The following is a 57671-nucleotide window of genomic DNA, read 5'->3' as shown; positions in this document are numbered from 1 at the left end:
CGCATCTTCCGCCGCATAGCGCCCGGCCTGGCGCGCGGTATACCCCGTGACCTCGACGATATCCCCCGCCAGGTACTGGAACAGGTCGAAACCATGGCTGGCGAGGTCGGCAAAATAACCACCGCCGGCAATCGCCGGGTCGGTGCGCCAGTTGCTGGCGTTGGTGTCCGTGGGCGATGGCGGCTTGCACAACGTCCAGCTCAGGTGCCGCAACTCACCGATGCGCCCTTCTTGCAGCCAGGCACGGACCTGCTGGAAGCGCGGCAGGGAACGGCGGTAATAGGAAACAAACAGATGCAGCCCGGCCCGCTCGAAGGTGCGCTGCATCAACGCGCTCTGCTCGGCATTCAGCGACATCGGTTTTTCTACACAGCAATGCTTGCCCGCCGCCGCCACCAACAGGCTGTACTCCAGGTGGCTGTCGGGTGGCGTGGCGATGTACACCGCATCCACTTCGGGATCATCGATCAGCGCCTGGGCATCCGTGTAAAAGCGGGCAATCCCGTGGCGTGCCGCATAATCGCGCACCGCTTCCTCGCGACGCCCCATCACGGCCACCAGGGCCGAGCCTGGCGCTTTGTAGAAAGCGGGTCCACTCTTGAGTTCAGTAACACTGCCACAACCGATCATGCCCCAGCGGATGGTGCTCATCAGACTTTCCTTCAGCGGTATTTTTTCAGTCGGGCAGTATCGGCGTTTTCCTGCGTGGTCTCCAGCCTCCCCCTATAAAGACCTAGCATGACAATTGCATTACACTTTTATGACAATCATCCAGCTGCGGGGGCACAGACGATGAAAATACGCGCAACGGTGATTTGCGAACACGAGGGGCACATTCTGTTCGTGCGCAAGGCCAGGTCGAAATGGGCATTGCCCGGGGGCAAGGTCGAGCGCGATGAGCGCCCGGTCGGCGCGGCCGAGCGGGAGTTGCAGGAGGAAACCGGGCTGAACGTGGATGGGTTGCTGTATCTACAGGAATTGAAAGCCAGTGACACGCTGCATCACGTGTTTGAAGCCTCGGTGGTGAACATCGACCAGGCCCGGCCCTGCAATGAAATCATCGATTGCCAGTGGCATGCCTACAGTGCGTTGGAGCAACTGGACGCCACCGACGCCACCAAGCGCATTGTGCGCTCGTTTCTGCGCCGGCTCTGACGCCTAGCCGAATGCCGCAAACCCACGGCGCCCGGCCTTGAGCTCGGTGCGCAGCTCGCCGATCAGGTTGGAGATGGCACGGATGCTATCCAGGCCCTGGGGCGACACGCCGGTCAACAGCAGGTCGACGCGACCGGACTCCGGTTCAAAGACACGGATGGTCAAGAAACCCTGGGGGTTGACGCTACAGTCGCACGCCAGCGGGACGAAACCGGACGCCATGATGCGGCTCAACTCAACGATCGGAATCATCCTGGGCACCCTTGCTCGCACATGACGCGATGGACGTGATCCATGCAGGGTAGATCAGGTTGTGCAACGCGTGTAGGCAATCCTACGAAAGTGTTAGCTACCCCACACTTTTCCCCGAAAGCGCCGGCGCAATGACGCCAGAAAAACCACGGACACTTATCTGCCAAGCAGGTATGAAGGTCAAATCCCGGGCAAAAAAAATCCCAAGTAGCTGATGGAAACTTGGGATTTAAAAATGCATAAACCGTGGGAGGTGAACGCCCGGTCATAATAACCACCGAGACAACCTGTAACAAGTTTATTATTAGCCTTTCGTCGGATTGAAACAGCGCTAAGTCATTCAATAACCACACATTTTTCATGGTTCGCGATATCTTTAGTGCCACTTTTTGGTGCAACTTCCAAACTTGCCGGGTTAAAACCCTAATAACTATCAGGTTAATAAACCAGTCTGCAGCGTGTCTATCTACGCGCCAGTTTGTAGCGCACGCACTCTTCATAAAAACTCGAACGCACCGCCGTCGGCTTGAGCCGCGAGGGGCTGTCATAAGTCTGCTCGGTGATGCCCATGGCCATCATGCGCATCCACGACTTGTCGAACTTGTACCGCTGAATCTTCTGCCGCGCCGCATACAACGAAACGCCAGCCAACTTCAGCTCCTGGGCCCTGGCCGCCGTACCCGCCCCCCAACTGCACATGTACCGATCCCCTTCACGCAGCGCCTTGCCCTGGGCTGCCGCCGCCCCGCTCGCCAGGGCCAAGGCAATCAGCGTGATTTTTACGTTGCGCATTGGCATCCACCTAACCAACTGAAAATAAAAGTGATTTTGGCGAAACATGCAGCAGATGGGGGCCAGCAAAATGCCTTCTTGGCGATCTCCCCTTCCCGCGCGGGTTGCCGCCCTACCAGCGGCTGACCATAATCGCGCCCCCCTACCCCCCTCACGCAAGGAAATGCCGTGAAGAAGTTTCTTATGTTGGCCCCACTGGTCTTACTGCTGCTGCAAGGTTGCGGCGTGACCATGACGCAATACGAGCCCAATTTCGACAACGTCCAGCGCCTCAAGCAGACGCCAGCGCTGCAACCCATCAGCCAGGCCAAGGTTACTGCCGCCTCGGGCCAGGGTTCGTTGATGGTCCGGGCCAATCCGATCAGCTCGCCCACCGGCAGTATCCCGGCCCATGTGCAGGCGGCGCTTACCCAGGAACTGTCCCTGGCCGGCCTGCTGAATCAAAGCGCGCCGCGGCGCCTTGACGTACTGCTGGTGAAGAACGAGCTGACAGCTGGCGTGGGTTCCGGCCACGGCACACTGGCCGCGCGCTTTACCTTGCTCAAGGATGACGCCGTGGTGTACGACGCCACCAAGGAAGTGACCAGCGTATGGTCCAGTTCATTCTTCGGCCCCATTGCGATTCCGAATGCGGCGAATGCCTATAACCCGCTGGTGCGTGACTTGCTCAAGGCCTTGTACAGCGACCCGCTGTTCATTCAGGCACTGAAGTAAAAACCCGGGTAAAAAAAAGGGAGCCGGTCAGCCGGCTCCCTTTTTTTGCGGCCAAAATCAGGCCCGCGGCACACCGGCATCCAGTGCCGAGTACTTCAGGTTATTGCTCTCGACCATCTGTTTGAGCAGCGCATTGACCTGGCGCGTGAAGGTATCGGTCACCGCTTCTTTTGGCGTGTAGGCCATCATCGGGATAAACCAGATACCCAACCAGGTGTTGATCGCATCGTGGTTGCTGCCTTTGCTCAGCGCCTGGCCCTGTGGGTCCAGGGCCTCCAGGCTCATGGTGTACTGGTCGGTACCCAGCGCCGGGATAATGGTGAAGGTGAAGCCGCTGATAAACGCCAATGCCATCTGACCGCCACCTGGCGGATGGTTGTAGACCTTCAGGCGCAGGCTGTAGTCGCCCGGCTGCTTCTGGAACTCATCCAGGGTCACGCGGCCGAACAGGCCGGAATCGGTGAGGATCTTTTGCAGTTGCGGACGCAGCATGTCCCGCGCCTGGGGGACTTCGGCAGCGGCAGCGTTGGTCGGTTCGCCCTGATAGAAATCAAAGTCGACATAGACGTTCGGCTTGTTGGCGAAGCTCGCCTTCGATGGCAGGGTGACTGGCGCGACTTCGTCCTTGGTGAAGCTGGCGCAGCCACTCACTGCCAACATCATCAGGGCCAACCCCAGCATTTTTCCAATGTGCATTACGACTTCCTTAGTTGATGGAGCGTCTCCATGGCCGGAGGTGCTGGGGGCGGATAATAGAGAGTCAACGGCCCGGGTAAAAGGCCGCTGTAGGAAAAATCTTCACTCGTTATCGGCATTTACCATTGATACGTCGCACTGGCCTGCACCGTGCGTTGCGAGCCGTACCAGCACCACGAGTACGAATAGCAGGACGCAACGTACTCTTTGTCCGCCAGGTTGGTGGCGTTCAGCGCCAGGCGCAGGTTGTCGCCCAGGGTGTTGATGTGCGGGATGTCGTAGTGCACCGACGCATCGAACAAGGTGTAGCCGGGAACCTTCAAGGTGTTGGCCGTATCGCCCCAGGACGAGCCGACATAACGCGCACCCGCGCCGACGCCGAAGCCCTTGAGGTTGCCGTCATGCAGGGTGTAGTCGGCCCACACCGAAGCGGTGTGACGCGGCACAGCGTAGGTGGTGGTGCCCTGGGTCGGCACGGCCGGGCCTACGCCGATGTCGGTGATCGGCGCGTAGCGCACGGTGCTGTTGGATTTGCTGATGCGGTTATCGAGGTAGGCATAGGCCGCCGTGATATCCAGGTTGTCGTTGAGGCTGGCCTTGCCTTCGAGTTCAAAGCCACGGGAGCGCACTTCACCGTCCTGGACCTGGCAGCGACCGTTGCCACACAGGTGGGTGGGATCCGGGTCCATGGTCGGCACGTTGTTCTGGCGCAGGTCAAAGATGGCGGCGGTGATAAAGCTGTTGCTGCCTGGCGGCTGGTACTTGATGCCGATTTCGTACTGCTTGCCTTCGGTGGGCTTGAACACCGAACCGCCGTAGCCGGTACCGGTTTGCGGCGAGAAGGATTCGGAATAGCTGGCGTAAGGCGCCAGGCCGTTATCAAAGAGGTAAACCACGCCCAGGCGGCCGGTGAAGGCTTTGCTGTCCAGGGAGGATTTGGTTTTCTTGCCGTCGGTCAAGCTCAACGAGCTGTTATCCGTGCTGGCCCAGTCATAACGACCGCCCATCAACAGTACCCATTTATCCCACTTCGCCTGCTCCTGCAGGTACACACCGGTCTGCTCGCTACGCTGGGTCGCGTCGCTGGAAAATGCCGGGGTGGTCACCGGCGCACCGTACACCGGGTCGAAAATATCCAGGTCCGGTCCCTTGCCGTAACCGGCCTTGGTATCGACGCTGGTGTTCTGGTAATCAAGCCCCATCAACAGCGTGTGCTGCACCGGGCCGGTGTCGAACTTGCCCTGCAACTGGTTATCCAGGTTGTAGGCGTCCATGTCGACATCGGTGGCGATGGTCGAGCGGTTCAAGGTGCGGTAATCGGCCTGCAGGTTGCTGCTGTAGATACTGCGGTAGATCCCTTCGCTGCGCATATAGCGGGCGTTCTGGCGCACGGTCCAGACGTCGTCGAGGTGATGCTCGAAGGCATAGCCGATGGAGTAATGCTCGCGGTCACTCTTCTCGAAGTTTTTCTCGCCATCGTAGAAATCGACATCGATCTTGCGCCCCAGCGGGCTGTGCAACACCGAGCCCCACGCCGGCATCGAGCCGTAGGAAGCCCCCTTGGGATCCTTCTGAAAATGCCCCAGCAGGGTCAGCGACGTGTCCTCGTTCGGGCGCCAGGTGAAGGCCGAGGACAGCGATTGACGACGGGTCTCGGTATGCTCCACCTGCCCGTCGGCATCGTCGAACAATCCGGCGACGCGGTAGGAATACACCCCTTGCTCATCCAGCGGGCCGCTGAGATCGAAGGTGGTGCGCTTTTTGTCGAAGGTGCCGTACTCCACGCCGACTTCATGGAACGGCGTATCCAACGGGCGCTTGGTGACCATATTGATCACGCCACTGGGGCTGCCCTGGCCGTACAACACCGAGGCTGGGCCGCGCAGGACCTCCACGCGTTCAAGGTCGAAGGCATCCTTTTGCGGCGAGGCATCGCGGCTCGATGCCACGCGCAGGCCGTCGAGGTAAGTCACCGGCGAGAAGCCGCGAATGGTCAACTGGTCCAGGCGCGAGGCGGTGGCGCCACGGGTTTCCGGAACAACCGCGGCGCTGTAGCGCAGGATCTGGTTGAGGCTCTCGGCATTCTGCGCACGCATCTGGTCTTTGGTGACCACCGAGATCGATTGCGGGGTCTCGATCAGCGCGGTGTCGGTCTTGGTGCCCGACAGGCTGCGCGTGGCCACATAACCGGACACCGGGCCGACGGGGCTTTCACTTTGAGCAGCGCCGCTGATGGTGGTGGCCTGCAATTCCACCGAGCCATCCGCCTGGGGAATCGGCTCGATGCGATAGCGCTGGGCAGACAGCGCCTGGGCACGCAAACCGCTGCCCGCCAGCAACTGGGCGAGTGCCGCGTCGCTGCTCAAATGCCCGTTCAAACCGCTGCTGCGCTTGCCACGGGTCAAGACCGGATCAAAGGCCAGGACCAGCCCGGCCTGTTCGGCAAAGCCGTTGAGGGCCTGGCTCAGGTCACCGGCAGGGATCGAGAAATGGCTGCTTTCATCAGCCCATGCGGTGTGAATGGTCAGGGGCACAGCGGCAAAAGCCATCGCCACTGACAGCGCCAGCGGGTGCAACGGACGAGCAAAGCGTGACATGAGAGGTCCTGGAAAAGAGGGTTCTATATTCCATGACGGCCATGTCGGGAAATCGGGTATGAATGAGACCGGTTTTTATTTGAACGGGCGTCTTCAGGCAGATCAGAGGGGCTTGATCACCACCAGCAGGTCGGTGAAATACTCCACCTTGATCGGCAGGTTATCCGCCAGGGTCGCCAGCGCCGCGTCGCTGTCATCGAGCTTGAACACCCCCGACACACGCATCCCGTGCAACGCCTGGGCATCAAACCGCACCACCCCATGGCGATAACTGGCCAGGGTTTGCAGGACTTCGCTCAACGGCCGGTCATCCACCGTGAGCAAGCCCCGGGTCCAGGCCGCCGGGTCGCCGCTGCCGACCGCTTGCGCTGGCTGGGCGTGCCCCTGCCTGAGAATCGCGCGCTGGCCTGCCGTCAACTTCACGACCTCGCTGTCAGTGCCTTTGGCGGCCACCGTTGACTCGATCACCGTGACCACGGTCGAGCCATCCAGCGCACGCTGCACCAGGAAACGCGTGCCCAACGCGGTCGCCGTGCCCTGATCGGTGCGCACCACGAACGGCCGTTGCGCATCCTTGGCCACCTCGACCCACATCTCGCCCTTGAGCAATTCGATCACACGCTGTTGGCCGTCGAACTTCACGTCCAACGCCGAGTTGCTGTTGAGCTGCACCTGGCTGCCATCGGCCAAGACCACCTGACTGCGCTCGCCGACGCCGGTGCGTTGGTCGGCCATCCACAGCGGCAGATGCTCGACGCTCGCCCAGCCGGCCACCAACACGCCCAACAACGCCAGGGCTTGCCCGCCGCGCACGGCGTACCCGGCTTTGCGTGGGATGAAGGCTTGATTCAACGCCAGGCGTGCAGGTTCCGCAGGCAGTTCATCGAGGCTGCCCCACAACGCCCCCATGCGCTCGAAGGCCACCCGGTGGCGCGGATCGGCCGCACACCAGGCTTCAAATGCCTGGCGGTCGGCGGCGCTGACGTCCTCGTCATTGAGCAACGCCAGCCAGCGCGCCGCTTCACTGACAATCTGTTCGGCGGGCATCAGAGCGGGTCCGCGCCATAAAGGGTCTGGTAGCAATGCACCAGCGCGCTGGAGATGTAGTTTTTCACCGTGCTGGACGAGACCTGGAGCTGGGCCGCGATTTCACTGTAGGTCAGCCCATCCAGGCGACTGAGCAGGAACGCCTCGCGGGCCTTGTCCGGCAGGCCGGCGAGCATCAGCGCAATGCGTTCCAGGGCCTGCAACGCCACGTGAATGGTCGCAGGGTCAGGCATGCCGGCGTCTTCGTACTGGATGGCCAGGGCTTGCATATAGGCTTTCTCGATCTTGCGCCGCCGCGCACCGTCAATCAGCAAGCGCCCGGCAGTGGTCGCGAGAAATGCCCGAGGCTCCTGAATGTTGTGGGGCTCGGCCAGCAGCAACACCCGCACGAATGCATCCTGGGCCAGGTCCGCCGCATGCTGCGAACAGCCGAGCTTCTTGCGCAGCCACCCCTGGAGCCAGGAATGGTGGTCGCTGTAGAGCGCGGTGAGTGTCTGCTGGCGGCGGGCTGTATCACAATCGGCCACGGGAAAGTCATGCATGCGCAAAAATTTCTCAAACAAGAAAGATTACCAATCGCGCAAACGATGACAGTAAAACGATGGCAGAGCAAGGGCCCAACGATGGCGCCTGGGTATCGGCGTAGGCACCGGCTTGCCGGCGCCTGCAAGGGTTTAGCGCAAGCTCCAGGAAACGCCGGCGTACACGCCCATGCCGTCACCCGGCGTCGAGCGCGCCATATCGCTGCCATGATCGTCATAACCCGGGGTCACGGTATTGGCGTAGCGCTGGTTGGTCAGGTTGCGCAGGTCGACCCAGGCTTGCCAGTCCTGTTTCGGTGCGTCGTAGCCGAGGGTGGCGCCCAACAAGCCATAGGCCGACGCGTAGTAGGAGTTGGCATAGTCCACCGCCACCCGCGAGGAATACTCGCCATTGAGGCTGCTGAAAAAGCCGCTGGGATGGCTGTAGCGCAACTGCGCCTGGTAATAGTGCTTGGGGATACCGGGCAATGTGTTGTCGCCAAAGCGCGGGTCGTCGCGGTAGTGGAAGTTACTGAAGGTGTAGGCCTGGCGCAGGGCCAGGCGACCGGTATTGCCACCGTCCCACAGCGCGCTGGTGAGGCTCAGTTCCAGGCCTTGGTGAAGGGTCGGGCTGGCGTTGGATTCGGCGACCACCTGCGACAAGTTAGGCGTAGCCGCCTGGGTTTCGACGCTCAGCAGTTCATGGCGCACCAGCGAGTGGTACAACGCCAGGTCCCATTGGCCGAACCACGCTTCGCCGCGCCCGCCCACTTCCAGGGTGGTGGCCGTCTGGTTTTGCAGCTTCACGCCTTCGCGGGTCAAGCCGGCCTCCGGCCTACCCGAGTCTTTGGCAAAGAACTTGTTGGAACCCCAGATCATCGACCAGGCATGCGGCGGCTCCACCGAGCGGCTCAGGTTGCCATACACCTGCAACTGCGGGTTGAAGTCATAGCGCAGGCCCACGCGCGGGGCATAGTCCCAGTCATGAGTGCTCAAGGGGGCATGGGTGTCGGGATAGGTGACTTCGGTTTCGCGACGGGTATAGATCGCCGCCAGGCCGGTGGTCAGCCACAGGTCGGGCAGCAGCTCCAGGTCGTTGCTCACGTGCAGCACGGTATCCGACCCCAGGTAACTGTAGTCACGGGTCTTGGTCCCCGGGGCGAAACCGGCGGTGGCACCGGCAGGCACCCGCACGTACTCCGACACACCGTTATTGGGCAGGCCCTGGGTGGTGCGCAGGCCGACTGTGGTCTTGCTGTCGCGACCCAGCAGCGTGTCCTGGCGGATGTAGTTCAAGGTGCCGCTGATATCGGTATACGCCACCTTGAGCCGGTTGGTGCCTTCGCGCAGGTCCATGGGGTAGTCGTGATACACCAGCCCCGCTTCGACGCGGGAGTTATCGTCCAATTGCAGCGTGGTCTTGTTGGCGATCCAGGTAGAGCCCGGCTGCAAGCGCTTGGAGTCGCGTGCCAGGTTGAGGGCGTTGGCTGCGCGCGGGCTGTGCTCGATCTGCTGGCGCGTGAGTTTGCCGGGGCTGTCGTTGGCGGTTTCGCGGTAACGGAAATAGAAGCGGGTTTCCAGGTCTGGGTTGAACCGGTAGCCGAAGTTGGCCGCCACGCCTTTGCCGCTGCCGGCGCTTTGTTGCTGGAAGCCATCGTAGTCAGTGTCGGTCAGGCTGATGTAATAGTCGGCATCGCCCAGCACTTGCCCGGAACTGATTTCCCGCTGGGCGTACCCATGGCTGCCGGCCTCGTAGCGCACGCGCAACTTGGGCGCATCGTAGCCGGTGTGGGTGACATAGTTGACCGCCCCGCCCAGGGCCAGTGCGCCGCGATCAAACCCGTTGGCGCCGCGCAGCACTTCGACCCGGCTGAGCCACAGCGGGTCCTTGAGCTCATAAGGCGTTCCGCCGGGGCCGGTCAGTGGCAGCCCGTCGATGGTTTCATACAGGCCGGATGCATGGCTGCCGGGGCCACGGTTGATGCCCGAGCCACGAATGGAGATTTTCACCCCTTCGTTATTCGCCGCCTTGGCGTAGATGCCAGCCTGGTACTTGAACACATCTTCATTGCTGCTCACCCGCCCCTGCTCGACGCTGGCCATGTCGACGTAATTGGTAGCGCCGGGCACCTGCTGGAGTTGCGCCTGGGCCGCTTCGCCTTCGCTCAGTTCGGTGCTGGTGACTTGCAGCGGCGACAACTGCAGCGCCTCCTGGGCCTGGGCCAGATGGGTGAATGTCAGGGCAACGCCAAAACCGAGCCAACGAGGAGGGAGAAACAGCAAAGGTTGTGGCAGGCGCATGGGGCCGAATCCTGGGAAAGTTCAAGCGTTGGAAGAACATCGGATACGGCAGGTCACGTCTGTTTTTAAGTCCAAAATAGAATTAATAAATGCAAACTCAGTATTTAAGGAAATAAGCTGCGCGCAGTAATGTGGAGCAACCGAGTCACCACCGTCACCCGAGACTGCGCCATGTCGATATCCGCCAACGTCATTGATTTCACCCTCCACCGCAAACGCCGCCAGGCTCGTGCAGCGGCCCAGTTGATGTGGGCAATGTACGCCGCGCGCGCCGGGTTGTCGGTATTCACGTTGCAGGCCAGTAACGCGCCCAGCGACACACGCCGGGCGTAACGCCGATGAGTTTTCTCCAGGCCCTTCCCGACGTGCTGCCCCCCATCGCTCAACCCAAGGATTGCGCCAGCCGCGACGACGATGCCATCGGCCAGTGCGTCGCGCACAACCTGCATCGCCTGCGCAGTAAACGCTACCTGTCCCTGGATGCCCTGGCCCGAGCCTGTGGCGTCAGCCGGGCGATGCTCGCGCAGATCGAGTCCGGGCGCAGCGTACCGTCGATCAAGGTGCTGTGCAAAATCGCCAAGGGCCTGAAAGTGTCGGTGGCGGCGTTCCTGGAAAACCGCTCGTTCGAAGGAGTTGAATTACTGCCCGCCCACCAAAGCAAACGCCTGGTGAGCGCCGACGGCACATTCGTCAGCCGGGCATTGTTCCCCGACGACATGTCGCGCCAGTCCGAATTCTATGAGGTACGCCTGAGCGCACGCGGTGAAGAGGTGTGCGAAGGCCGCCGGCCTGGGATCCAGGCAAACCTGGTGGTGGCCCAGGGCGTGCTGGAGATCAGCGTCAACGAGGAACGATACTTGCTGTCCACCGGCGACTCGATCCTGTTCTATGCCGACCAGCCCCACCGCTATCGCAACCCGGCAGACAGCGATGCGCTGGCGTTCCTGGTCATCCTCCACCCCGAACGCCTGGACTGAACGCAAAAAGCCCCGCCTGATTGCTCAGGCGGGGCTTTTTCATGCGCACGAAACGTCGGTTCAGCAGGTGCAGCACATCATCGGCATGCCGTTGCAGCTGATCATCATCGGCATGGCGCAATCGTTCATCATTTTCTTCATCAGCATGCACCAGTTGTCCATCATCACCATGCTCATACCAGGCATCGGCATCATCTTGCAGGTCATGCCATCGGCTTGCAGGGTGCATTCCATGACGCACTTCATCATCGGCATGGTCATCGCTGGCATGTTGTTGAGCATTGCCATGGTGTCCTGCGACATGCACATCATCGACAGGTTGGCGCACTGCATCATCATCGGCATGCCGCAGTTCATCATCATCGCCATCATTTCGGCGTTGTTCTTGAACATCGCCATGTCCATACCGGCGGCCGGCTTCATGGTGCACACCATGGCATCGCCGGTCATCTCGCACTGCATGGTGGCCATCATCATCGGCATGCCCATCATCGGCATCATGGGCATCGTGTTGTTCATTGGCATCTGCATGGCATTCATCATGTTCGAAACTCCGTAATCGACAGGAAAGGTCTAAATTCTGGGGCCGATTCTAGAGATGACGCGCCGCGCTGCAAGACGCTGGCCGAGCAGCAGGAATCGACGCCAGACCGTCCACTTCTGATTAAAAGCAGACTGCAAAAACGTGGCAGCAGACGGGCGTTTGTTATTGCATCCAGCGCCTTTGCTGCGACCAGTAAATGGACGCAATGGATATTCACTAAAATGCTATGCACCTTCGATAAGGAAATAAACGATCTAACCCTGATGAAAATAAGCGTCTGATGCAGGCTGGGGCGCAATACTGCGCTACTGTGCCGGGCCTGATCATCGATCCGCGACCGCCATTTTTGAGGCCGACTCTTTTTATGCGTCTTATGAATTTCGCCGGCGTATGCCTGCTTTCTTCGGTGCTGCTGGGCTGCCAACAGCATCCACCCGCCAACGATCAACTGGATGCGGTGCTGTGGACCCAGACCTCCATCGAACACGAGATGATCTATCGCCAAGTGTTCGCCGACGCCACCCGCCAGCTCGATGTAGCCCTGGCCACCAAGGACTGGGACGCCCTGCCCTTTGCCCCGCGAAACCTCAGCGGCCTGCCGCCGGCAGTGATCGTCGATATCGATGAAACCCTGCTGGACAACGTGCCCCTCAACGCGCGGGACATCGTCAACAACCAGGTCTACTCCTATGACCGCTGGAACACCTGGGTCGACCAGGCCAAGGCCCAGGCCCTGCCCGGCGCCGTGGCGTTTTTGCAGGCGGCGCAGCAACGGGGGATCAAGGTGTATTACCTGACCAACCGCGAGCACAGCCAAGTCCAGGCCACCGTCGCCAACCTGCGCCTGCGCGGCTTCCCGGTGCAGAGCAACGAACACGTACTGGCGGCCGCCACCCCCACCGGCCATTGCGCACCGGCGGGCTACGGCAAGAACTGCCGCCGCCAGTGGGTCGCCAGCCAGGCACGGGTGTTGTTGATGGTCGGGGATTCCCTGGGGGATTTCGTCCAGGCCGAACACAACACCCTGGCCGCCCAACGCCGGGCGGTCGAACCTTATGTCGGCTGGTTCGGCCAACGCTGGTTCCTGCTGCCGAACCCAACCTACGGCAACTGGTACAGCGCGCCCTATGGCGACCGCGAAGAGATTCCATTTGAGCAGAAGCGTTTTTTCAAGCGTGAGGCCCTTCAGTTGCAGCAATGAGGATCAGATGGGGCAGCTGAAATGCAAGCCTCCAAACCCTGAAGATCGAGGTGGGAGCTGTCGAGCCTTGGCGAGGCTGCGATGGCGGCGGCATTGCTGGGATTGATGTTGGCTGACCCGACGCTATCGCTGGCAAGCCAGCTCCTACATTGGATCGTCGTACATTGAGTACCGTATGCATCCTGCGGTGGCAGTGAAATGCAATCCTCCAAACCCTGAAGATCGAGGTGGGAGCTGTCGAGCCCTAGCGAGGCTGCGATGGCGGCGGTATTGCTGGGGTTGATGTTGGCTGACTCGACGCTATCGCTGGCAAGCCAGCTCCTACATTGGATCTTCAGTACATTGAGTGCCGTATGCATCCTGCGGTGGCAGTGAAATGCAATCCTCCAAACCCTGAGGATCAATGTAGGAGCTGTCGAGCCTTGGCGAGGCGGCGATGGCGGCGGCATTGCTGGAGTGGATGTTGGCTGACCCACCGCTATCGCTGGCAAGCCAGCTCCTACATTGGATCGTCGTACATTGAGTACCGTATGCATCCTGCGGTGGCAGTGAAATGCAATCCGCCAATCCCTGAGGATCAATGTAGGAGCTGTCGAGCCTTGGCGAGGCGGCGATGGCGGCGGCATTGCTGGGATTGATGTTGGCTGACCCGACGCTATCGCTGGCAAGCCAGCTCCTACATTGGATCTTCAGTACATTGAGTACCGTATGCATCCTGCACTGGCAGCTGAAATGCAATCTTCCAACCCCTGAGGATCAATGTAGGAGCTGTCGAGCCTTGGCGAGGCTGCGATGGCGGCGGCATTGCTGGGATTGATGTTGGCTGACCCGCTGCTATCGCTGGCAAGCCAGCTCCTACATTGGATCGTCGTACATTGAGTACCGTATGCATCCTGCGGTGGCAGTGAAATGCAATCCTCCAAACCCTGAGGACCAATGTAGGAGCTGTCGAGCCTTGGCGAGGCTGCGATGGCGGCGGCATTGCTGGGGTTGATGTTGGCTGACCCGCCGCTATCGCTGGCAAGCCAGCTCCTACAGGGACGTGCGCCCACTCATTAGCGGGTGGCCTGGCGATACTGGCGTGGCGTAAAGCCGGTCAACGCCTTGAACTGGCGGGTGAATGCACTGTGGTCGGTGTAGCCGCACTGCAAGGCCACTTCGGTGATCGGCAACTCGGTATGCAACAGGCGATGGGCATGTTCCAGGCGTACTTTCTGGATCATTTGCCGGGGAGTCAGGTGGAACACGCGCTTGCAGTAGCGCTCCAGCTGAGCCACCGACGTGCCGGCGATGCGCGTCAGTTCACCCAAGGTCACGCGCCGGTTGAAATGGGCCCGGATGTGCTCGTCCACCGCCGCCAATCGCTGATAGGCCGGGTGGGTCTCGCTGGCGGATTGCAGGTCGACCGAGATCCCCGCCAAGCCAATGATCGCGCCCTCGCGGTTGTATAACGGCCACTTGTGGGTCAGGCACCAACCGGGTTCGCGACTGCCGTACAGGTGCAACTCCAGTTGATCCTCCAGCACCAGGCCCTGTTCGAGCACGCGCCGGTCCTGCTCGGTGTAGCCCGGCCCCAACTGCGCGGGGAACACCTCGGCGCTGGTCTTGCCCAGTAGCGGGCGCCGGTCTTTCAAGCCACAACGCTGTACCAGGGTGTGGTTGGCCATGACATAGCGCGCCTGCACATCCTTGATAAACATCGTCGCATTGGGAATCACGTCGAGCATCGGCAACAGCATGGCCACGCCCGCCAGCAGCTGTTCGAGGCTGTGTGGCCGCTGCTCGCCACCTTGGCACAGGGTTGCAAACGCGTTGTGCATCATGCCGCTCACCGCCTCGTTTATCGCCTCGCCGGGCCAGCAGATTGCCCGATGGCCATGGCCCTGTCGAGCACCGCTGCGCATCCGGCAATTGTGCTGAATTCGTCATTGATGACCGCGCAAAACATCAATCGCCAGCGGGCTGATGGGTTCACTGTAGCGCCACTGCATGCCTATCCAATAACCCACAAGAAGGCGCCGCTATGTCAGCCCAAGGCAAGTTCAAGAAACAGCTGTCTCTGATCGACCTCACTTTTATCGGACTGGGAGCCATCTTCGGTTCCGGTTGGTTGTTTGCCGCCAGTCACGTGTCGTCCATCGCAGGCCCGGCAGGGATTTTTTCCTGGTTGCTCGGCGGTTTTGCGGTGCTGTTGCTGGGCATTGTGTATTGCGAATTGGGCGCGGCCCTGCCCCGTGCCGGGGGCGTGGTGCGCTACCCGGTGTATTCCCACGGCCCGTTGCTGGGCTACCTGATGGGCTTTATCACACTGATCGCGTTTTCCAGCCTGGTGGCGATTGAAGTGGTCGCCTCAAGGCAATACGCCGCCGCCTGGTTTCCCGAGTTGACCAAGGCCGGCTCCAGCGACCCCACCACCCTCGGCTGGCTGGTGCAGTTCGGCCTGCTCTGCCTGTTTTTCGTGCTCAACTACCGCAGCGTCAAGACCTTCGCCATCGCCAATAACCTGGTCAGCATTTTCAAGTTCATCGTGCCGCTGCTGGTGATCGGCGTGCTGTTCACCTTCTTCAAGCCGGCCAACTTCCACTCCCAGGGGTTCGCCCCGTTCGGCCTGTCGGGGATTGAAATGGCAGTGTCCGCCGGCGGGGTGATTTTTGCCTATCTGGGGCTGACGCCGATCATCTCGGTGGCCAGCGAAGTGAAAAACCCGCAACGCACCATTCCCATTGCCCTGATCCTTTCGGTGCTGCTGTCCACGGCAATTTATGTGCTGCTGCAAGTGGCCTTCCTCGGCGGCGTGCCCACCGAAATGCTCGCCAATGGCTGGGCCGGCATCAGCAAGGAACTGGCCCTGCCCTATCGCGATATCGCCCTGGCCCTGGGCGTGGGCTGGCTGGCCTACCTGGTGGTGGCCGACGCGGTGATCTCCCCCAGCGGCTGCGGCAATATCTACATGAACGCCACGCCACGGGTGATCTATGGCTGGGCGCAGACAGGCACCTTCTTCAAGATTTTCACGCGCATCGATGAGAAATCCGGCATCCCGCGCCCGGCGCTGTGGCTGACCTTTGGCTTGTCGGTGTTCTGGACCCTGCCGTTCCCGTCCTGGGAGGCGCTGATCAATGTGGTGTCCGCCGCCCTGGTGTTGAGCTACGCCGTGGCCCCGGTGTGCGTGGCGGCGCTGCGACGCAATGCGCCGGACATGCCGCGCCCGTTCCGGGTCAAGTGGATGAGTGTGCTGGGCCCGCTGTCATTCATCATCGCCGCGCTGATCGTCTACTGGTCTGGCTGGAGCACCGTGTCCTGGCTGCTGGGCCTGCAAATCGTGATGTTTGTGGTGTACCTGCTGTGCCGTCGCCTGGTGCCGACCCAGCACCTGAACATCGCCCAGCAAGTGCGTTCCAGCGCGTGGCTGATCGGCTTCTACGCCGTAACCATGGTGCTATCAAAACTCGGCAGTTTTGGCGGCCTAGGCGTGCTCAGCCATCCCTTCGACACCCTGGTCGTCGCCGCCTGCGCCCTGGGCATCTACTACTGGGGCGCCGCCACCGGCGTGCCGGCGCACCTGGTGGAACTGGAACACGAAGACGACGAAAGCGAAGCCGTGCTGCCCGCGAGCGGCATGCACCCGGCGAACGCATAACTGGCCAATCACCAAGGAATAGCTGGATGAAACGACTGCATGTGATTGACTCCCACACCGGCGGCGAACCGACGCGCCTGATCATCAATGGCTTCCCGCAGCTGGCCGGCCAGACCATCGCCGAGCAGCTCGACAGCCTGCGCACCACACACGACCAATGGCGCCGCGCCTGCCTGCTGGAGCCCCGTGGCAACGATGTACTGGTCGGCGCGCTGTACTGCGAGCCGGTCTCGCCGGGGGCCACCTGCGGGGTGATTTTCTTCAACAATGCCGGCTACCTCGGCATGTGTGGCCACGGCACCATCGGCCTGGTCGCCTCGTTGCACTACCTGGGCCGCATCGCGCCAGGGGTGCACAGCATCGACACGCCGGTGGGCCAGGTCAGCGCCACCCTGCATGAGGACGGCGCGGTCACCCTGCGCAACGTGCCCGCCTATCGCTATCGCCAGCAGGTGCCCGTGGAGGTGCCGGGGCATGGCCGGATCTACGGCGATATCGCCTGGGGTGGCAACTGGTTTTTCCTGGTGTCCGAGCACGGCCAGGGTGTGCACATGGCCAATGTCGAGGCCCTCACCGACTTCACCTGGGCCATGCTCAAGGCCCTCGAAGCCCAAGGCATCCATGGCGCAGACGGCGCGTTGATCGACCACATCGAACTATTCGCCGATGACGAGCAGGCCGACAGCCGCAACTTCGTCATGTGCCCCGGCAAAGCCTACGACCGCTCGCCCTGCGGCACCGGCACCAGCGCCAAGCTGGCGTGCCTGGCCGCCGACGGAAAACTTCAGGCCGGTGAGCCCTGGGTGCAAGCCAGCATCACCGCCAGCCAATTCGAAGGCCGTTTTGAATGGGAGGGCGAACACATCCGCCCCTTCATCACCGGCCGCGCCTATATGACCGCCGACAGCACCTTGCTGATCGACGAACAGGACCCTTTCGCCTGGGGCATTTGAGCACCCGGCAGCTTTTAAACAGACCCTTCCAAGGAGCTAGAACCATGAGCGATAACATCTTCACCGGCTGCATTCCTGCCCTGATGACCCCGTGCACCGCCGAGCGCCAGCCGGACTTCGACGCCCTGGTCGCCAAGGGCCGCGAGCTGATCGATATCGGCATGAGCGCCGTGGTGTACTGCGGCTCCATGGGCGACTGGCCGTTGCTCACCGAAGCCCAGCGCCAGGAAGGCGTGGCGCGCCTGGTGGCGGCGGGCATCCCGACCATCGTCGGCACCGGCGCGGTCAACAGCCGAGAGGCGGTCTCCCATGCGGCCCACGCGGCCAAGGTCGGCGCCCATGGCTTGATGGTCATCCCACGGGTGCTGTCCCGTGGCGCTTCAGCCAGCGCGCAAAAAGCCCACTTCGCGGCGATCCTCAGCGCCGCGCCGAACCTGCCGTCAGTGATCTACAACAGCCCCTACTACGGCTTTGCCACCCGCGCCGAGCTGTTCTTTGAACTGCGCCGCGAGTACCCGAACCTGATCGGCTTCAAGGAGTTCGGCGGCGGCGCCGACCTGCGCTACGCCGCCGAACACATCACCTCCAAGGACGATGCCGTGACCCTGATGGTCGGTGTCGATACCCAGGTGGTGCACGGTTTCGTCAACTGCAACGCCACCGGCGCGATCACCGGCATCGGCAACGCCCTGCCACGGGAAGTCCTGCAACTGGTGGCCCTGAGCAAGCAGGCCGCCAAGGGCGATGCCAAGGCCCGGCGCCAGGCCCGCGAGCTGGAGGCGGCGCTGGCGGTGCTGTCGTCCTTCGATGAAGGCTGCGACCTGGTGCTCTATTACAAGCACCTGATGGTGCTCAATGGCGACCTGGAATACAGCCTGCACTTCAACCAAAGCGATGTACTGAGCGATGCCCAACGCCGGTATGCCGAGCATCAGTACGCGCTGTTCCGCCAGTGGTACGCCAACTGGTCGGCAGAACAGAACGTCGACTGACTGCTCGTACGCCGCTGTTGCACAGCGGCGTTCCTTCTTATTTCAGGAACAGGCCATGACTCTGACAGGCACTATGCTGATCGGTCAGCACTCCATTCCCGGCACCCGCGCAGCCATCCGCGCGATCAACCCGGCCATCGATGCTGCGCTGGAGCCGGCCTATCCCGGCGGTTCCACCGAGCAGGTGGCCCAGGCTTGCGCGTTGGCGTGGTCAGCCTTTGACAGCTACCGCGAGACGTCCCTGGCGGCGCGTGCTGAGTTTCTCGAAACCATCGCCAATGAAATCGAAGCCCTCGGCGATAAGTTGATCGAGCGTGCCGTGGCCGAAACCGGCTTGCCCCACGCGCGGATCCAGGGCGAACGGGGCCGCACCTGCCAGCAACTGCGCACCTTCGCCCGCACCGTACGCGCCGGCGAATGGCTGGACGTGCGCGTCGATAGCGCCCAACCAGGCCGCCAGCCCCTGCCCCGTGCCGACCTGCGCCAACGCCAGGTGCCGCTGGGGCCGGTGGCCGTATTCGGAGCCAGCAACTTCCCGCTGGCGTTCTCGGTGGCCGGCGGTGATACCGCTTCAGCCCTCGCCGCCGGTTGCCCGGTGATCGTCAAGGCCCACGGCGCCCACCCCGGCACCAGCGAACTGGTGGGCCGTGCGCTGGCCCGTGCCGTGAAGCAGTGTGGCCTGCCCGAAGGTGTGTTCTCGCTGCTGTACGGCGCTGGCCGCGAAGTGGGGATTGCCCTGGTCAGCGACCCACGGATCAAGGCGGTGGGCTTTACCGGCTCGCAAAGTGGCGGCATCGCTTTGTGCCAGGCGGCCCAGGCGCGGCCGGAGCCGATCCCGGTGTATGCGGAAATGAGTTCGATCAACCCGGTGTACCTGTTCCCGGCCGCCCTCAAGGCGCGCGGCGAAGCACTGGCGCAAGGGTTTGTCGCTTCGTTGACCCAGGGCGCCGGGCAGTTTTGCACCAATCCCGGGCTGGTGATTGCGGTTCAAGGTCCGCAACTGCAGCAGTTTGTCAGCCTCGCCAGCGACTTGCTGCAACGCAGCCCGGCGCAGACCATGCTCACCCCGGGCATCTTCCAGGCCTATGAAGCGGGCGTCGGCGCACTGGCCGAGCATGCCCATTGCGTAGCCAGCGGGTTGCCGGCGCAAGGGCCGAACCAATGCCAGGCGCAGCTGTTTACCACCCACGCGCAAGACTTCCTTGCCAACCCGCATTTGCAGGCCGAAGTCTTCGGCGCCGCCTCGCTCCTGGTGCAGTGCGCCGACAACGCGCAAATGCGCCAAGTGACCGAGCACCTCGAAGGCCAGTTGACCGCCACCTTGCACCTGGATCAGGACGATCTTGAGCAGGCACGGGCATTGCTGCCGGCCCTTGAGCGCAAGGCTGGCCGGCTGTTGGTCAATGGCTGGCCGACCGGGGTCGAGGTGTGTGATGCCATGGTGCATGGCGGGCCCTTCCCCGCGACCTCGGATTCGCGCTCGACCTCGGTCGGCACCGCCGCGATCCGGCGCTTCCTGCGACCGGTGTGCTACCAGGATTTCCCCGACAGCCTGCTGCCCGCAGCCCTGAAACAAGACAACCCGCTGGCGTTGCGACGCTTGCTCGACGGCCAGAGAGAAGCCTGAACATGCAAGACAACCGTCAACCCGAGATCGACATCGCGGTGGTCGGCGCCGGCATCATCGGCGTCGCCTGCGCGCTGCAACTGGCACGCCAGGGCCGGCGCGTGGTGGTCATCGACCAGCAGGAACCGGGGATGGGCGCCTCGTTCGGCAATGCCGGGCATTTGGCCACCGAACAGGTGTTCCCCATCGCCGACCTGTCGATCCTGATGCGCCTGCCCGCGATGCTCATGGACCCCATGGGCCCGCTGCGCCTGGACTGGAAATACCTGCCCCGTGCGCTGCCCTGGTTTGCTCGCCTCTTGTTAAACCTGCGCCCGGCCGCTTACCAGCGCACGGTCGCCGGTATCCGTGCCCTCAACGAAAGCAGCCTGGGCGCCTGGCAGCGCTTGTTGGCGAACATCGACCGGCCCCAGTTGATGCGCGAGGACGGCTCGCTGCTGGTGTTCGAGCGTGCCGAGTCGCGACAAGCGATTGAAGGTTTGCAAGCACGCATGACCCAGCAAAACGTGCCGGTGGATTGCTGGTCGGCCAGCGCCGTGCAACAGGCGGCACCGCAATTAAGCGAGCGGATCCAGGGGGGCTTGTTCTTTCCCCGCACCGGGCATTTCCTCGATCCGTATCGCGTGGTGTGCGAACTGGTCAAGGCCGCCAAGGCCAGCGGCGTGACCTTTCTCAAGCGCCAGGTCCAGGACGGCCAGCTTCAGGCCCAGGGCGTTGCACTGATCACTGACCAGGGCCGCTTGGCCGCACGCCAGGTGGTGATCGCCTGCGGCGCCCACTCGGCCAGGCTCACCCAGGCGCTGACCGGCAAAAAGGTGCCCCTGGACACCGAGCGCGGTTATCACCTGATGCTGCCCCACGAGCAAGACCGCTTGCCCTTCGCCGTCACCTCGTTGGAACGCAAGTTCATCATGACGCCCATGAGCGGTGGGCTACGGCTGGCCGGCACCGTGGAATTCGCCGGCCTCGACCGCCCTCCGAACATGCGGCGCGCCTGGCAGTTGCACCGGCTCAGCCACGGCCTGTTGCGTGACGAACTGAGCGCTGAGGACGCCACGCCGTGGATGGGCTTTCGGCCCTCGTTGCCGGACTCGCTGCCGATCATCGACAGGGTGTGCGACGGCAAGGTGTTGCTCGCTTTCGGGCATCAACATTTGGGGTTGACGCAAGCGGCCGTCACTGCCGAGCTGGTCGCCCAGTTGGTATCGCCGATCTCCCTGCCCCAGCCCCAGGGATTGCCGGCATTGGCGGCCTATCGGCTGGATCGGTTCTGACGCAGGCCTTGCAGGAGCAATCACTGGTAAATAATCGTAAACGTCGCCGAGGCATTCGCCGGGCCGGGGGTTACCGTGCTCGCCGTCTGCAGGTAACGGGCGCGCAAGGGGATCGTATAACTCCCCTCGTTGGGGCGCAGGGTGAGGCCGCTGCTTTGGTTGGCCCCAAGGATGACCGAGTTGCCGTTGCGGTTCTGCACCTGCACGCCAACCCCTGTGGCGGCGGGCGCACTGCCCGTGGCGCCAGGGTCGAGGCTCAGTACACCGTTATTCGTGTTGATCGCCGTACGCGCGGGGTCGATGCGGTACTGCAGGGTGTTACGCACCAGAGAGCCACTATCGACGTTCGTACCAAGAGGCGACGTGCCACTTTGCGATGACCAGGCCGGCCCCGTTGTCGTATAGATCCCGTTGAACGCCGGGCAGTCATTCAAAGCGATGGAAAAATCCGTCCAGCCCGTGCTGCTGTTGAGCCCGGTGAACTTGGAGGTCAGATGAGAGCCCATGGGCACCGAGACATCCGGTGTACGGCAGGTACTCGAGACAATCTGGATATTGCCGGAGATCCCCATACTGAAGCCGCGCATTCTCGCATCGCCGAAGTTGCCGAACAGACTGACGACCGGCAACGTACTGCCCACCAATACACCAGGCGTTACATCGCCCAGTTTGATCAAGATCAGCTCAAAGTTCGAAGGCCCGTCAAATGGGACCAAACACCTGTAGCCAGCTGTGCATGTGGTCCATGCCTTGCCAGATTGCCTTGGCAGCAGGCCGCCCGAGCTGTTGAAGGCAACCCCCAGCCCCGGAATGCTGGTTCTATAGACCTTGTTGGCGTAGGTCCCGCTGGACACATTGGCCATGGCATAACTGGAGTCGACTGTCATCTCAGTCCACTGCTGATACGGGGCATAGAGGCATTCAAGCTTGGGCGCCTGGCCCGCAGCCATGCTGAAGCGCTGACGATATACCTCGGTACCCACCGGCAGATCGCGCCCGATAGTGATCGCCGAAATCTGCAATGGCATGGAGCCCACCGCCGGCTGGATACCCTCCATGTAGGTGCAGGTGACCGCCATGGCCGTCCCCGCCGCCGCCCACAATGCCGCGACGGCCAGGCCCGCCTTGATCAAAGCACCAATATTCATAACTGTACCTTTTGAAGAGTGTTGGGCTGCACGCTGCCAGCGACTTGCTTACCGGCCGCACAAACCGCGTCTACCTGTTGCAATTGCTGCCCTTCGCCGGGGCCCGCCGGGATGACCAGTGCGCACTGTTGATGAGTCTTGCTTCCCCAGTTGATCAGTAACTGACGGGTTTGCGGCTTGATCCGTGCGTAGAGCTGGCCACCCTGCCCGACCACGCCGACCGAGGTGCCGTCGATATCTGTCACGCCAGCACCAAAGGGCAGGCTGCTGCCATCGTCGAGGCGTACGTTGAGCAACACTGCGCGGCCCTGGTTGGTGGTGTACTTGAGGTGCACCACCGCACCGGCACGCGGGGCCACCTGTTGGCTGGTTTCGCTGAGTTCGACGTCCAGCGAGCTACCAATAGGGTCGATTGCCACTTCGTTCAACTCATATGGCCGCAGGTACGGCACCACGGCATTGCCGCGGCTGTCGAGCTTGAGGCCAGGGTAGCCGGACACCTTGGCCCCCTGCGCACCCGGGGCACTGACCACCGCCATGGTTTCACCGCGATAAGGAGTCATGGTCACCCCATCGGCATGCGCCACCACGCTGCCGCTCGCGCCCACCGAGGCGCTGGTGTAGCCATCACCGCGTCCCAGGGCAGCGCTGAGCATGGCGCGCGCGCCGGTGTATTGGCCATTGAGGGCCGCGCTCTTGCTGTTACTGGCACCGTCATGGCCGACTGTCGCGCCGTAGCCATATTGACGGTCCTCGCCAGCGGTGCCGCTGATGCCGGCCTGCTCGCTGTAGTTGCCTTGGGAGTCACGTCCTACCTGTGCGGTCATTTGCGGGCTGAAGCCTGGACCGCCAAATTCCAGAGGCATGCTCATGGTCAGCAAAAAGCTGTTTTCCATGTCCCCCAGGCCCATTCGGCTGCGGTTGGCGTTCACACTGAAGCTGATGCGATTGAACTGCTTGCTGTAACTGAACTGGTACTGCAAATCACTGCCCGGCAGGTTCCAGTAGTTCTGCGCATAGCCACTGATTGCCACTTGCCCCCACTCCCCCAGGCTCTGGTCGGCGGTGACCGAAAAGCGACTGCGCGGGCGCCCGAACATGCTGGTGTCCCACCCCGTTTTCTCGGCATCGAGCAGTTGCATGGCGTTACTGAAGTCCAGGTATTCGCTGGTAGAAAAACGATAAGCCGCAACGGTGAAGTTACTGCCCGTGCTGAGTACATTTTTGCTGTAGGACACCCGCATGCTCTGCCCTTTGGCGGCACCGGTGGCCAGGTCGGTCTGGGCGTGAGTCAAGTCGATGGCCATGGCACCGATCGGCGTGCCAAACGCCAGGCCGGTGAGCACGGCGGTGTAGTCATCGCTGGACTGCATCCCGGCAAATCCGGTGAACGTATTGTTCAGGCCATATTGCACAGTGCCTTGTAGCAGACGCGATTGCTTGTCGACGTAGTTGTTGCGGGTCTCGCCTGCGGTCAGGCTGAAACGCGAGGTACCGGGGCGCAGCAACTGGCTGACCGAGGCATAGGGCACGATGAAGTTCTGCTCGGTGCCGTCGGCTTCCGCCACGCTGACACTGAGGTCGCCGCCATAGCCGGTTGAATACAGGTCATCAATCACAAATGCCCCGGGCGCCACGGTGGTTTCCAGCAGGATATTGCCGGCCTGGCGAATGGTCACACGGGCGTTGGTGCGGGCAATCCCACGGATCACCGGGGCATAGCCGCGCATGGAGTCGGGCAGCATGCGGTCGTCACTGGCCAGTTGCACACCACGGTAGGCCAGGGTGTCGAAGATCTCGCCGGTGGTGTTGGACTCGCCCACCGTCAGTTGGCTTTTCAACACGGTGATGTCGCGTTGCGCATAGGAGTCCAGGGCTTGGTAATTATTGCCCTGACGTGACTGCCAGCTCATCGACGCGTTGTGGCGCAGGCGCCAGTCACCCAGGTTGAGGCCGGTGTGCAGGCCCAGGAATGCCGAGTCAGAGTTGCCACTGCGGGTACGGTTACGGCTGCCATTGAAGCTGTAGCTGAGCATGCCTGCGGTCACGCCGCGATCCCACAGTTCCGGGCTGACGTATCCCCGGACATTGCGCCGCAGCGCCGCCTGGGGAATGCTCAGGTCGAGGGCCTGGTTTTCCGGGGAAAAATTCGCGGTTGCACCCGGGATCAGACTGCCCACGGCGGCACAGCCCTGGCTGTCCAGCGCCAAAGTGCTTTCAGGCGACAGCTTGCTCATCTCCACGCCCTGACGCTCAAGCAAGCTACGCGTCATGCAGACCACCGGCTTGCTGCCGTCGGCCTGGGCGTCGATGCGAATGTCCTGGCGGCTGTTCAACTGGCCGTTAAGCACTACGTCTGCACGGTATTGCCCGGGCATCACCGGGTTGCCGGTCTGGTAGGCGCCCAAGTCGAGATTGCGCGAGTCTTCAGGCAGGAACGCATCGTTGAACTGCACCTCTTGCGCCAGCGCACCCTGTGTACCCCATGCACCAGGGGCGATAGCCAATACCCTGAGGATCAAGGCAGAGAGCGGATTCAAGGCGAAGCAAGGCCGCGCCCGCAGAGAAAGCCTGCAGCTGGAAGAGGTCGACATAAATGACTCGCGACTAAAAAACTTGAGGTTTAATCAGGGCTTGAGTGCTTTACGGGTCGGGATCAGTGCGCCGTAATCGTTGATAGCGCTGAACTCCACCTGAGCACCCGCAGCCGGTCGGACCTTGAGCGTTGGGAGCACAAATTGGCGGGTTTCACCCGGAGCGATCATGCCGTCTTCACTGCGCTCACGCTGGGCGCCAGCCACCAGTTCCAACTCGATCAGCGAAACATGGAACGCCGACGGATTGAAGGCCTGCAAGGCCAAGCCTTGCCCATCGCGTGCGGGCACCAATTGCCACTGCACCTGCTCGATCGCCTCGCTGGCAGTGCCTGGCAAGCCGGTCGGGCGATAAAACAATTTGATCCGCGAACGGAATGCCATTTGCAGCGTATTGATATCTGCACCCGCCTCGGGCTTGGGTGGAATTTCCAATACGTTGAGCCAGAACACCGACTCTTTGTCCTGGGCCATTGGAGCCCCGGTAAACAACACCCGCAGGCTTTGGCCCTTGGTCGGATCGATGCGCGCCACCGGCGGTGAAAGCAGGAACGGCGCCTTGGAGCTGGTCGGAGTCGACTCGACGCTGCCGGTGTCGATCCACGACTGGATCAGCGCTGGCTGCGTGCCATTGTTGTTGAGTTTTACCGTGATTTCTTTCTGGTCCGCCGGGTAGAGCAGGCGGGTTCCGGTAATCACTACACCCCCGATAGCCTGGGAACACGTCAGTGTCACAAGGCTTGCCAGGAGCAATTGTCTGAGGGCAGATGTGCAAGGCATTACGTAATCCCGTTGCTGCCTGGAAGCACGCCCTTTTGTTGCTGAACAGGGCGTGTATCCATGAGCGGCGACTTACTGATAATTGATGGAGTAAGTCACGGAGCCAACTACGGTACCCGGAGTGGTCGGGGCTTGAGCGTAGTACTGGACAGCGTATGGCAGGATGGCGGCCTTGGAGGTTGCATTGATGGCAATACGGCTGGTGGAAGTGACCTGCGCAGTGTTGCCGGCCTTGATCGCGTTGCCATTGGTTGCGTCAACCAATTGCAGCTGAACCTGGGTGGCAGTACCGCTCACGTTCTTCAGGTTGCCGCTGGTTGCATCAACGCTGCCGCTCGACTCAAAGAATGCAGCCGCTGTTTTCAGCGCGGCAGAGCAATCGCTCAGCTCGATATTGAAACCGGTCTGGCCTGCCACTTGGCCTTTTGCTCCCAGGGCAGCGGTAGAGATGGTTGGCAGCGTGACAGTCGACGGGCTCGCACCAGCCGCGCCGTTAACCGCAACCTTGCAGGTTTCGGCTTTCAGTTCGCCGTTGAAATCGATTTTGCCGTCTGAAGCCAGAGCAACGGTAGAGGCGGTGGCAGCGACCAGTACAGCGAGGGCGCGGGCTTTGTAATTCATGAGTAACTCCGAGAGAGCGATGTTCTACAGTAAGTTATAAAGCCTCCGTTTATCGGAGTGCTTCTGTGCTGTTGCGGGGCTAAGTTTAGGGAGCCCACATCGAACTCAATATAGGAGTGCTCTGAAAAACAATTGAGCACGGTAAATTCCCAACAATTAAACCCACTATAAACTTACTGTTGCACTGCACTGCTTAATGAAAAAAACATTAATAGCCCGTCTATAGGAGCACTCCTAAAAACAGGCGCTGCAATGTTTATCAATAGAGAAGCTGCGAACATCCGGTGGCCGCCATCGAGCTTTATCGAGGCGATGAGGCATATGTTGCGGCAGGGCATGCAATTCGCGGCGATTGCATCATTCCCAGAGCAACCTGTCCTGCTGTGAAGCCCCGACCCTGCCTAGGCTCCGCAGGGAAGCCCGGCCCTGTGCTCAAGCAGGCTACGGGCATGACCCGCAACCGCTTCTGCTGGCCAGTTCACTTCGTCCTGCAACAGCACTTCGATACGCTGCGCCGTGGCCGCGAAGTCCTCCCAACCGACGTCCAACGCGGCAGTGCGCAGCCTGTGTAGCGCCTCCAGCGCCATGCCGCGATCGCGCAGGGCAAGTAGTTCTATGAGGCTGTTAAGTTCCTGGCGCACGGCCTCCGGCGACCCTGGAGTTTCCAGGTACTCTGCAACTTGCGGCGCCGGGGTTACTTCGCACCAGAGTTCAATCATCTGCTGCAACATGACCTGTTGGAGCGGTTTGCTCAGTACACCATCCATACCGGCATCGAAACAACGTTGCAGGTATTCATTCCCGCTAAATTGCGAGAGCGCGATGATCGGGCAATATGAGCGTTCCTGTTGGAGCTGCGACTCACGAAACGCGCTGACCATGCGCTCGGCGTCGCCCTCTGGCGAGTCACAGTCGATCAGCACCATATCGACCCGGTGCGCACTGAACAACGCCACCGCCTGGTCGGCATCAGCCGCCAGCAGCACCGCGCAACCAAGGCTGTCGAGTTGTGCCTGCAACACTTGCCGACTGGGTAGCGAGTCGTCCACCACCAACACCTGCAAACCGTTAGCCGATTCCGCGCTCGGCGCAGGCTCAGGTGCCGGCAGTTGCGGGGAAACAGCCCGCTCAACTGGCAACCGCACCTCGACCTGGGTACCGACCCCCTGCAAGCTGCTGAGCACCAACCTGCCGCGCATCAACCTGACCAGGCGCCGGCAGATCACCAGGCCCAGGCCGGTACCGCCAGTGCGCCGATAGGATTGCTTGGCCTGGGCATACGGCCGGAACAGCGAGGCTTGCGCCTGCTTGGACAAGCCTATGCCCGTATCGATGACCCGGATCACCAGTTGTCGCACCTCGACCGCAGGCTTTTCCAGCTGTTGCAACTGCACCTCTACCCGCCCCACATCGGTGAACTTGACGGCGTTGCAGATCAGGTTGCGCAGCACCTGCGCCAGACGCAGTTCGTCCAGCAACAATGGTTCGCCGGGACGCTCGCCGGTGACGAGCAGCTCAATGCCCTTTTCCTGCGCTTGCGTTCGATGCTCGTCGACTACCCGCAAGACCAGCGCCCATGGGTCCACCGGTTCAAGATTGAGGGCCAGTTGCCCGGCTTCCATCTTGGAGATATCCAACACATCATCCACCAGCCGCAGCAAGGTATTGGCGCCGCTATTGGCCAAGCCGGTGAAATGTCGCTGCTGCTCATCGAGCGGGGTGTGCTCCAGCAGTTCCACGGCGGCCAGCACTGCGTTCATCGGCGAACGCACTTCATGGCTGATGACCGCCAGGAACATCGCCTTCTCCCGTTCGCTGTTCATGGCCTGGCGCCGTTGCAGGCGACTTTGCACGACCAGTCCGACGAGCACTGCCACCACGGCCAGCAGCAACCACAGCTCACTTTGGTAGTGCTCGGCAATGGCCTTGACGGTAGGAATGTCCAGGTCCATATCCGCAAACCAGGCGTCATAGATCGCCTTGCGCTCTTCGCCGCTGATGGAAGCCAGCACCTTGTCCAAAATAGACAGCAGGAGCACATCGCTGTCACGTACTGCCATGCTCACACCGGTATGCAGCAACGGCAGCACCCCAGAAATCTGCAGTACCCCATGATATTGGCGGGACAGGTAGGGAATCAGCAGCCATTCCGAAGCAATCGCCGCGTCCGTGCGGCCGTCCTTGACCATCGCCATCATGTCCAGCGCATTCAGGGCAGAAACAATGGTTATCCCCGGGGCCTTACGCTTCAAAAAAGCGATGTAATCCTCCTCACGCCCCAGCATCACCACCCGCTTGCCGGCGAGTTGCTCCAAGTCGGCAAACGGTTGATCGCCAAAACGGCTGACGATAACGGTCGAGCTGGTGTTGTAGGGCGTGGTGTAACGCAGCCCGAGATCCTTTGCCGGGTCATCGTCCCGGCGCCGGGTGGACAAGATATCGACTTCGCCGCTGATCAGCATGTCCTTGCGGGCGCTGCGCGTAGTGGTGGTGACGGGTTCGAAATACAGGCCCGTGCGCGATGCAATCAACCCCAGGTATTTGGCTGACAACCCTCTGAGTTGGCCATTGCTGATGTATTCAAAAGGCAGCAAGTTATCGAATACGCCAACACGCAGCACCGGATGGGCAGCAATCCAATCACGCTCCTGCTGGGTCAACTCCAGCGGCGTCGGGCCGGCCTGCACCCCAACGCCCAGGTTTCCCAGCACGAACGCTATCAGCAGCAGGCGTAGCAATTTGGCGTTCATCGCTGGGTCACCCGCGTGGCACGCGCGGGCGGCAGCACTTCCAGGGGAGCATCCCCGCCCAAGGCCCGCCAATGCTCAACCAACGCCCGCAGGGCCTGGGCGTAGGCCGGGCTATCCCAGCCCTCCTGCGCACGCAGCAGGCGCTCCAGATACTCGGCACTCTGCCCCAGGGCCAGCCACTCCATAATCAGCGCAGCACCGTGCAGACGATGGGCAACGTGGACGGCGCTGGGGCGGTCACAGAGCGCTATGGCCTTGATCAGGCTCCCCAGGTCACTGGCCATCTCCCGATTGATCGCCGCCTGATCCAGCTGTGGGGCCATCAGGCTCGCACGGGGTGCAGCCAGGGTGACGTCGCACCAGCGCTCGATCACCTCGCGCAGTTGCCCAAGGCGTATCGGCTTGCTCAATGCGGCGTCCATCCCAGCATCCATGCAACGTTTGAGGTGCTGTTCACCGGTCAGGGCAGAAATGGCAATGATTGGGCAGCGTGGACGCCCCAAGCCGCGCTCGAACTCACGCAGTTCGCGAACCAGGCTGTAACCGTCCTGGTCCGGCAGGTCACAGTCCATCAGGATCAATTGGTAGGCCTGCTGCGCGAACAAGCTGTGGGCCTGGGCGGCATCGGCGGCGATCACCGCCTCGCAGCCAAAGCCGCCGATCTGCGCCCGCAGCACTTCCTGGTTGGCCAGGGTGTCTTCCACGACCAGGATTTGCAGGCCGCCCGTCTCGGCCTCTGGCGCGGAATGCTGAATCTGCGGTGGTTCAGCAGTCTGGGGGGCAACCGTTACCGGCACGCAGAGGATGAAGGTCGTGCCAACCCCCGGCTCACTGCTGAGTGTGAACGACCCCTGCATCAAGTTCGCCAGTTGCTGGCAGATCACCAGGCCCAGCCCGGTACCACCGGAGCGCTTGTAGGATTGACTGGCCTGGGCATATGGCCGGAACAACGACGCCTGTACCGCTTCGCTGATACCGATCCCGGTATCGCGCACCTTGACTTGCAACTGTTGACCACCGGCCGGTAGGGCCAACAGGCACAGCTTGATGTCGACACCGCCGGCATCGGTGAACTTGATGGCATTGGAAAGCAGGTTATGAAGAATCTGCGTCAGGCGGGAGCTGTCGAGTAACAGCAAGGGCAGCGCGGTGTGGATGCTCACATTCAGGCTCAGGTGCTTTTCCCGGGCGCGCAGGCGGTGCAAGCCCACTACGCCCTGCACCAGCGCCGTCACATCGGTCGGTTCAATGCTCAGGCGCAACGCCCGCGCACCCGAGCCTGGCGTGTCCAGCACGTTATCCAGCAAACGCACCAACGCATTGGCGCCGCCATTGGCAAGGTGCACAAAGTGGCGCTGCTGCTCATTGAGCCGGGTGTGCCCCAATAACTCCATGGCCGCCAGCACGGCATTCATAGGCGAACGAATTTCATGGCCCATGACCGCCAGGAACATGGTTTTTTCCTGCTCGTTGCGCACAGCCTGACGCCGCCTGCGATGGCCGCGATAGACCAGCACACACAGGCTGGCCAGCACCAACGCCCCCATGATCAGGACATGCCAGTAGTGGCTGGAGATGGCAAGCAGGGTTGGAACATCCAGATCCAGCTCGTGATACCAGTGGTCGTACATGTCATTGCGTTGCTCGGCAGTGATCGAGCCCAGGACTTTTTCGAGGATCGAATGCAGCAGTGCCTGGTCCGAGCGAACCGCCATGCTGACATCCAGCATCTGGCTGCCGACCACACCTGAAGCCTCCAGGATGCCCTGGAACTGGCGGTACAGATAAGGCATCAGGAAGGTTTCCGTGGCAACGGCCGCGTCAGCACTGCCGTCCTGGACGCGGGTCAGCATCTCCAGGGCCGATTTGCTTTTGATCAGCGTGACCTCGATTCCTGATGCTCCGACGATCTCTTCGTAATGATCCACGTCAGGAACCATCACGGTTTTGCCATGCAGTTGGTCGAGGTCGAAAATATCCGGGCCTTCGAAACGCGTCACGATGATCGGCGAGGTGGTCTGGTAGGTCAGCAAGGCAAGGCCCTTGGTGGCCGGCTCAGACCTGAAACGCAAGTAAGAGGACAGCAGATCCACCTGGCCATCGAGGAGCATTTGCTCGCGTATCTCAATGGTCTTTCCCGGAACATAGGTGAATTCAAGGCCGGTGGCATCGGTCACCAATTGCAGGTAATGCACTGAGCGTCCCTGCAGGGTGCCATCACGCATGTACTCAAAAGGTATCAGGTCTTCGACCACGCCCACCCGCAACACCGGATGCTGCTGTATCCAGCGCTGCTCCTGCTCGCTCAGTTGAACCGGGCCAGCAGCGAAGACGGTCCCTCCAAGCGACCACAACAACAAGCCCCCCAACCACCACCGCCTCATGGCGAGCCAATGATTTTGTTGAGCTTGAACAGTTCGTTGTTCGACGTAACCCCCAGCTTGCGAAACGCCGAGGTTTTCTGGGTGCTGATGGTCTTGATGCTGCGATTGAACTTCTCGGCAATTTCAGTGATGGTCATGCCCGCCAGGTAACAACGAATGACCTCCTGCTCGCGACTGGTCAACTCCGCCAGGATCAGGGCGTCCGGCACTTCGTCAGAGCCTTTGCGGGTATCACTGGTGACGGTTTCGGCCAGGCGATAGGTCATGTCGGGACTCAGGTACACCGCCCCCGATGCCACTTTGCGGATGGCCTTGACCAACTGGTCCATGTCCTCACCCTTGCCGACAAACCCGCGGGCTCCGACACGCATGGCCAGGCCCACGGTCGCCGGGTCGTGATGGGTGGACAACACAAGGATGTGGCTAGCGGGAAACTTGACTCGCAAGGCACGGATCAATGAGACGCCGTCCAACTCCTCGGGACTCAGGGAGAAATCCAGTAGCAGCAAGTCTGCAGGCGCCGTGGCGAGACCGGCGATCAGGTCGCGGCTGCGCTCATAAATGCCTACTACTTCAAAGTTCGCCTCGGCCGCCAGGGTATTGGCCAGCCCATGTCGAACAACCGCGTGATCATCCAACAAAGCAATACGTATAGATTTCATTATGATCGAGCCCACTCAACCCAGCGCAAGCCGCGCTGCCGAAAACAGGGATACCCAACGATAGAACAGTATATGCAACAAGCGGCAAATGACACGGCGCCAACCCGCCAGGTTCAGATACCTTCAATGAGGTGCTTGATCTTGAATAGCTCGTTGTTCGATATCACACCCAACTTGCGAAAAGCCGAAGCCTTTTGGGAGCTGATGGTCTTGATGCTACGGCTGAATTTCTCAGCAATTTCGGTGATGGTCATGCCCGTCAGATAACAGCGAATCACTTCTTGCTCACGGGCAGACAGACTGACAAAGCGCAACGCGTCCTCGCGATTGCGCGCCTCGCCGTCATAGTTGACCGCAGTGGCTTCGGCAACCCTGTAGGCCATGTCCGGGCTCAGGTAAACCGCCCCCGACGCCACCAACCGGACGGCGTCGACCAACTGACCCATATCTTCACCCTTGCCGAGAAATCCCCGGGCACCGGCACGCAAGGCCAGGATCACGGTGGCGGCGTCATGGTGCGTAGAGAACACCAGGATGCGGCATTGTGGAAACTTCACCCGTAACGCTCGAATCAGTAACACGCCATCCAACTCGCTGGGCCCCAGGACATAGTCCAGTAACAGCACCTGCGCCGGGTCCTTGGCCAGCCCTGCCAATAGTTCACGCGTACGGGCGTAGACACCGACCACTTCAAAATCAGGTTCCTGCAGCAATCGATTGACCAGGCCATGTCGCACGATTGCATGATCATCCAGCAAAGCAATTTGTAAGCGTTTCATAGATCACAGGACACTCTGTATAACGAGCAAAAAGATGAAAAATAACGCTATCTCATCATTGGTAAGTTGCCGTCAGGGAAGACGGACCTACAACATCAATTCCATCCGTGCAACTGAGCCATCGCACATTAAAAACAAACAGGCGAACTTTCGATCAGGCAATACAACACCCACCGGCAAACTTTAAGTTGCCAGGCAAGTAGTCGACTTTTTGAGATTCAAGACATCCAGCAGTGGTTATCGAATGGGCAGAGCAGTTAACTCCAGCGGCATACAATTTAATAAAATCGATGATGGAAATTTAAAGCCATGACGAAACAATTGAAATAAGAGCACTCCTAAAAACCGCCTCCTCCCAGAGCCAGACGGACAGAAGTATGTTTACGGGTGTTTCCCCCGCTCAATCAGGAAGCTCAAAAAGGCCTCGATTTCCATCGGCCGCGCCAGCGCATAACCCTGCCCGACGCGGCAGCCCAGGCGATGCAGCAGAGGGATCGTGGACTCATCCTCAATGCCCTCGGCCACCAGGTTCAGATTCAGCAGGCCGGCCCAACTGACGATGCCCGCAATCACCTTGCGTGATGACGAGTGCTGCTCTACGGCACGCACGAATGAGCCGTCGATTTTCATTTCATCGAACGACAGGTTCGCCAACAGGTTCAACGTGGCCGCGCCGGTACCAAAATCATCCAGGGACACCTGGAAACCCTTGGCGCGGATTGCCGTCAGCGATGCGGAAAGATGCAGTTCGTCCGGTTCGGGTACGTCCTCGGTAAGCTCGATTTTCAGCAAGTGGTTTGGCAATTCGGCCTGCTGCATCCGTGTGGCGAGGCGGTCGGCAAAATATGGGGTGCAAATGGTTTTTGCCGAGGCATTCACCGCGATGGGGATCAGAATGTTTTCACGCTTGAGGGCCAGCATCGCCCGGATGCTCCACATTTCCACCAGGCTGAACAGCAACAGGTCCAGGCCCAGTCGGTTAACCAACGGCATCAGCACCGACGGCGGGATTTCACCAAAGCGCGGGTGCTTCCAGCGCACCAATGCCTCGGCTCCCACTACACGCCGGCTCAACAGCTCGAATTGTGGCTGGAACACAAAGCGCAAGCCCTCCCCCGTGGTCAGCGCATTGATCACTTCATCCTCGGCCAAGGCGTCGAATGTGGTCATGTGCAACTGCGGGTCCGGTTTCGCGCGGGTCAGCATCACGGCTCGCAAGGCATCACCCAGTTCCAGGGTTGCGCCTTCGCGCAGGATCTCCACCAGAATCCCGGCGGCGCGGGCCAATCGGGCATGGGACTCCAACGCACTGATGGCGACCCCGCCCATGTGCTTGATCCAGCGCTGCTGGGTGCCGCCATGCAGGGAAGCCACGCCGCCCTCTTCCACAGCACGCACCTGCGCATTCAAGGTGGCTTCACCGGTCCAGAAGATGCTCGGCAACTGCGCCACGGCGCCGGCTTCGTGCAGCCCCTTGAGCAGGCTTGGCAGCATCAGCCCATCATCAGACCCCGGACGAATTTCGCAGAAGATGACGTCCACCGGCTGGTCGACCAGCCAGGCCTCTACGTCGCTCAAGGATTTAGCGTTGGCCAGCGCTGTAACGCCCATACTGCTCAACGCGCCGGACAGCCAATTGGCACAGGTGGCGTCGGTTGCCAACGTGATAACGCGTAGGGCGTTGAACTCGTTGGGTACGGCGGCATTTACGATCATGACAAGAATTTCCCGATACTTTTCCAGGAAAAAAGCTTATCAGTGGCAAAAAAGAAGCAAATAGGATTGGGACTAAAAGCACCCTTGTCTGCGGGGTGGGCGACCCAGAACGGAGCGCTGTGCGGCGGGTATCAGGGCAGTTGTGCTGCGTCAGCGTTGACGAACATCGCCGGCAAGCCGGCGCCTACAGGAAAAAAAACATTAAGCGGTGAATTATTTCGTGTCCTCATGTATCTGACCGAGTAGACCATGCCATTAAAACAATGGCATCGACACCGTTCAGTGACAGAGTGACCTGTATGAAATCACGCAAGAAAAGTGTCAGCCCAATCGGGTTGAAAGACATCACCATTGTCGACGACGCCAAGATGCGCAAGGCGATCACCGCCGCAGCACTGGGCAATGCCATGGAGTGGTTCGACTTCGGGGTGTATGGCTTCGTGGCTTATGTGCTGGGCAAGGTGTTCTTCCCCGGCGCCGACCCTGGCGTGCAGATGATTGCGGCGCTGGCGACCTTTTCCGTGCCGTTCCTGATCCGCCCACTGGGTGGCCTGTTCTTTGGTGCGCTGGGGGATAAGTACGGGCGGCAGAAAGTCCTCGCGGCCACCATCGTGATCATGTCCATCAGCACCTTTGCCATCGGCCTGATTCCGTCCTATGCCTCGATTGGCATCTGGGCCCCGATCCTGTTGCTGTTGGCCAAGATGGCCCAAGGCTTCTCGGTGGGTGGTGAATACACCGGGGCCTCGATCTTCGTCGCCGAATACGCCCCCGACCGCAAGCGCGGCTTCCTCGGCAGTTGGCTGGACTTCGGCTCCATCGCAGGCTTTGTGCTCGGTGCGGGCGTAGTGGTGGCGATCTCCAGCGTGCTGGGTGAAGAACAGTTCCAGGAGTGGGGCTGGCGCCTGCCGTTCTTCCTAGCCCTGCCCCTGGGCATGATCGGCTTGTACCTGCGCCACGCCCTGGAAGAAACCCCAGCCTTCCAACAGCATGTTGAAAAGCTTGAACAGGGCGACCGCGAAGGCCTGGCACGTGGCCCGCGCGTATCGTTCAAGGAGGTCGCCACTCAGCATTGGCGCAGCCTGCTGACCTGTGTCGGCGTGGTGGCCGTGACCAACGTCACCTATTACATGCTGCTCACCTACATGCCCAGCTACCTGACGCACAACTTGCACTACAGCGAAAACCACGGGGTGCTGATCATCATCGCGATCATGGTCGGCATGCTGTTCGTGCAACCCATGATCGGCTTTATCAGCGACAAGGTCGGGCGCCGGCCCTTTATCATCGCCGGCAGTATCGGCCTGCTGGCCCTGGCTATTCCGGCCTTTATGCTGATCAACAGCGGCAAGCTCGGGCTGATCTTCGCAGGCTTGCTGATGCTGGCGGTGGTGCTGAACTTTTTTATCGGCGTGATGGCGTCCACCCTGCCCGCGATGTTCCCCACCCACATCCGCTACAGCGCCCTGGCCAGTGCGTTCAACATCTCGGTACTGATCGCCGGCCTGACCCCGACCGCCGTGGCCTGGCTGGTGGAAAGTACCAACGACCTGTACATGCCTGCGTACTACCTGATGGTCATTGCCGTGGTGGGCCTGGTCACCGGCCTGACCATGAAGGAAACCGCCAACAAACCCCTGCGCGGCGCGGCCCCGGCAGCGTCGGACATGGAAGAGGCACGGGAGCTGTTGCAGGAGCATCACGACAATATCGAACAGAAGATCGAAGACCTCGACGAACAGATCGCCGAGCTGGAAGCCAAGCGCCAGAACCTGGCGCAACAGCATCCGCGGATTGACTGATTGCGCTACACAACAAATGTAGGAGCTGGCTTGCCAACGATAGCGGTGGGTCAGCCGCCGACAATGGTGACTGAACCACCGCCCTCTCGAGCAAGCCCGCTCCTACAGGGGATGACGGCGGACCAATCGACAGTATCGCCGACTCGCCCTGGCTCATCTGATTTCGGAACCTGTGGCTTAGAAAGCGTATTGCAGGCGCATCACCACCCCATCACCGGTGTCATCACCCAGGGTGTTGCTGACGTTGTCCGTGCGGGCCTTGACGTAGTTGGCGCTGACCTTGACCGCCTCATTGGCGTACCAGTTGACGCCCAGGGTATGCGCCTTGCCCTGGCTGTCACCTACCTGGCGCACATTGGTGCTGACCACGACATTATCGTCTTCGACGGTAAACGCGTCGTAGCGGTAGAACACCTCCCAGGCGCCGATTTGTTTGTTTTGCGGTTTGATGGAGTCGAACTTGGCGCCATCGAGTTTGTAGATGCGAGGCTCGCCGGTCAGGGTATAGGCCAGTTGTGCGTAGTAGCCGCTGGCCTTGATGTCACTCTGTGCTGCATCGGCCTTGAGGGTCCGTCGCAAGTACTCACCCTGCACCGAGAACGCATCCAGCGCCCAAGCACCTTCCAGGCCCCACACCGAGTCGTCCTGCCATAAGCCTTGCTGGGCCGCACTCCCGCCAAATACCGAGCGGGTGCCATTGGTGCCGGCACTGTTGCCGCCGTTGGTCTCGACGCCACGCATGCCCATGCGTGAGCGGATGCGCGTGTCGATGGCGGCGTCCTTGAGGTCTCGGTAGGCGTATTGCAGCCCTACGTGCAACACATTGCCGGATTCGTGCAGTGGCGCAAACACGCCGCGCAGGTTGTAGCGCTTGACGCTGTCGCCGTCAGTGTCGTTGTTGTTTTCGCTGAACACACTGCCGGACAAATAGGCCATCTGTCCCACCACGCCGTTGGCCTGTACGCCCATGCCGACGTTGTCGTTGACCCACTCGGCCACATCGTAGGAAAGGTTACGCTCCAGGGCCGTGACCCATTTGGAACTGGTGGCTTTCTCCAAGCCAAAATCGGTGTAGAAACGCCCTACTTTTACATTCAACGGATTGAACCCGGTGTAGGTCACGCTGCCTTCGTCGAAGTAACCTGCGCTGTCATTGCCCACGTTACGGGACAGGTCGTAGTTGATCTGGTATTTCCAGTCCTTGTAGACCGTGCCGCCAAACTCCAGATAGGCACGCCGAAAATACGCGGCGTCCGCCGTGTTGCCGTTACGGGTGTAGTAATCATCAAACCGGGCGTAATCGGCCTGGATACGCCCGCCCAGCTTGAAGCTGAACTCTTTGTCGGCAGTGGCCACTTCCAGGCCGCCCTTGGTTTTGAGCACAATATCGGCGCCATCGGTGGTTACCGTGCCTGCCTGCGCCGAAATGGCCAATACGCTCCCCGCCACCGCCAGGCTGAATTGAGTTAACCGAACGCACTTTGAATAACTAATCGACATCAACTTCCCCTCACTATCGTTAAGTATTACTTGGCGACGGGGAGTTTCCAAAGACCAAATGACATTTTGGATTTATTCACAAGACAGTTTTGTGACCATGGATATTTCTTGCCCTTTAACCGCGACAAGGACCTTATAAACAAGGGAATTACAAGTTACACAGGCATTCACATCGAATATTTCAGAATGGTTAAAACCAATACCAACTTAGATGACTCTTTCAAACCAGTCACGCCGTTCTTCGAACACTTTGTGAATCAACGCCACCAGCGCTTGCACATGGGGTTGCTCAGCGGTCAAGGGCGCCGTGGACAGCCATGCCAGCCGTTCCATAGGCTCACCAAACAAGGGGGTCAGGGCCAGCAGGTTTTTATCCAAATGGCCGATGTAGTCCGGTAACAAACCGACACAGGCACTGTGCCTGACCCACTCCTGCACCCACGCCTGGGAATGCACCTGGGCCACTGCGCGCTGGCGCTGTTTGACCAGGCGGTTCCAGGGTGCAAACGCCGCAACCGGCGCATTCGTACGGCCTTGCACCAGCATAAAGTCGGACAAGTGCGCAATTTGCGTCGGCAAACGGTTGCCGCGACAGTAACGCTTGGCCATATGCGGGCTGAAGTCAATGCGCGCCAGACGTTGCGGCGTGGTCATGGCAAACCCCGGCGCTGGACGAGGACGGTCAGCATCCGCCAACCACACCATGACATCCGCCTGGCGTGTTGGCTCGCCCGTCAGCGGGATGACTTCCAACTGCATTGCCGGGTGCTTGCGCATAAAATCCAGCACCTCACGCGCCAGCAGGTCGTGCATGAGGGAGTCTTCCACGGCCAGACGCAACAGCGGTTGAGGCACGGCGCCCACTTGTGGTTGAACATCGCCAAACCGCGCTATCAGCAGCGCTTGCAGGCGCTGCCCCTTGAGGGTCAGGCGTAGGGCATTTTCTCGTAATACAAACAGCGGGCTACCCAGCCGCCCCTCCAACTGGGCCAGTTGCTTGCGCAGTTCTGCAGTACGGATATTCAGGCTACGGGCAGCCTGGCGAAAGCTGGCACAGCGTGCGCATGTCAGAAAACGCTGCGCCAGCTCGCGGTCAATCAACGGTGCCTGCGCAGTCATAGGGCAACCTTTCAGCGGCCATTATTACGGCACTGCCCCATGACTTGATATTCGATAGTGTTGAGCTTGCCGCTCGAGTCCTCGTAAGTCATGCGCGACGGGACGATGTCGCAGGAGCTGATCTTAGGGGTCACGTTGACCACCTTGGCGATGTCCAGTTTCATGCCATAGCGATAGTCCTGGACCTGGGGTTGTTCCTTACCTTGTTTTAGCGCATAAGCAGCCATGGCTTTCTGGTTATCGCTCATCAACTTCTCATACCCACGATCACCGCCGTTTGTGGCGAACGCGACCGTGGATAATGACAACGCCAATGCAGCAATACTTAGTTTCAACAGGTTCATCAGATTTATCTCTCAAGTCATTTTTCCAGACTTGAGATTAACTAACCGACCCTTTCACCAAGGTAGCTTAAAGATTACCTTTCTGTTATGTGCAACTAAGCCTGACGATAATCACCGCCCAGTGCCGCCGCCGCCAGGTGCGCCACCCCGAGGGTGATTCCCGGCTCTTCACCGTCTTCGAGCATCCAGGTCGACGACAAACCTGCCCAGGCGAGCACCCATTGCAGGAGCCTACGCCGCTCGATTCCAGAGGCTTTGGCGACCACTTCGATCCGCCGCGCAAAGCACTCGGGAGCCAGGGCGCTTTGATCGGGGTTGCAGAAGAGGTTGGCGTAATCAAAGCCGCGCTCGCCGTAGAGGCCCTTGGGGTCGATAGCCAGCCAGCCAGCCGCGGCAAAATCCAGGACATTGCCATGGTGGATATCGCCATGCAGTACCGCGACATCCTGGGGCGCCGCCAGCAGATCGCGGGCGGTGCTGGCGCACTGCGCAAGGATCCCGCCGTGCCTCGCCGCCCCCGGCCATAGCGCTTCGAACCACCGCGCCAGGGGAACCAGCGCGGGAATCGGCTTGGCCCGTGGCGCATGCAGGCGCGCGGCCACGCCACAAAGGATGCGCGTGGCCTCTTCATCGCGACCGCCGTTGGCCATCTGTATAAGCGAAGCCGAGCCCAGCGCACGCGCCATCAGCAAGGCCTCCCCGTCATGGGCCAGCACCGGCGCTGCACCGTCACCGTCCCACCAGGCCATCAGCACGCTGCCGGCTTGCTCCTCGGCCACTTGGGAGACCTTGAGCATGGCCGGCACACCGTCCTGGCGAACAGGCAATAGATTGCCGTTGCGCGAGGCGAATGCATCGCCATCGACGGTCAGGTCCCATCGCTCCAGGTATTGATCAAATAGACACATCATGGCTGAGGCGGGAACTTCACAAAGCCCATGGCAAACAGCCAACCGCTGAGCATGGACAGGTAGAGGGAGGTATATGAAGCAACGGTGTAGTCCAATAAGAAGTTGAGCGCGGTGAACGCAATGGCAGCGCACAGGAACTGCGTGCGGGTAAACCGCCTCACAAAGCGTTCCATTGCGGCATTCAAGGTGCGCAGGTACTTCATTGGTTTTCCCCTGGAAATGGTGACGGCATCTACACACTTGCGCCCGTCGGTCCTGAAAAGCGCAAGAATAGTGCTGCATGGAGTTGACGAGAATCAACCACCGAGATGCCCTGGTTGCCCGTACAGCAAAACTGGCCGAGGCTGCGATAGCGCACGCGTTGCCAGCCCTAGGCCAGGGTATTCCACACCTGCGCCAACCCCACCAGGTGCACCAGCCCGTACACCACGCAAATCCCCGAGCTGATCATGATAAAGCGCGTACTACGACCCGTGCCGGCCAACACGAACGGGCCCAGCAGACCACGCAACAGATACACCAGGGTGATTACGCACAACGCAGGGCGCAGCAGGGGCAAGGGGTCGATCACTCCGGCGCCGGACAGCGCATAGGCCGACCACGCGGCGAGCACCAGGGCAATCCCCGCCGTCACCACCGCCGGGAAGCGGCGACCGGCCTTGGCTGCACGTACAAAGCGCTCGCCCGCGCCAAACAGGTGATACCAGGACGGCCCTTTGATGATGACCCCGATATGCATCAGCGCCACCAGCAGGTTAAGCCCGGCAGCGACCAGCAGTGCCGTGTTGTATTCCATTCCATCACTCCCTGATGCCAATTAGCCACATTGCGCGCAAAGGTATCATGCCCCCTCTCCCACGGCGATCAGCGCATTAAAGTCGGCCCCGCAAGCCTGATCACTATCGACTGCCGCGAGACTGGACCGACCGGCGGCAACCCTTTCAGCCAGTTGATGCCGCACTATATCCGGCATGCCTCTACGCCCGACTCTCCCCGCCCCGCCCTTTGAATACCCTGCCCACCTTCGCGCCCAGGCCGAGGCGGCACCGCGTGCGCCCGGCGTGTATTTTTTCTACGCGCAAGGTGAATCGATGCCGCTGTATATCGGTAAAAGTGTCGATATCCGCAGCCGCCTGCTGGCGCACCTGCGTACCCCCGAAGAAGCGCGCATGTTGCGCCAGGCACAGCGGATCGAATATCAGCAAACCGCGGGAGAAATCGGTGCGCTGTTGCTGGAGTCGCGCCTGATCAAAGAGATGCAGCCTTTGAAGAACAAGCGCCTGCGCCGGCAGCGCCGCCTGTGCTCGCTACGCCTGCACGGGGGCAAACTGCAGATCATCGACACCACCGCGCTGGCCGAGGGGCCGCAGTTGTACGGGCTGTTTCGCAGCCGACGCATGGCAATCGAAGCGTTGATCCTGCTCGCCGACGAGCACCGCCTCTGCCATAGCCTGCTGGGTATAGAACCACCCAGCGCGAAGGGCTGTTTCCGTGCGCAGATCCGTAAATGCGCCGGGGCATGCCGGGGCGACGAAACCCATGCCGCCCACACCGAGCGTTTGCTGCAGGCGTTGGCCCACTGGGCCGTCCATCGCTGGCCATACCCCGCCGCCATTGCACTGCACGAGCGCCATGGCCAGCTGGAGCAATACCACGTCGTGGATAACTGGCGGTACATCGGGACTTACGCCTGCGAGGCCGAAGCCCGATTGGCGCCGGCCTCGCCAGCGCAGTCGTTCGATGCTGACAGCTACAAAATTCTTGTACGGCCCGTGCTGTTCGAGAGTGCTCGTGTGGTGCTGCTGTCGTAAGAGGCGCCTTGCAGAGCCAGCGCGCCAGGAACCTTTTGCACAATCGGGAATCAGTGCTGCATGTTTTCACACCAACAACTCAGCGAATTCCCAATGATTTTCAGAAGATCCCTGCTCTGTATCGCCTTGGTGGCCATCGGTTTTATTGCCGGGTACGCCGCAAAACCCAATGATGTGCTTCAACTGACCGCTGGCCAACTCATAGAGTGTGGCGAGGTGACCATTCCTACGCTGGGCATGTGAGCCCGAAATCCGGCCGCTTTCGGTAGAGGTTACTCAGGCTTGGATTCCGGAACCCGCAGGTGCGCGCCGCAACCATAGCCGCCTGAACTACTTTGATAAAACGTCTCCCCCGTATGATGGGCGGCATTCTGTTTCAGGAAATCAACGCTGTTAAGATCGCGAGATACTGGTTCATGGACTCGTGGCGAGCGATCTGCGGGAGGAAACTTAATGCACAAGATGCCTATAATTCTGGCACCGAGGATAGAGAGCAGCAAAAATTGAAAAAGAACTCGTACCTTTATTTGGTGCCTATGATTTTTGGAACGATGCTGACTATTTCATTGCTTTTCGCATGGCGTAGCCATATTTATTCAGTGATTTTTTTCAAGCCGAACTTTCAAAAAATCTATATCACCAGCTCATTAATCTTGGCAGTTATAAGCTCGCTAGGCTTTATAATTTTTAAAAAAGACATATTGTCTGGAAACCTCATAAACACCCTAAAAAAGATTACAGCACTTCCACTGGCATTATTTTTAGTGTGCCTGCTAACCCTACAAATTCCGCTCTCACTTTTAATTTATTTATCCGACGGAACTCAAAGCACTTACACAACGGCATATACACAATCCCCTGGCGGTAGAAATAGCTGCCGCGGCATTGAGATTTTTGAGCCAGAGCTAAATAAGGCAATAAAAATATGTCACTCCAGTGGCGACAGCAATAAGGGTTTAGTCAAGATTTATAAAACCAGCAATACGAAAGGCATCGTCATAACAGGCGCCGCATTTTATTGACGGTTTTTCCAGGTTTGAGATGACTGGCTGGAACAGCTGTACTCCCCTAACCTGCCTTCAAGCTGCGATGCGTAGTAAGCACGCCTTTGTCGTCAAACAGGAAAATCATCTGGTTCCCCCCATTATCCTGGCAAACCACACCGTCAGTTTCCCCGTCAACGATCCCTTGGCAAGCCATGTTCCAGACATAAGGACGGATTTGGCACTTCAGCGTCTTACCGTCTTCAATCACCAGATGATGGGTGGCGGAGATGCTTTCTAGAGCGGGTTTGGGGCAGGCTCCCTCCCCCCAATTGATACCTTGGTGATTAGGTTGGTAAACACAACCAGCCAGCAGGAGCATGGGCAACAGGCATTTGTAATTCATGATCACCATCCTTAGTTGTTGCTCTGTAACAGGGTGCGGGATGCTCGACCCCGTAAAGATGTAGCAGATACTCTAGAACCCCGGCGGAATGTAACCAGGGACGTAAGGAATATTTTTACACTTATTACTGACTATACGGCCATTATCAATCTTGAAATCCACAATCTTGCCAAACGGGTTGACGGTGGCCTCAATCGTACAATCAGAACTGTGCCCTACAGTTTCATAATACTCCGTGTACACCATGCCGTTACCGGTATGATTCATCGAGGTTCCTGCAGCTTCGGTATTGGTCCAGCTTGAAGACTTCTCCCATGTCAGGACAATAAGTTCCTCTCCATTCGCGCCCTTCACCTTCTTGACTGCTGCTGGTTTACCAAATAGGTTCAAGGCTTCCTGATCTGACCTTCCCACCCATCGCTCCTGAGCAATCACCCGGCAACCATTAACAAGCAAGATAACCGGAATTATTGTGGCAACCAGCAACACCTTCGAGATGCGATTAAACATAAAACCTCTTTCACAATAAAAACAAAGTAAAAAAGTTAGCATTGATGCCCTTGCTGGGGAATTAGCACAGATGTGCTAATGGCTCATTGCCCCGTTGTAAAACAAGTAGTGATTGCGCCGATTGTTTAGCTGATACCCTTGCGGTTCAACGTGCTACCTACTCAACTGTTTTGCCCCCTTCCCGGCGTCCTGCCGACAGAACACAAGCTCCCGAATAGCACACGAGTCCTGAGACTTATCGTATGCCCGCGCTCAAAAAAGTGTAGGCCGAGTATCGTCAGCCGTCCTGCAGAGCGGCTCCTGCCAGCCACATAAGGAACGCACTCACAGGCACCTGCCGCTCCCGTCCTGGCACGCACACCGCAACGTAACGCGGACCAAGCAGGCTTACTTCTGGTCTATAGGCCACTAATTCTCCATGCCTGAGGCTGTCGGCGACCAGTACATTGCTTGCCAGCACCAGCCCATGACCAGCAATCGCAGCGCTCAAGGCAAAATACTCATCGTCGAACTCACGCATCTGCGCCGTTTCAAGCCAGGTCTGGCATTCTGCGGCCGCGCACCAGCTTTCCCAGTTGATTGAGAATGCTCCCGGAATTTTCCAGTGTAAGTTGATCAGTTCGATCTGATTTACATTCAACGAGGCCACCAGGCCTGGGGCGCCGTAAACAGAGAATTGCTCTTTCATTAGCTCCTGACAGAACAACTTCGGGTCGTCGCGGCTGACTGAACGAATAGCGACATCGATACTGGAATCACGCAGTAGATCGACTAGTTCGTTACCTGTATCGACCCGCACCTTGACTTGTGGAAAGCTTCGATAGAAAACACCCAGCCGTGGAATTAGCCAGGCAGCGGCCAAGCCCGGCGTAGTAGAAATGGTTAGGGTTTGGGGAACGGTGTCCGGATAAAAAGCCTCCAGGCTGCGGCGAATGTCTAACAAGGCGCGGTGAGTCTGGCGATATAGCAACTCGCCCTCTTCGGTCAATGCGACGCCTTGTCCAGCTCGCTTGAACAGCATCGCTCCGAGGCGGGCTTCCAACATCCTGACCTGGTGGGAAATGGCCGCGGGGGTGACTGAGAGTTCCTCAGCTGCCGCTTTAAAGCTACCCAGTCGCGCAGCCGCCTCGAAGGTGCGCAGCGCGTTAAGCGGAAGAGTCGAAAACACGCATCGTTCCCTAGATGAATTGAATTGATGAATATTTAATTTATCTCATTTTTCTTGGTGTGTACGCAGCGATACCGTTGCAGGTATTCGATCTCGCCACCCTTGGAAAAAAACCATGCAAGGACCTTCGCGAAAAATTCTTCAAGCCATCCTCTATGAATCAATCGCTGTTGCGGTGCTATCGCCTAGCATCTCGTTGATATACGACGAAGGTTTGGCCCATGCGGGTGCGCTGTCGGTGATGTTATCTGTATGCGCGCTGCTGTGGAACGTGCTGTTTAACTACGCTTTTGAACTCTGGGAAGCGCGTCAGTCACAGCGTGCTCGCACGTTGGGCAGACGCTTGCTGCACTCACTGGGCTTTGAGGGTGGGCTAGTTCTAATGTTGGTACCACTGGTGGCATGGTGGCTGGAGATTTCTTGGTGGGCTGCACTGGTCACCGATCTGGGGCTGTTCGTTTTCTTCTTCTTTTACGCGCTGGCGTTTCAGTGGGTCTTCGATAGGATGTTCGATGTACCAAATTCCGCGAAGGGGGAAGTTTCGGTTAACCCATAATTCGCGCGGAATCCAGATTCGCCAACCTGTAGCAGCATCAGGATTTGTCCATGAAAAATGCCACCAGAGCGATTGAGAGCTACATCTTCGGTAAGGACGGAAATCGGCCCGACTTATTGCAACATGCTTTCAGTCTAGACGCAGCTCTTAACGTGCTAGTGCAGAGAGGCAACGTCCTTTTTCCTCCCAACGTCCAGGGGCGCAAAGATATTGCTGAAGTACTAGTACGCAGCTTTAGCCTGCAATATGAGAACGTTTATACATTCTGCCTCGGTGACGCTCCAAAGCCCGACGCCAATGTTCATAAGTGCAAATGGCTGGTTGGCATGTCAACAAAAGCGACTGGAGAGTTACGTGTAGGCTGCGGGGAATATCATTGGATCTTTTCACCGCAAAGCGGCTTGGCCACTCAGCTGTCCATTACCATCGAACACATGTTGGAGTGTCCTTCCCAGCATATGCGAAAAATAATGGACTGGCTTCAAGGTCGCAGCTATCCATGGTGTGAACCTACCGACATGCTTGATTCGGCACCGCCGCTCACTTGCCTCCAGCCGGTTCTTGTCTACGTTGCTACATGACCCCTACTGATATAAACGTAAGCGTTTGGCCGATTGCGGACCTCATGATAGGCAGCAAACGGCCATGAGCGGCCACTCGAACACATCACCTAACCGGCTGTTTTGTAGGACGACGCAGTCACCGATGTTCCGCTGCCAACATTGTTCTGAATTGAGAAGTGGCCTCGGAAGATAGCCCGGCGGCTTCGAACACTGCGCAGGTGAAGCTAACGGGTGCAGGGCCTGGAGCAGTTATGATGCGGTCTGCAACCACAGCTACTGGGCTGCTTCGATAGAGCGTGCGCCCCTCATAACCCATGGCATTCTGTTGCAGGAAGTCGGCGCTGTTCGATGTATGAGGAACGGTGTCGAGAAGGCTGGCCCTGGCAAGTGCCAGCGTTCCCCCACAGATACCGGCAATTGTCGCTCCACTTGCACGACTAGCATGAAGAAACTCCCGAATATCAGGTGCTTCTGCACCTTCCCAGACCATTCCTCCAATCACGACTACAACGTCCGGTTTCCAGTCCAGACATTGTTGCAAACTGCTCTCGACCGTTACCGCCAATCCACCCTGCGAGCGAAACTGCCCCGTAGCAGAAGCGAAAAACCTGACATCGATCCCATAAAACGGAGACGCAGTTCCAGCAATGAAAGCGTATTCCCAGTCCGCAAAACCGGGTGTCAGTATCAATCCCACACGTGCCATCAGTCAGAATCCTCCATGAATGCCAATAACATATGGCGACAACACACATACATCAAGAAAGCAGCTTTTCAAGATCGGCAGCTATTGGCCGACAGACGTCTATCATGACAGACAGAAACCGCGAGTTAGGAGCCATTAGGTGTGGCGTGTAAGAATTTACCGCCTTTAGCCTCAACTGCCGAGCGAACTGCCGCGGCATCTGATGTCGAGCCGATAAATGCAAGTTGCAACTTAGGGAGCATGCTTGATGTGTTACTTAAAGCTGCAATAGCTGAGTTAGCTGCAAAAGAACTATTGGTTCCTGAGATGGCGACGCGCACATCAGCTTTACTTGCAGGGGCAATTATTTGGTGGATGTTTGAAACAATTGGAGATTCTAAACCTGCACTTCCGATAAGAGCGGATGCCATAGCTCCGGAGATGCCGTTATTCGCTGCAGGAACCCAAACCAAATTGAATTTTTGTTGCTCAAATAAAATTGCCGCAGATTGTGCAGCTTGCTGTGGCGATTGACTCCCAGTTGTAGCGCATCCTACTAATGCAAATAACAAAATTGTGAATGCCGCGAAAAGTTTCATAATTGCTCCTGAATATTTATTAGGCGACGGTTCTGTCGCGGAAATGCTGAGTGTATGTTGTATGACTTTCCATCGCTACACATAACCTGTTGATCATCATAAAAGGTGATTTTGTAAACGCGACAATACAGCGTAAGAGCGCGACAGGCTGGGCGCATCATTACTGATGCATTAGTAGACTGCCCACCGCCTGCTTTGGGCCCGACCTACACGTCGCGCCAAGCCTTAGCTGTCGCCTTACTCCTGAGTTATGCGACGACTCATTCGGGCCTGATGGCAAAGGCATTTCGATGTCGCGTTGGTGCGGATTCGCTGGGCCGTTTGCTTTCCTTCGTGAGGGGCAGAAATCGGCCAAAAGCAGTCATCGAGAGTCTCCAAAAACAGGAGCGATTCTGGCAGCTGAAATGCAGGGCCGAGATTTGATATCTCAAATTACTGAGCTAGGATCTTGGCTAAATGCCATCACTCGAAAAGGAAATCACCTTGGCCTTACCTGATACCCTCCGCCTCGCTGTGCTCGGTGTTTCAGCGGACACTCCATTTGAAAGTGCATAGAGCAATGTCAATACGAGGGCATTGGATATAAACCCTTTCATTACTCAGAACCATTTAATGATTGAAAATCAAAGTCCGTGAGCCATGGTAAGCGATTACTGGAAAGGGCGTCGAACCGCCTAAAACGGAGTGTCGGTGAGAGGCTGCCATTGATCGAAAGGAGAAACCCCTCAAGCAGGCGTACCAAACACCAACTGCTACGCTGTTCACTCCAAGGAGGAACACCGATGCCGAACTCAGACCTGCTTCCTTCCCCGCTGTCCAAAATCAACGAAAACCAACCCGCCCTTGAAGCAGCCATCATGGAGCTTACGAACTGGGTTGAGCAGTGGGGCCGATTCCAGGCTGGCACAGACCTCGGTAACCGGCTGACCCTCATCAAGCACCATGCTGGCAGCCTTGAGCTTGAACTCACTCGAATACGACTAACGCATATCCAGACACCTCAGATTTGGGCGCTATCATAGCGCCCGATTGAAGTGTCCAAGATCATTAGGTCACCGGCAAACTCGCCGAACTCCAAGCGATGGCCGACACCAGGAAGAACACCGTCGGCAAGCTCGTCGAGTACCTGCGCAAAAACATGGAGGCCACCGATATAAAAACGATCAGGCGGCCCTTGTTCACGATCACTTTGGCTCTAGCGCCCGAAAAGATCATCGTCGATAAAGAGGACGATATCCCGGACGACTTCATCGACACTAAAACCGTGTTCTCTCCCGACAAGCGCACCATCACGGCCAAGTTCAAGGAAATCCGAGAGCACAACGTAGCCGTACGAAAACGCATGGCCGCCGGTGAAGATGCAGAACACGAACTACTCGAAGAGCCCATCTGGGCACACCTCGCGCGCGGTGACAGCTCCATACGGATCAAGTAAGACAACAGGGTTTTGTAGCAAAAGTGGCGTTATGACGGTGATCATACGCTTCGGGCCAGCTCGGCCTGCACTCATACGCACTTCACTTAAGGATGAGTAACATGAACGATGATTTGAAGCAGTCAGGCTCTACTACCACCTCGCAAACCACCACCTCGTTAGAGCAGGTTAAAACCGGCAGGGTCTTGGATTTCACCTGGGCGCCAAACGCCAACACAACGACCACCACCGTCTCGGCGGACTTTGTCGACTACAAGGTCGACACCTCCCAGGGCAGCCCTACTGGAGACAGCCACTCCATTGCGCGGTTTACCTATGTCCAAGGTAAGGGCGGTGGCCAGATCAGTCAGCTGTTCCTTGAAGAGATGCGTGCCGGCGTACGTGCCAACACCCAGATCGGGCTGATGGTAGGACGCAAATGGGTTCTGGATCCCAACGCTGAAGTATCAGGCAGCATCGGCACCTACGTGGTCGAGCAATTCGATGACATGCGCGCCAGTGTCAATTATGTCGGCGCCTTCGCCCGCGTCTTCGCAGACCCACGAATGGTCAGCTACCACGCCGGGGGCCACGTACACACCAACGTCTCCATCACCGGCAGCAGACCACTGACCATGGTGGACTCAGGTAAGTCGGTTCTGGTTATCAGCGATACAGACGTCACGCTCACCATTGGTGATGACGTGACTGAAGGGTTCAGGGTGAATCTGATCCAGGCGGCCGCCGGCAAGGTCAACATCGCCGTATCGAGCAGCCATGTGATCTACAGCAATGCTGGGAGTCGCACACACACGCTCAACCCACTGGATGAGCTGGAAGTCAGTACCTTCCCATTCGGCCCGGTGTTCCTGGCCTTCCGGGTCAGACCTACTGCCTAACGATCCATTGCGCGCTGGCAGAGGTGGGTCTTACTGCCAGCGCCGTAATCACCGACAGTCCTGGCTCGCACTGCCGGCCAGCGGAATAGAAGAGGCAGGCTAGTTCGGGAAATTTCAGAGAGGAATGCCGCCCACCCTTCCAAGTATCTGCTGATCAACAAGCAGGGAAAAAGGATGACGCAGGGGATGCTGCGCTTGCGCTGGGACAAGGCGCGAGAGATGGCTTGCGAGAAAGCTATCGAACAAGGAGATCCGACGCTCGCCGCGAAGATCGGCGGGTTTCAGTTGCGAGATATTCGACCCAAGGCGGCGTCGGAAATCGTGGATATCGGCGACGCAAGCCTGCTGCTGGGGCAGAGCAATCAGGAAGTCACAAAGCGCGTTGACAGAAGGCTCGGCGCCACTACGAAGCCGTCAAAATAGAAAAGTTATGGAACGGTTCCATAAAAATACAAGCCAGCCACAGCCGCCCCCCAGAAACACAAAAGCCCCGCATAAGCGGGGCTTTTATCTGCATCTTGGCGGGAAACCAGGGACTCGAACCCTGGGAGCGCTATTAACGTTCGCCGGTTTTCAAAACTGGTGATTTTTTCTTTAAATTCAGCAAGTTAACCATTTTAGCGCTTTCGCATCCCTCCATATTTCGATACGCTGAAAGCCCCATAACTCAAGGGGTGCACATCAGGTTGCGGAAATGATTTACTCCCCGCCCCGACGTCCTGCCGACCAGCACACAAACTACCAAATGGCCCACGATTCGTGGCATTTGTCCTATGGCCCCCCAGCGGCATTTGTAAAAGGCAAAGGGGTAAATACGTCTGAAAGGTAGGATTGATCGGTCAGTCAGCAGAATGAGGGTAAAAATCGCCTCATGAAACGCCCAAGGAGTTATCGCCTGGCCCTCCCGCACCACCTCTGTGCATTTATTTTGTGAATAACGCTGCATTCCCCACGTTTTACGTAAAAAATCCTACAACTGATGTAGCAGACAGTTTAATGATGGCTCAACTGTGCAAGATCCCTGAGTTTACCGTTTGGCTAGGGGTATGGATTGTGTGTATTTCTACGTTAAGGATGTCGAGTGCCGAATCAGCCCTCAACCCAACGCCTGTGTTGTATCCAGAGCCTGGGCGTCGCCCTGCTCTGCCTGTGCGCGCTGCCGGCCGCCGCCGATGGGCGGCAAGCGGGCCAGGAAGCGCTGCGCTTGCAGCAGCAACAGCAGCGCGACTTGCAGCAATTACACCTGGAGCAGCGCCAACGGCAGCTGCAACGCGGTAGTTTCAGTACGCAAGCGGCCACGCCGGCCTTGCCAACAGACATAGCCAAGGATGAACGCTGCTGGCCGCTAAGTGGCACGCGCCTGGCCGGGGTCACGCTGTTCAGCAAGGCTGAGCTGAACCAACGCATCGAACCCTACGTGGCGCCGTGCATGGGCGTCACCCAGATCAACCGCCTGCTGGCCGAGATCACCCAGCTGTATGTGCAAGCCGGCTATATCGCCAGCCGCCCGTACCTGATCAGCCCGCCAGCGGCCGGGCAGTCGCTGGATATTCACGTCGAAGAGGGCTACCTCGAAGCCATCGAACTGGCCGACCAGAGCCTGCCGGTGTCGTTAGGCGGCGCGTTCCCCGGGATGCTCGGCAAGCCGCTGAACCTGCGCGATTTGGAACAAGGCCTGGACCAGCTCAACCGCCTGCGTTCGGTGGACCTCACCGCCGACATCGCCCCTGGCAGTGAAGCTGGCGCCTCGCGCATCATCCTGCGCTCGCGCAGCACGGCGTCACGCTGGGGGCTGGGGCTTGGAGTGGATAACCTCGGCAGCGCCGGCACGGGGCGTGATCGCAATGCCATCAACCTGAGCCTGGACAGCCCGCTCACGCTCAACGATTCGCTCAACCTGAGCTTCAGCGACACGCTCAACCACGGGCCGCGCTACAGCCGCAGCAACAGCCTGTTTTATTCCATCCCTTACGGGTACTGGACTTACAGCCTGTTCGCCAGCCACAACGAATACCGCTCGCCGTACAAGCTCAGCCGCGCAACGTTTTACAACAGCGGCCGTACCGACCAGGTCAGTTTGCGCACCGACCGCGTGCTGTGGCGCGACCAGGGCCATCAACTCAGCGCCAACCTGCAGCTGGCCTACAAGGACGTCGACAGCTACCTGCAAAAGGTTCGCTTAGGCATCCAGAGCCCGACGCTGACAGTGGCCGAGGCTGGCCTGAATCTGTTCTGGCTCAACAGCGCAGTATGGAACCTCGACGTCAATTACGCCCAAGGCCTGACATGGTTCGGCGCCGACCGTGATGCTGAGCAAACGCAAAAAAACCTGCCCCAGGCGCAATTCCATAAGTACCGCGCCAACCTCACCCAATGGCGCAACGGCCAATGGCTGGGGCAACCGTGGCAGTGGCAGAGCCAGCTGTCGGCGCAATACAGCCCGGATGCGTTGCCTGCCATCGAACAACTGCTGGGCACCGACGACTCGGCGGTGCGTGGCTACCGCGAAAACATCGCGTCCGGGGCCATCGGCGCGGTATGGCGCAACACCTTGCGCCTGCCGCTCACCAGCGACCTGCCGGTAAAAATCACCCCGCGCCTGGGCCTGGACAACGGCTGGATCAAGCGCGAACACGGCGCTCAAAGCCAGCGCCTGAGCGGTGCCAGTGCAGGGCTCAACCTGAGCTGGAAAAACGTGCAACTGGACCTCGATTACCAACGCAACCTCAACACGCCCACAGGGTTTGGCCAGGAGCGGGAGGTCTGGCTGACGCGCCTTAGCGTGCAGATTTGAGCAACACCTGTTTAGCCTGAGTTTACCGCCGTACCTGACCACCACAGCAGCGTTGCAACGAACAACGCACGTCGCGGATCAGCCAACACAGAGCGAATTTATTTATGCCGACTGACACCCATACGTTTCACCTTTCACCCCAGGGCAAACTGCGCTGGGCCATCGCCAGCCTGTTCCTGCTGCCGCAGCTGGTACTGGCCGGTGGCTTAACCGTCGTCGAAGGGCCTGGCGGTACGCCGCAGCTGCAAAACCAGGGCGGCGTGCCCATCGTCAACATCGTCGCGCCGAATGCCGGCGGCCTGTCCCATAACCAGTTCCTGGACTACAACGTCGACCGCCAGGGCGTGGTGTTGAACAACGCCTTGCAGGCTGGTCAATCGCAACTCGCCGGGCAGCTGGCGGCCAACCCGCAGTTCCAGGGCCAGGCGGCGAGCGTGATCCTCAACGAAGTGGTGAGCCGCAACGCCTCGGCCATCAACGGCGCTCAGGAGATTTTTGGCCGGGCTGCCGATTATGTGCTGGCCAACCCCAATGGCATTTCCGTCAACGGCGGCAGTTTCATCAACACCCCAAATGCCAACCTGGTAGTGGGCCGCCCTGAACTCAACGACGGCAAGCTGCAAGGCTTGAACACTCGCGATGCAAGCGGCCAACTGACGGTGCAAGGCCAGGGCCTGCAAAACGGTGCGGGTTCGATCAACCTGATCGCGCCGCGTATCGACAGCGATGGGCGCCTCAGTGCGCGTGACCAATTGAACCTCACGGTCGGCCGCAATCAGGTCGACTACGCCAGCGGCCAGGTGCGCCAGGTCGACCCGGCGAGCAAAACCCAGGACCAGCGTATCGACGCCCGCCTGTTCGGGGCAATGCAGGCCGGCCGTATCAACATCATCAGCACCGCCGAAGGTGCCGGGGTGCGCGTGGGTGCGGTGCAAGTCGCGGGCCGTGATGGGGTGAAGGTCAGCTCGGCCGGCAACCTCGATATCAGCGGCCAGGTCTACGCCAACAGCCTCGACGCCACCCGCGCCGGTGTGCAGAGCCGCCAGGGCGATGTCGAATTGCACAGTGCCAAAGACTTGAGCCTCGCCGCCACCGACGTCGGCGGGCGCAACGTCAAGCTCGACGCCGGCCGCAACCTCACCCTCAGCAGCCTGGAAAGCAAAAAACTTCAGGAAAAACGTGAGCAGTGGAACAACAGCAACTTCCTGTTCACCTACGAAACCTATGACCGCACCACCACCGACAAGGACTCGCGTCAGCACGGCAACAACGTCGTCGCACAACAACAGGCCACGCTGTTGTCCGGCGCCAACACCCAGATCAAGGCCAGCAAGGTCGAAGCAGGCGACGCATTGCGCGTCAACAGCGGCGCCGACCTGCAACTGAGCGCCGCCACCGAAACCCACGAAACCCGCGACCAGGGCAACCACCGCAAGCACCTGTGGAAAGCCAACTGGGACAATTCCAGCAGCGAACAGCGCAGCGTCACCAGCAGCCTCAAGGCCGGCAAAGCCCTGGAGCTGACCAGCCAGCAAAAACTGCAACTGCAAGGCGCCGAACTGAAATCTGCGGGCGACATTCAATTGGCCGCTCGGCAAGTCGACATCACCAGCGCCAGCCGTACCCAGCGCAGCAGCGACAACGCTTACTCCGGCGACCTGACTGGCGGCAGTTTCTTCGGCAAGAACGGCGATGGCGATAAGGGCAAGACCCTGAACACCGGCAGCAAGGTCAACGCCGATGGCAAGCTGATCGTCAAGGCGGACGACGTGCGCATCAACGGCAGCCAGGCGCGTGGTGGCCGACAGGCCAGCGTCATCAGCGACAAAGGCTCGCTGGTGATCGACGGCGTGCAAAACACCTCCCACGACAATAGCTACAGCAACGACAGCAAGTTCTTTGGTATCACCAAGGATGAAAGCCGCAAGAACCTCAAGGACAGCACCGTCGTCGCCAGCAACCTGCGCTCGGACAGCAACCTCAAACTGCAAAGCGCCAAAGACATCAGCGTCAGCGGCTCCAAGGTCTCTGCGGCAGGCGAACTGCAAGCGAATGCCAAGGGTGACATCAAAGTCGCGTCGGCTGAAAACACCTCTCACACCACTACCAGCACTCACACGCGGGGTTTCGATGGCTACGCCAAGGAGACCGCCGACGGCACGCGTCAGTACCGCGCGGGTGTGAACTATGCAGACCAGCAGCACGCCAGCAAGACCGACACCACCCAGCAGCAAGCTTCCAGCCTCAGCGGCGGCAGCCTGGCCGTCACGGCCGGTGGCGACGTTAGCATTAAGGGTTCCGAGCTGAAGGCGACCCAGGGCGATGCGACCGTGAGCGGCAAAAACGTCGAGCTATTGGCGACCGATGACAGCACCCGGAGCCAAACCGACACCACCACCACCGCTGGCGGCGTGTATTACACCGGCGGCCTGGACCGAGCCGGCAATGGTGCGCAGTTCAGCCACCAGAGCAGCAATGACACCAGCCACAAAACCACCGCGCAAACCAGCAGCGTGGCGTCGGCCGGCACGCTGACGATCAACGCCGGCAACACCCTGACCAGCCAGGGCGCGCAGGTGAAGGCCGGTTCTGAGTTGCAGGTCAACGCGGCGCAGGTCGATAACCAGGCGGCGCATAACACCGAGACCGGCACCCACAAAGAGAACGGTTGGACCGCCGACGTCGGCGCCAATGTTGAATACAAAGGCATCACCCGGCCGATCGAAAAAGCCGTCAACGGCGTGGCCCAGGCCAAATTCCATCAGCCCGGCCTGCTGGATGCCTTCGAGCAACCGAATGTCGGGCTCGATGTGGAAGTCGGCCATACCAACAAGACCCGCACACAGCAGGACAGTACCGCCGTGGTCAGCCAGTTCAGCGGTGGCACGGTGCAGGTCAATGTCGCCAACACCGTGAAAGATGAAGGCACCCAGTACCGCGCCAGTGAGGGCGGGCTGAAGATCAATGCCGGCGAGCACCTCGCCACGGCGGCCGCCAACACCCACACCAGCAGCGAGCAAAGCGTTGACGCCAAAGTGGGCGTGCGCGTCTACACCACCACCGGTGAAGACTTGAACGTGCGCGGCAATGGCGCAGGCGGCAGCAGCGATGTGCGCGAATCCAGCAGCACGGCGGTGGTCGGCAGCTACGCCGGGGCCCAGGGTGTGAACATCGAGACCCAAGGCGACGCGCGTTATGAAGGCAGCCAGTTCAACGGCGGCCAGGCCGGCGTCAACCTCAAAGCCGGTGGCGAATTGGCGCTGAACCAGGCCAGCGATACCCAGAGCAGCACCAATAACAGCCTGCGTGGCAGCGGTTCATTGACCGTGGGCACGGCGCCGGGCAGCAACGGTACGAACGTCAACCTCGGTGCCGGTGTGCAACTGGACGACAAGCGCCTTAACACCCAGGCCAGCCAGGCGCGTGTCGCGACGCTGCAGGGCAACGGCCCGATCCAGCTCAGCAGCGGTGGCGACATGACCCTGCAAGGCACCAAGGTCGGCAGCAGCACCGCGAAGACCGGTGACATCAGCCTCAACGCTGTCGGCAAGCTGAACCTGCAAGCAGCCACCGATACTCATGTGAGCAGCGGCAGCAACCTGGGCGGCGGCCTGACGGTCGGTGCCGGCAAGACCAGCAGCGCTGAAAGCAGCGGTACCACCGGCAGCCTGAGCGCCAACTTCAACATCGGCAAAGTCGCCGAAAACGACCAAGGCGTTAGCGTCGGGCAGTTGCACAGCAACGGCAAGGTGAGCCTCACCAGCGGCGCCAACGCGGCGGATGCGATCCACCTGCAGGGGACTCAGGTGGTGGCTGACAGCGTCAATCTGGATGCGCAAAACGGCGGCATCCTGCAAGAATCGGCGCAATCGACCCAGGCGCATAACAGCTGGGGCGTGACCCTGGGCGCAGGCGGCAGCGGCGGCAAAACCACCCTGGCCGACGCCGGTGAACATGACACCCCCAAGACCCAGCACGGCATCAATGCGCGGGCCAAGGTCGACGTGGATCACCTGCAAGGCACCACCCAGCACGACAGCCTGATCAAGGCGAATAAGGTGGTGATCAACAGTGCCGGTGACACCCATCTGGCCGGCGCGCGGATTGAGGCCGAGCAGGTCAGTGGCAATGTCGGCGGCGACCTCGTCATTGAGAGCCGCAAGGATCAAGTCAGCAGCACCCAAGTCAACGTCGACGCCAAGCTTGATGTCGAGAAAAACCAGCCCGGCGTGGTCAACAAACTGGCCAAGGCCAGCGGTCCGCTCAAGGACAAGGTGCAAGCCAAGGCCGAGGGCGCGTTTGACAAGCACCGCGAAAAGCTCGAGAACGCCGTGGACAAGGGCACCGAGCACCTGGCCTCGGCCAAGGACAGTGTGGTCAACAGCGTTGGTAACGCCAAGGAACGCCTGGGCGAAAAACTCACCCGCAGCGGTAGCTACGACGTGAACCCCGAGCCCCGCGGCGCCTTCGGTACGAGCGTGGACAAGGCCAAGGCTTACCTGGCGGACAAGAAGGATGCCGTGGGTACTCGCCTGTCCGACCTCAAGGAAAAGGCCTGGCCAAAAACCACTGACAGCTACGCCGTCAGCGGCAAAAACACCACCGGCAGTTCGGTGGCCAATACCACCGCAAACGTGCTGTTCGGCGACAAGAGCGGCAACACGTCCTACACCCCGACGTTGAACCTGGACGTCAGCCATGTGGTGAAGGACAGCGTCACTCAAGCGTCAGGCATCCGCACGCAAGGCGTCAACCTGCAGGTGAGTGGCGAAACCCACCTGACTGGCGCCCGGATCAGCGCGGACCAGGGCAAGGTCGATTTGGGTGGTTCCAAGGTGACGGCAACGACGTTGGCCGGCAGCGATTACCGAGCGGATGTCGGGCTGAACC

General features: G+C 59.7%; 52 protein-coding genes (2 of these 52 cut by a window edge). 23 read left to right on the top strand and 29 right to left on the bottom strand.

The window, feature by feature from the left end:
• On the bottom strand, positions 1-651 hold the 5' portion of the coding sequence (locus ACO77H_RS12575; protein ID WP_170043207.1) for a Gfo/Idh/MocA family protein. Its footprint begins 318 nt before the window's first position; the window shows 651 of its 969 coding nt (coding positions 1-651); its start codon is at positions 649-651; the stop codon falls past the left edge of the window.
• Between the two features lie 141 nt (positions 652-792).
• Between ACO77H_RS12575 and ACO77H_RS12570 the strand changes: the two genes are divergently transcribed.
• Positions 793-1155, top strand: a complete 363-nt coding sequence (locus tag ACO77H_RS12570) for an NUDIX hydrolase (RefSeq protein ID WP_169956953.1) — start codon at positions 793-795, stop codon at positions 1153-1155.
• Positions 1156-1158: 3 nt separating this feature from the next.
• On the opposite strand, the gene ACO77H_RS12565 is transcribed toward ACO77H_RS12570, so the two are convergent.
• On the bottom strand, positions 1159-1407 hold the full coding sequence (locus ACO77H_RS12565) for a DUF1652 domain-containing protein (RefSeq protein ID WP_169956952.1): 249 nt from the start codon (positions 1405-1407) through the stop codon (positions 1159-1161).
• Positions 1408-1869: 462 nt separating this feature from the next.
• Positions 1870-2199: a hypothetical protein gene (locus tag ACO77H_RS12560; RefSeq protein ID WP_169956951.1), complete on the bottom strand. Its 330-nt coding sequence runs from the start codon at positions 2197-2199 to the stop codon at positions 1870-1872.
• Positions 2200-2367: 168 nt separating this feature from the next.
• On the opposite strand from ACO77H_RS12560, the gene ACO77H_RS12555 reads away from it, so the two are divergent.
• Entirely contained in the window at positions 2368-2913 is a 546-nt protein-coding gene (locus ACO77H_RS12555; protein ID WP_169956950.1) for a hypothetical protein, read from the top strand.
• A gap of 57 nt (positions 2914-2970) precedes the next feature.
• Here ACO77H_RS12555 and ACO77H_RS12550 read toward each other — a convergent pair whose 3' ends face one another.
• From ACO77H_RS12550 to ACO77H_RS12530, 5 genes are all read right to left on the bottom strand, one after another.
• A complete protein-coding gene (locus ACO77H_RS12550) occupies positions 2971-3609 on the bottom strand; it encodes a hypothetical protein (RefSeq protein ID WP_169956949.1) in 639 nt (212 codons plus the stop codon).
• 119 nt (positions 3610-3728) lie between these two features.
• A complete protein-coding gene (locus ACO77H_RS12545) occupies positions 3729-6206 on the bottom strand; it encodes a TonB-dependent siderophore receptor (RefSeq protein WP_432755612.1) in 2478 nt (825 codons plus the stop codon).
• A 102-nt stretch (positions 6207-6308) separates the two neighbouring features.
• On the bottom strand, positions 6309-7253 hold the full coding sequence (locus ACO77H_RS12540) for a FecR family protein (RefSeq protein WP_432755611.1): 945 nt from the start codon (positions 7251-7253) through the stop codon (positions 6309-6311).
• On the bottom strand, positions 7253-7795 hold the full coding sequence (locus ACO77H_RS12535; protein WP_169956975.1) for a sigma-70 family RNA polymerase sigma factor: 543 nt from the start codon (positions 7793-7795) through the stop codon (positions 7253-7255). The genes ACO77H_RS12540 and ACO77H_RS12535 overlap by 1 nt, the downstream gene beginning before the upstream one ends.
• 132 nt (positions 7796-7927) lie before the next feature.
• On the bottom strand, positions 7928-10075 hold the full coding sequence (locus ACO77H_RS12530) for a TonB-dependent receptor family protein (RefSeq protein WP_432755610.1): 2148 nt from the start codon (positions 10073-10075) through the stop codon (positions 7928-7930).
• A gap of 171 nt (positions 10076-10246) precedes the next feature.
• Between ACO77H_RS12530 and ACO77H_RS12525 the strand changes: the two genes are divergently transcribed.
• From ACO77H_RS12525 to ACO77H_RS12510, 4 genes are all read left to right on the top strand, one after another.
• The gene (locus ACO77H_RS12525; protein WP_169956945.1) at positions 10247-10408 is read left to right on the top strand and encodes a hypothetical protein; all 162 of its coding nucleotides are present in this window, start codon (positions 10247-10249) and stop codon (positions 10406-10408) included.
• Between the two features lie 5 nt (positions 10409-10413).
• Entirely contained in the window at positions 10414-11052 is a 639-nt protein-coding gene (locus ACO77H_RS12520; RefSeq protein ID WP_170043202.1) for a helix-turn-helix domain-containing protein, read from the top strand.
• Positions 11053-11119: 67 nt separating this feature from the next.
• Complete coding sequence (locus tag ACO77H_RS12515) at positions 11120-11611, top strand: hypothetical protein (RefSeq protein ID WP_170058084.1); 492 nt, start codon at positions 11120-11122, stop codon at positions 11609-11611.
• A 349-nt stretch (positions 11612-11960) separates the two neighbouring features.
• On the top strand, positions 11961-12797 hold the full coding sequence (locus tag ACO77H_RS12510; RefSeq protein ID WP_432755609.1) for a 5'-nucleotidase, lipoprotein e(P4) family: 837 nt from the start codon (positions 11961-11963) through the stop codon (positions 12795-12797).
• Positions 12798-13852: 1055 nt separating this feature from the next.
• Here ACO77H_RS12510 and ACO77H_RS12505 read toward each other — a convergent pair.
• Positions 13853-14620, bottom strand: a complete 768-nt coding sequence (locus tag ACO77H_RS12505; protein WP_169956941.1) for an AraC family transcriptional regulator — start codon at positions 14618-14620, stop codon at positions 13853-13855.
• Between the two features lie 200 nt (positions 14621-14820).
• Here ACO77H_RS12505 and ACO77H_RS12500 point away from each other — a divergent pair, with 200 nt between their 5' ends.
• From ACO77H_RS12500 to ACO77H_RS12480, 5 genes are read left to right on the top strand one after another with little or no spacing between them, the layout of a single operon-like run.
• Positions 14821-16437 (top strand): APC family permease, encoded by a 1617-nt coding sequence (locus tag ACO77H_RS12500; RefSeq protein ID WP_170043069.1) that lies wholly within the window; start codon positions 14821-14823, stop codon positions 16435-16437.
• A gap of 26 nt (positions 16438-16463) precedes the next feature.
• On the top strand, positions 16464-17390 hold the full coding sequence (locus ACO77H_RS12495; RefSeq protein ID WP_432755608.1) for a 4-hydroxyproline epimerase: 927 nt from the start codon (positions 16464-16466) through the stop codon (positions 17388-17390).
• 44 nt (positions 17391-17434) lie between these two features.
• Positions 17435-18382, top strand: coding sequence for a dihydrodipicolinate synthase family protein (locus tag ACO77H_RS12490; protein WP_169954303.1), 948 nt, complete (start codon positions 17435-17437; stop codon positions 18380-18382).
• 55 nt (positions 18383-18437) lie between these two features.
• Positions 18438-20009, top strand: a complete 1572-nt coding sequence (locus ACO77H_RS12485) for an aldehyde dehydrogenase (NADP(+)) (protein WP_432755607.1) — start codon at positions 18438-18440, stop codon at positions 20007-20009.
• A 2-nt stretch (positions 20010-20011) separates the two neighbouring features.
• Entirely contained in the window at positions 20012-21283 is a 1272-nt protein-coding gene (locus ACO77H_RS12480; protein ID WP_170043072.1) for an NAD(P)/FAD-dependent oxidoreductase, read from the top strand.
• A gap of 20 nt (positions 21284-21303) precedes the next feature.
• Here the strand turns inward: ACO77H_RS12480 and ACO77H_RS12475 are convergent, their stop codons facing one another.
• From ACO77H_RS12475 to ACO77H_RS12435, 9 genes are all read right to left on the bottom strand, one after another.
• On the bottom strand, positions 21304-22431 hold the full coding sequence (locus tag ACO77H_RS12475; RefSeq protein ID WP_432755606.1) for a fimbrial protein: 1128 nt from the start codon (positions 22429-22431) through the stop codon (positions 21304-21306).
• Positions 22428-24887 carry a fimbria/pilus outer membrane usher protein gene (locus ACO77H_RS12470; protein ID WP_346266869.1) on the bottom strand — a complete coding sequence of 820 codons (2460 nt, stop codon included), beginning with the start codon at positions 24885-24887 and terminating at the stop codon, positions 22428-22430. The genes ACO77H_RS12475 and ACO77H_RS12470 overlap by 4 nt, the downstream gene beginning before the upstream one ends.
• 171 nt (positions 24888-25058) lie before the next feature.
• Complete coding sequence (locus ACO77H_RS12465) at positions 25059-25724, bottom strand: fimbria/pilus periplasmic chaperone (RefSeq protein ID WP_307830297.1); 666 nt, start codon at positions 25722-25724, stop codon at positions 25059-25061.
• Positions 25725-25877: 153 nt separating this feature from the next.
• Positions 25878-26426 (bottom strand): fimbrial protein, encoded by a 549-nt coding sequence (locus ACO77H_RS12460; protein ID WP_169954308.1) that lies wholly within the window; start codon positions 26424-26426, stop codon positions 25878-25880.
• A gap of 401 nt (positions 26427-26827) precedes the next feature.
• Positions 26828-29176, bottom strand: coding sequence for an ATP-binding protein (locus ACO77H_RS12455; protein WP_432755605.1), 2349 nt, complete (start codon positions 29174-29176; stop codon positions 26828-26830).
• Positions 29173-31533, bottom strand: a complete 2361-nt coding sequence (locus ACO77H_RS12450; protein ID WP_432755604.1) for an ATP-binding protein — start codon at positions 31531-31533, stop codon at positions 29173-29175. The genes ACO77H_RS12455 and ACO77H_RS12450 overlap by 4 nt, the downstream gene beginning before the upstream one ends.
• A gap of 23 nt (positions 31534-31556) precedes the next feature.
• The gene (locus tag ACO77H_RS12445; RefSeq protein ID WP_169954311.1) at positions 31557-32222 is read right to left on the bottom strand and encodes a response regulator transcription factor; all 666 of its coding nucleotides are present in this window, start codon (positions 32220-32222) and stop codon (positions 31557-31559) included.
• A 113-nt stretch (positions 32223-32335) separates the two neighbouring features.
• Positions 32336-33001 (bottom strand): response regulator transcription factor, encoded by a 666-nt coding sequence (locus ACO77H_RS12440; protein WP_169954312.1) that lies wholly within the window; start codon positions 32999-33001, stop codon positions 32336-32338.
• A gap of 381 nt (positions 33002-33382) precedes the next feature.
• Positions 33383-34717 carry an EAL domain-containing protein gene (locus tag ACO77H_RS12435; RefSeq protein WP_432755603.1) on the bottom strand — a complete coding sequence of 445 codons (1335 nt, stop codon included), beginning with the start codon at positions 34715-34717 and terminating at the stop codon, positions 33383-33385.
• 299 nt (positions 34718-35016) lie between these two features.
• Here ACO77H_RS12435 and proP point away from each other — a divergent pair, with 299 nt between their 5' ends.
• Positions 35017-36519 (top strand): glycine betaine/L-proline transporter ProP, encoded by a 1503-nt coding sequence (proP, locus tag ACO77H_RS12430; RefSeq protein ID WP_169954314.1) that lies wholly within the window; start codon positions 35017-35019, stop codon positions 36517-36519.
• A 177-nt stretch (positions 36520-36696) separates the two neighbouring features.
• Here the strand turns inward: proP and ACO77H_RS12425 are convergent, their stop codons facing one another.
• The 6 genes from ACO77H_RS12425 to ACO77H_RS12400 form a co-directional block, all read right to left on the bottom strand.
• Entirely contained in the window at positions 36697-37953 is a 1257-nt protein-coding gene (locus ACO77H_RS12425; RefSeq protein WP_432755602.1) for an OprO/OprP family phosphate-selective porin, read from the bottom strand.
• Positions 37954-38226: 273 nt separating this feature from the next.
• A complete protein-coding gene (locus tag ACO77H_RS12420; RefSeq protein WP_169954316.1) occupies positions 38227-39138 on the bottom strand; it encodes a LysR family transcriptional regulator in 912 nt (303 codons plus the stop codon).
• Positions 39139-39149: 11 nt separating this feature from the next.
• Entirely contained in the window at positions 39150-39482 is a 333-nt protein-coding gene (locus tag ACO77H_RS12415; protein ID WP_432755601.1) for a DUF2790 domain-containing protein, read from the bottom strand.
• Between the two features lie 95 nt (positions 39483-39577).
• Positions 39578-40393, bottom strand: coding sequence for an aminoglycoside phosphotransferase family protein (locus tag ACO77H_RS12410; protein WP_432755600.1), 816 nt, complete (start codon positions 40391-40393; stop codon positions 39578-39580).
• Entirely contained in the window at positions 40390-40596 is a 207-nt protein-coding gene (locus ACO77H_RS12405; protein WP_169954318.1) for a hypothetical protein, read from the bottom strand. The genes ACO77H_RS12410 and ACO77H_RS12405 overlap by 4 nt, the downstream gene beginning before the upstream one ends.
• Positions 40597-40763: 167 nt before the next feature.
• Positions 40764-41189, bottom strand: coding sequence for a hypothetical protein (locus ACO77H_RS12400; protein ID WP_170043080.1), 426 nt, complete (start codon positions 41187-41189; stop codon positions 40764-40766).
• 295 nt (positions 41190-41484) lie between these two features.
• Here ACO77H_RS12400 and ACO77H_RS12395 point away from each other — a divergent pair, with 295 nt between their 5' ends.
• From ACO77H_RS12395 to ACO77H_RS12385, 3 genes are all read left to right on the top strand, one after another.
• Entirely contained in the window at positions 41485-42204 is a 720-nt protein-coding gene (locus ACO77H_RS12395) for an endonuclease (protein WP_432755599.1), read from the top strand.
• Positions 42205-42264: 60 nt separating this feature from the next.
• Positions 42265-42447 carry a hypothetical protein gene (locus tag ACO77H_RS12390; protein ID WP_170058695.1) on the top strand — a complete coding sequence of 61 codons (183 nt, stop codon included), beginning with the start codon at positions 42265-42267 and terminating at the stop codon, positions 42445-42447.
• Positions 42448-42620: 173 nt separating this feature from the next.
• The gene (locus ACO77H_RS12385) at positions 42621-43226 is read left to right on the top strand and encodes a hypothetical protein (protein ID WP_432755598.1); all 606 of its coding nucleotides are present in this window, start codon (positions 42621-42623) and stop codon (positions 43224-43226) included.
• Between the two features lie 46 nt (positions 43227-43272).
• On the opposite strand, the gene ACO77H_RS12380 is transcribed toward ACO77H_RS12385, so the two are convergent.
• From ACO77H_RS12380 to ACO77H_RS12370, 3 genes are all read right to left on the bottom strand, one after another.
• Positions 43273-43593, bottom strand: coding sequence for a hypothetical protein (locus ACO77H_RS12380; protein WP_432755597.1), 321 nt, complete (start codon positions 43591-43593; stop codon positions 43273-43275).
• A gap of 72 nt (positions 43594-43665) precedes the next feature.
• Complete coding sequence (locus tag ACO77H_RS12375) at positions 43666-44103, bottom strand: hypothetical protein (RefSeq protein ID WP_169954323.1); 438 nt, start codon at positions 44101-44103, stop codon at positions 43666-43668.
• Between the two features lie 277 nt (positions 44104-44380).
• The gene (locus ACO77H_RS12370) at positions 44381-45271 is read right to left on the bottom strand and encodes a LysR substrate-binding domain-containing protein (RefSeq protein WP_432755596.1); all 891 of its coding nucleotides are present in this window, start codon (positions 45269-45271) and stop codon (positions 44381-44383) included.
• Positions 45272-45386: 115 nt separating this feature from the next.
• Here ACO77H_RS12370 and ACO77H_RS12365 point away from each other — a divergent pair, with 115 nt between their 5' ends.
• Both ACO77H_RS12365 and ACO77H_RS12360 read left to right on the top strand, forming a co-directional pair.
• A complete protein-coding gene (locus ACO77H_RS12365; protein WP_432755595.1) occupies positions 45387-45827 on the top strand; it encodes a PACE efflux transporter in 441 nt (146 codons plus the stop codon).
• Positions 45828-45877: 50 nt separating this feature from the next.
• A complete protein-coding gene (locus tag ACO77H_RS12360) occupies positions 45878-46408 on the top strand; it encodes a hypothetical protein (protein WP_432755594.1) in 531 nt (176 codons plus the stop codon).
• A 118-nt stretch (positions 46409-46526) separates the two neighbouring features.
• Here the strand turns inward: ACO77H_RS12360 and ACO77H_RS12355 are convergent, their stop codons facing one another.
• Both ACO77H_RS12355 and ACO77H_RS12350 read right to left on the bottom strand, forming a co-directional pair.
• Positions 46527-47096 (bottom strand): DJ-1/PfpI family protein, encoded by a 570-nt coding sequence (locus ACO77H_RS12355; protein WP_432755593.1) that lies wholly within the window; start codon positions 47094-47096, stop codon positions 46527-46529.
• A gap of 125 nt (positions 47097-47221) precedes the next feature.
• Positions 47222-47674, bottom strand: a complete 453-nt coding sequence (locus ACO77H_RS12350) for a hypothetical protein (protein ID WP_432755592.1) — start codon at positions 47672-47674, stop codon at positions 47222-47224.
• 782 nt (positions 47675-48456) lie between these two features.
• Here ACO77H_RS12350 and ACO77H_RS12345 point away from each other — a divergent pair.
• The 6 genes from ACO77H_RS12345 to ACO77H_RS12320 all read left to right on the top strand — a co-directional run.
• Positions 48457-48696 carry a hypothetical protein gene (locus ACO77H_RS12345; RefSeq protein WP_432755591.1) on the top strand — a complete coding sequence of 80 codons (240 nt, stop codon included), beginning with the start codon at positions 48457-48459 and terminating at the stop codon, positions 48694-48696.
• A 59-nt stretch (positions 48697-48755) separates the two neighbouring features.
• A complete protein-coding gene (locus ACO77H_RS12340; RefSeq protein WP_432755590.1) occupies positions 48756-49109 on the top strand; it encodes a siphovirus Gp157 family protein in 354 nt (117 codons plus the stop codon).
• 101 nt (positions 49110-49210) lie between these two features.
• Entirely contained in the window at positions 49211-49987 is a 777-nt protein-coding gene (locus ACO77H_RS12335) for a hypothetical protein (RefSeq protein WP_169954330.1), read from the top strand.
• A 186-nt stretch (positions 49988-50173) separates the two neighbouring features.
• The gene (locus ACO77H_RS12330) at positions 50174-50410 is read left to right on the top strand and encodes a hypothetical protein (protein WP_432755589.1); all 237 of its coding nucleotides are present in this window, start codon (positions 50174-50176) and stop codon (positions 50408-50410) included.
• Positions 50411-51095: 685 nt separating this feature from the next.
• Positions 51096-52781, top strand: coding sequence for a ShlB/FhaC/HecB family hemolysin secretion/activation protein (locus tag ACO77H_RS12325; protein WP_432755752.1), 1686 nt, complete (start codon positions 51096-51098; stop codon positions 52779-52781).
• Positions 52782-52885: 104 nt separating this feature from the next.
• Positions 52886-57671: the 5' portion of a hemagglutinin repeat-containing protein gene (locus tag ACO77H_RS12320; RefSeq protein ID WP_432755588.1), read on the top strand. The gene runs 167 nt beyond the window's last position; 4786 of the gene's 4953 nt are visible here — the first part of the coding sequence; it begins with the start codon at positions 52886-52888; the stop codon falls past the right edge of the window.

This window comes from Pseudomonas sp. WMBT8 (assembly GCF_050916005.1).
GTDB lineage: Bacteria > Pseudomonadota > Gammaproteobacteria > Pseudomonadales > Pseudomonadaceae > Aquipseudomonas.
This window is presented reverse-complemented; position numbering and strand designations above follow the sequence as displayed.

Excerpts from the sequence above, each read along its gene's own strand:
- ACO77H_RS12570 (WP_169956953.1), top strand. The coding sequence starts at position 793 with ATGAAAATACGCGCAACGGTGATTTGCGAACACGAGGGGCACATTCTG.
- ACO77H_RS12565 (WP_169956952.1), bottom strand. The coding sequence starts at position 1,407 with ATGATTCCGATCGTTGAGTTGAGCCGCATCATGGCGTCCGGTTTCGTC.
- ACO77H_RS12560 (WP_169956951.1), bottom strand. The coding sequence starts at position 2,199 with ATGCGCAACGTAAAAATCACGCTGATTGCCTTGGCCCTGGCGAGCGGG.
- ACO77H_RS12550 (WP_169956949.1), bottom strand. The coding sequence starts at position 3,609 with ATGCACATTGGAAAAATGCTGGGGTTGGCCCTGATGATGTTGGCAGTG.
- ACO77H_RS12545 (WP_432755612.1), bottom strand. The coding sequence starts at position 6,206 with ATGTCACGCTTTGCTCGTCCGTTGCACCCGCTGGCGCTGTCAGTGGCG.
- ACO77H_RS12540 (WP_432755611.1), bottom strand. The coding sequence starts at position 7,253 with ATGCCCGCCGAACAGATTGTCAGTGAAGCGGCGCGCTGGCTGGCGTTG.
- ACO77H_RS12535 (WP_169956975.1), bottom strand. The coding sequence starts at position 7,795 with ATGCATGACTTTCCCGTGGCCGATTGTGATACAGCCCGCCGCCAGCAG.
- ACO77H_RS12530 (WP_432755610.1), bottom strand. The coding sequence starts at position 10,075 with ATGCGCCTGCCACAACCTTTGCTGTTTCTCCCTCCTCGTTGGCTCGGT.
- ACO77H_RS12525 (WP_169956945.1), top strand. The coding sequence starts at position 10,247 with ATGTCGATATCCGCCAACGTCATTGATTTCACCCTCCACCGCAAACGC.
- ACO77H_RS12520 (WP_170043202.1), top strand. The coding sequence starts at position 10,414 with ATGAGTTTTCTCCAGGCCCTTCCCGACGTGCTGCCCCCCATCGCTCAA.
- ACO77H_RS12510 (WP_432755609.1), top strand. The coding sequence starts at position 11,961 with ATGCGTCTTATGAATTTCGCCGGCGTATGCCTGCTTTCTTCGGTGCTG.
- ACO77H_RS12505 (WP_169956941.1), bottom strand. The coding sequence starts at position 14,620 with ATGATGCACAACGCGTTTGCAACCCTGTGCCAAGGTGGCGAGCAGCGG.
- ACO77H_RS12500 (WP_170043069.1), top strand. The coding sequence starts at position 14,821 with ATGTCAGCCCAAGGCAAGTTCAAGAAACAGCTGTCTCTGATCGACCTC.
- ACO77H_RS12495 (WP_432755608.1), top strand. The coding sequence starts at position 16,464 with ATGAAACGACTGCATGTGATTGACTCCCACACCGGCGGCGAACCGACG.
- ACO77H_RS12490 (WP_169954303.1), top strand. The coding sequence starts at position 17,435 with ATGAGCGATAACATCTTCACCGGCTGCATTCCTGCCCTGATGACCCCG.
- ACO77H_RS12485 (WP_432755607.1), top strand. The coding sequence starts at position 18,438 with ATGACTCTGACAGGCACTATGCTGATCGGTCAGCACTCCATTCCCGGC.
- ACO77H_RS12480 (WP_170043072.1), top strand. The coding sequence starts at position 20,012 with ATGCAAGACAACCGTCAACCCGAGATCGACATCGCGGTGGTCGGCGCC.
- ACO77H_RS12475 (WP_432755606.1), bottom strand. The coding sequence starts at position 22,431 with ATGAATATTGGTGCTTTGATCAAGGCGGGCCTGGCCGTCGCGGCATTG.
- ACO77H_RS12460 (WP_169954308.1), bottom strand. The coding sequence starts at position 26,426 with ATGAATTACAAAGCCCGCGCCCTCGCTGTACTGGTCGCTGCCACCGCC.
- ACO77H_RS12455 (WP_432755605.1), bottom strand. The coding sequence starts at position 29,176 with ATGAACGCCAAATTGCTACGCCTGCTGCTGATAGCGTTCGTGCTGGGA.
- ACO77H_RS12445 (WP_169954311.1), bottom strand. The coding sequence starts at position 32,222 with ATGAAATCTATACGTATTGCTTTGTTGGATGATCACGCGGTTGTTCGA.
- ACO77H_RS12440 (WP_169954312.1), bottom strand. The coding sequence starts at position 33,001 with ATGAAACGCTTACAAATTGCTTTGCTGGATGATCATGCAATCGTGCGA.
- ACO77H_RS12435 (WP_432755603.1), bottom strand. The coding sequence starts at position 34,717 with ATGATCGTAAATGCCGCCGTACCCAACGAGTTCAACGCCCTACGCGTT.
- proP (WP_169954314.1), top strand. The coding sequence starts at position 35,017 with ATGAAATCACGCAAGAAAAGTGTCAGCCCAATCGGGTTGAAAGACATC.
- ACO77H_RS12420 (WP_169954316.1), bottom strand. The coding sequence starts at position 39,138 with ATGACTGCGCAGGCACCGTTGATTGACCGCGAGCTGGCGCAGCGTTTT.
- ACO77H_RS12415 (WP_432755601.1), bottom strand. The coding sequence starts at position 39,482 with ATGAACCTGTTGAAACTAAGTATTGCTGCATTGGCGTTGTCATTATCC.
- ACO77H_RS12410 (WP_432755600.1), bottom strand. The coding sequence starts at position 40,393 with ATGATGTGTCTATTTGATCAATACCTGGAGCGATGGGACCTGACCGTC.
- ACO77H_RS12405 (WP_169954318.1), bottom strand. The coding sequence starts at position 40,596 with ATGAAGTACCTGCGCACCTTGAATGCCGCAATGGAACGCTTTGTGAGG.
- ACO77H_RS12400 (WP_170043080.1), bottom strand. The coding sequence starts at position 41,189 with ATGGAATACAACACGGCACTGCTGGTCGCTGCCGGGCTTAACCTGCTG.
- ACO77H_RS12395 (WP_432755599.1), top strand. The coding sequence starts at position 41,485 with ATGCCGCTGTATATCGGTAAAAGTGTCGATATCCGCAGCCGCCTGCTG.
- ACO77H_RS12390 (WP_170058695.1), top strand. The coding sequence starts at position 42,265 with ATGTTTTCACACCAACAACTCAGCGAATTCCCAATGATTTTCAGAAGA.
- ACO77H_RS12385 (WP_432755598.1), top strand. The coding sequence starts at position 42,621 with ATGGACTCGTGGCGAGCGATCTGCGGGAGGAAACTTAATGCACAAGAT.
- ACO77H_RS12380 (WP_432755597.1), bottom strand. The coding sequence starts at position 43,593 with ATGAATTACAAATGCCTGTTGCCCATGCTCCTGCTGGCTGGTTGTGTT.
- ACO77H_RS12375 (WP_169954323.1), bottom strand. The coding sequence starts at position 44,103 with ATGTTTAATCGCATCTCGAAGGTGTTGCTGGTTGCCACAATAATTCCG.
- ACO77H_RS12365 (WP_432755595.1), top strand. The coding sequence starts at position 45,387 with ATGCAAGGACCTTCGCGAAAAATTCTTCAAGCCATCCTCTATGAATCA.
- ACO77H_RS12360 (WP_432755594.1), top strand. The coding sequence starts at position 45,878 with ATGAAAAATGCCACCAGAGCGATTGAGAGCTACATCTTCGGTAAGGAC.
- ACO77H_RS12355 (WP_432755593.1), bottom strand. The coding sequence starts at position 47,096 with ATGGCACGTGTGGGATTGATACTGACACCCGGTTTTGCGGACTGGGAA.
- ACO77H_RS12350 (WP_432755592.1), bottom strand. The coding sequence starts at position 47,674 with ATGAAACTTTTCGCGGCATTCACAATTTTGTTATTTGCATTAGTAGGA.
- ACO77H_RS12345 (WP_432755591.1), top strand. The coding sequence starts at position 48,457 with ATGCCGAACTCAGACCTGCTTCCTTCCCCGCTGTCCAAAATCAACGAA.
- ACO77H_RS12340 (WP_432755590.1), top strand. The coding sequence starts at position 48,756 with ATGGCCGACACCAGGAAGAACACCGTCGGCAAGCTCGTCGAGTACCTG.
- ACO77H_RS12335 (WP_169954330.1), top strand. The coding sequence starts at position 49,211 with ATGAACGATGATTTGAAGCAGTCAGGCTCTACTACCACCTCGCAAACC.
- ACO77H_RS12330 (WP_432755589.1), top strand. The coding sequence starts at position 50,174 with ATGCTGCGCTTGCGCTGGGACAAGGCGCGAGAGATGGCTTGCGAGAAA.